The sequence below is a fragment of the Halobiforma lacisalsi AJ5 genome (assembly GCF_000226975.2).
Taxonomy (GTDB): Archaea; Halobacteriota; Halobacteria; order Halobacteriales; family Natrialbaceae; genus Natronobacterium; species Natronobacterium lacisalsi.
The window spans coordinates 2,879,729-2,935,717 of record NZ_CP019285.1 but is presented as its reverse complement, the minus strand read 5'-3'; the positions used below and the strand labels follow the sequence as shown (position 1 = coordinate 2,935,717).

Here is a 55,989-nt window from a genome sequence, read left to right as displayed (position 1 = left end):
ACGGACAGGTAACCCATCTCGGGCCGGATCCGATCGCGTTCGACCGCAAATCGATCGACGAGCGAGGTGCGGACGATGACGAGTAAGTCGTCGACCGCGGAGTCCGTCGACCTGATCAACGCGATCACCGCAGCCACGCCCTCGACGCGCGTGTGGCTTCGCTGGCAGAACGACGCCGACCTCACCACGACCACTCGCGGGACCGTCACCGACGTCGATCGAACGGCCGGCGTTTGCCAGCTCGAGCCGGATCGGCGACCGGATCTCCTGCAGCTCACGCTCACGAATTCGGAGATCGAAGTCGCGTCGGTCTCCGAAACGGCAGTGACCCGACTCGGCGTGCTTCGTGCCGTCGAGTTCAGGTCGCGTCCGAGCGACCGGCTCCGAATCACCGACGCCGGCGTCGTCGTCCCGGACGACCTCGTCGGTTATACCGGCATCCTGACGATCGAGGATCGATACGGTCGACGGTACCGACGGATTCCTGCCCCAGGCCTCGAAGACCACGACGATCGACTGCTGGCCCGCATCGCCGGCCGGTCGCTTGCGCCGTCCTACGACGCCCTCGAAGTGACGGTCACAGCCGGCGACCTGCATCGCACGTACGAACTCGTCGACGATCGGACCACCGCTTCGACCGAGAGGACGACCGATCTCGACCGCGACCCCGATCCGGCTCTCGACTTCGAGATTCCCTGCCGACACACACCGCCGCGGGCGCTCGACGCCGACGACCTCGAGCCCGTTCTCGCGGAACTCGGGCGACTCGTGCTGGAACTCTCCCGGCGGAGCAGCACCGATCCAGCCCTTGAGTGTCGGACTCGATCCCAGCTTCGCCATCACGTGAACGCGCTCCGGTCGACGACCGTCACGCTCCAGCAGCGGCTGTTCGAGACGACGGTTCCGGTCGATCCGGAACTCGAGATGCCCTCGGGAACAGGGTACGAGCCCCTCCTCGATCGGATCGACGACGTCGTTCGTCACCTCTACGAACGGCGTGCTCGAGTTCCGGAACTCTCGGCGGACGCGGACGCCCGTCTCGGGGAACGGTTGCTGTGGTGTCGCAGTCAAACCAACGCGATCCGGAGGCTGCTGTGTGTCCCGTCCGACCGTTCGAAGGCCCCGTCGACTGCCGGAGGTGTCGATCGATGACGGACGAGACGGAGCCGACCCCACAGGCCCTGCTGAGTCAGCTTCGAACGCTGCCACCCGGAGCACGCATCGAACTCACCTGGGATCCCACAACCGACACAGACAAAACCACGACGACAGGCATCATCACCGACTACGAACCCAGGACGGCCTACAGACAAATCGAAACCGACGAGCGAACGCTCGCACTCGTGCCGGCGGCCGATCACAGCGAACTCACCGTCTCGGAGGTCACGACCGCGGGGACCTGCAGTCTCGGCCGGCTCACCGATCTCACTACGCTCGAGTTCCCTGTCGAGGAAGTCGAGCTCACCGACGACGGATTCGACATCCCGTCGTATCTGGTGGGCTACACTGGCTTCCTTTTGGTCGAGGACGGCCAGGGGAGACGTGAGCTCCGGATTCCGGAACCGGGACTCGAGGAGACCGATCCGCGCCTGCTCGCCCACATCACGAGGATTCCGGAGACCGTCGCCGACGAGCCGATCATGGTTCGTCCGCGGGCCGGTCCACACCGCAAGTACGAGATCCTCGACACCCGCACGGGCGAGGAAACCGCCGACGCCATCGAGCCGACGGGGACGCCACCCGACGGAGACTACACGGACCTCGAGCCGACGATCCACACGGTCCAGGCGATCACAGACACGGTCGACGACGACGCGGCGCTGTCCGCGGACGCCCGAACGACGGTCAGACGTCGCTTGCACACGCTCCAGGAGGCGCTCTTGCGAGCGCGACGGACGCTGTTGGATCCGCCACGAACCGACGAGTGGTCCCCCACCGCTGCGGAGGGCGATACCGAGTGGGAGACGTACGCCGAGATCCTCGCTCACCTCGAGGAGCGACTCGAGGCCCTGCACACGACGTCGAAACGGGAAACCGGCAGCCTCGAGCGCCGGCAGGTGCATCTCACGTTCGACCGTGCGCGCACCGAACTCGAGGAGCTTCGCGCGCTGCTGACCGACGCTGCCGGAGCCGCCGACGACCCAGCAACGGGGGGTGTCGCCGATGAGTAGCGACGGCCCGCCGCGCGAGGAAACGGAGGGACGAGGGAACGGCGACGGGCGCTGGCTCGAATACCAGCTCGAACAGGCGATGCGTCGGTGGGGCTACAGCGCCGCAACGCGGGTCTCCGTGTATGGCCTCGAGATCGACGTCGCCGCTCAGCGCAAGGAGAAACGGGATCGGCCCACCGACTGGCTGCTCGCCGAGTGCAAAGACTGGGACAGCCGCCTCGTCACGGAAGACGAACTCTTCCGACTCTGTATGCTCGCCTTTACCTGCGGTGCGATGCCGGTCCTGTGTCACACGACCGAACTGACCGAGCGCGCCGAGGAAATCGCCCGCAAGTGGGAAGTCCGTGTGCTCACTCTCGAGGACCTGCATCGTGGCGATCTGCCAGCCCCGAACGCGCTGGGACCTTCGGACGATCTCTTCGAGTATCGGTATCGGATGACCGGCCGCGAACAGCGGGGCCGTCTTCCCTTCGTGTTTCACGACAAGCCGAACTCCCAGTTCACCTACGTACCGGGATACGAGCCCTCCGGACGGACTCACGAGTATCGGCCGATCGAGGACGACGAAGGTGAAGAGAACACCGGCGGAGGTGAGTAACGGAGGCCACATTCCCCAATCCGGTAACTCGGCACCGATTTCGGCCGTCTCTCACTCGGAGCGACTCCCGTTCTCTGTGAGCTAGGGACCGGTCACCCCAGCGAGTGTTCAGGCTGTCGGTTGCCGGGCCACCGTTGCTTTCGGACCGTATCGCTCGTGAACAACCCTCTCGAGAGCTATCGCTACGCATTCCAATGTCGTCGAACACGACTCCAACAGCAGATGCACCGACCGAAACCACGACCGAGCTTGCCGCGGAGTTCCAGCAGCTTCGCGACCGGATCGACCGACTCGAGACGGATCTCGAGCGTAAAGACGAACGCATCGAGCAACTCGAAGCGGATCGGGATCACCTCCAGGAGCGAACTAGCGAACTCGAGGACCGCGTCGACGACCTCGAGTCCGAAACCACACGCCTCGAGAGCTTGGCCAAGGCAGCCCTGAAGAAAGCCAACGCGAACAAAGCACGCATCGCGGAACTCCAGAGCCGCGAACTCGAGAAAGGCGCGCATCTCCGCGTCGAGACGATCGACGAACACGCCGTCGACGTCGTGGATGGTCGCCTCGAGCGCATCACGAAAGCCGACGGACAGGCCTACTACCGCCTACCCGAAAGTGTGGATCCGCTCGAACGTGGCGGCAACGTCTCGCTTGCCTACGGCGACCTCCTTCCGATCCAGCAGCTCGCGCGCATGGACGAGGAAATGCGCCGCTCGGCGGCGAACGCCCTCCCGACACGGTTAGCCGCAAAACTCTGGCAGGCACGAACTGACTCGAGCGTTGGAGACAACCCGTGGGAGAGTGGGTGCAAGGATATCGACGAGTACGTCAAAGCCAGTGATCTCAAACACTGGATTCGCCGACAGGAGACCGGCATCAGCGAGAGCTACGCGAAGAAGTTGGTCTCGAGAGTGATCGACGCGATGTTAGATCTCTCGAAGAACCGGTTAGCCGTCCGACGACGACAGGAGCGCAAGAACGGCCTCGAGTACACCGAGCGGCGGTTGGTGATCCCCGTTGATGCTGAACTTCCCGGTGAAGGAGGACCAAATAGAGAGCATCCAGAGACAGATGACGTCCACGGATAGCGCTGTCCACGCCGGAAACTCACTCCTCGAGAGAGGTACCTCTCTGTAGGACGACTCCAGTTCCAAGCGATATGCGGGTGGTAACGTGGTATCGGTAGCTGTAGGTGTCTCTCGAGTGGTCCTCGGCGGTCACATTCAGGGACAGAAAGTCTTGCTCCACCGGTAGACAACAGCTGTCACTGGAGGGTGGTACTATGATGGTCAGCAACGACAGTACCCCCACCTTTCGCCAGTAACCAGTCAGTGGACTACCGAATAGGAGGGTGTCATAGAACGATTACCACACCAAAGAGCAGGGTGAATGCTGAGATGGTATGGCCTCAGCGACCCTGCAAGATGATCCTTCGGTAGAGTCGTTCTTCAATGTCGCGGAGACCGAGACGCTAGCGTTGTTCGAGCACCTCTCCTTCGAGTTTCTCGAAGAGTTCGACGTGTTCGCCCCGGCGCAGACGGGGCGAACACGAGAGCATGAACCACCAGAGTTGATGCGTGGCTTCCTCCACTGCTACTACAAGGACATCTACGGGATTCGTCCGGTTGAGCGAGAGCTTCGGAACACGGTTGTTTGGCTCAGCTGTGGGTTCGATCGACCGCCGTCCAGAGACGCGGTCGATCGCTTTCTCACCGACCTCGAACACGTCGTTGACGAGGTCTTTGGCCGACTCGTCGAGCAGGCCGCCCTAGTACTCAAGATAACTTTTGCAAGTCGAGGAACTGCTTGATCCAGTTGCCAGCGAAGCTCACACGAGCAGTCAATCTCTCGAAGACAGTACTGACGAGAGCGCGGAACTCTTCCGCGCTCTCGACGATTAGCGGAGATATTTCCCACTTCAAACTCTTCCAGACCGATTCGATTGGGTTGAGGTCTGGCGATCCAACCGGCAAGAATACGAGATCGATACCGAGTTGGGACGCTCGCTTACGCGTGTATTCGCACGTGTGCGAGAAGAGATTGTCCAAGACGAGCAGAATCCGCTTGCCGGGATTCTGCTCGCGTATCCTTTCGAGACAGTCGCAGATTCGTTCTTTCGTCTGATCTTCCGGGAATGAGACGATGCTCTCGCCGTTGAGTGCATAGAAGCCGACCGCTGGTTCATCGATTCGAACCAGCGGTCGCTCCGCCGCGGCCTGCTCGACTTGACTTACTGCATCGATTCAACTGACGTGAGGGCGATGCCTGCCGATCAAGACGCGTCGAAGTGCTACGATCCAACCGACGACGAGTACTACCACGGCTACGGCTGTACGATCGTCTCGACCGGACAAAAGATCCCGATTGCGGCGGAGTTCACAGAGAGTAAGCAAGCGCCAGAGGAGACGGCGATGCGCGTCACGCGTGACGCGCTCGCCGTCTCCACACCGATCTGGATGCTTGGAGACAGCGCCTACGACACGCTCGACTGGCACGACCACCTGCTGGCCGCAGGGGTCGTGCCAGTCGCTCCGTACAACGCGCGAAACACCGACGAGCCGAAAGATATCGAGTACAGAGTCGAAGACCGCATCGACGAACACAGCGAAGACGTTCAACTGAAGCAATCCACGTTGGATGAGACGTACAACCGCCGTACGGGGGTTGAACGAACCAACGAATCAGTCAAGGACTGCGGCCTCGGGCGAACGCACGCCCGAGGCCGCGTCCACGCACGAGCGCAGGTGTTCCTCGCACTCTGTCTGCGCCTCGTGGTCGCCATCACCAACTATGAACGCGGAGACAATCCGGGAAGCACCATCATCACGGTGTGAGAAGAGTTCTATGACACCCTCGAATAGGTCAATCCTGATCAGCAGTAGCTTTCACGGGTGACTCCGGAGATATTCCCGAACTGGCTGTCGGCAGCAAGAACAGGCTCATTACGCTCCAAAGCGCGCCGTATTGTTCACCGACATCACTCACAGATGCATTCGTGAGATTGTCCAACGAGATTGATGATCTGTGAATGGATCTCGTCGGCGAGCGCGACCATCGTATCTGCACGATCATCAGTAGCCATCCCATCCTGGTAGTACGTGTGTGCACGGTTTTCGTTCCAGAGATCTTCGAGTTCTGTCGCAACTTCGTCAGTGATGAATCCGACTTCGGCGCTTCGATTGATCGCGGTGGTGTGTGATTGTGGCGGCTGGGATGGATCGTGATGTCCCTCTGTAATCAACCAGAAGAGCAGCGTTCGTTCGATCGACGTGAAGCCGGCTTCAATCGTGAGCGTGTAATAGCCGTCTTCGAGCAATCGCTCTGCCCCGGAGAGAAGTCGACACGCCTTCCGAAGTTGGACGAGATCAGCACTCGAAACGTCTAGCCCTTCCTCGGGAGTTTGCCCCCCACGACGGAACGCCTCCTGTGCGTTCGACAACTCCGGCTCAATGTCGTCGTGGTTAATCGGCATGGCTACACATCCCCTCCAGACGAGGCGTATATGTTCTGGCGTAACTCCTGTAGTTGGTCAGAACGGTCGAGTACTAGCCCTTCGTCGAATATCTCTTTCAGCTCTCCGCCGTGGGAAACAGCGGTATCCGGCGTTTCGACAAGAACCTCAAACTCGTATCGGTGACCGTCGAACGATTCCTCCTCTATATCACGCGCGACAGACGTACAAATACGCCGTCCATAGGTCAGATCTCCGTCAACGATGACGAGGAGGTCAATGTCACTGCGACGGTCTGCTGTTCCGCGTGCTACGCTCCCAAAGAGAATGACTCCAACGAGTTCGTCAAGTTCCTCGCTCTCTTGGATGCGTATCTCGAGTTCATTGAGATAGGCTTGGACTGGCTTGCAGAATTCGGACTGTGGGATCATGAATACCGGTTCCGGTCGCTGAAGATGATCTATGTCGATCGTGATTTGGGCGGGGTGCTGCTCGCTCACCTCGATGACGCCCGACTTCTCGAGGAGTTTGACCGAACGCGAAATCGACGATACGTCCGCGCCCGTAATCGACGCGAGTTCTTGCTGTGTAAACCCTTCGAAGGGATTGTTGGCGAGATGATGAAGGATATCCTGCATCGCTTGGTATCGGAAGATTCGTTCTTCCGGAAATGGGAAGTCAAAAAGCACCCTCGCACCTTGCATATTATGCAATAATTTGCCCATCATGAAAATAGTTCGGGTTGGGTGGCGGTGCTCGACAGGATGAAACCTCTCCGGTTGCTTCAGCAGGCCGGGTTTCTCGTGCTAGGAGTTTTCCTGCCTTCAGGCAAGAGGCGGCAGTTAACCGTCGAACTGACCAAGGAAATTATGAGTAGAATGGTCTTCGAAGATCTAGAGCCGATCAGTTGAGTCTGCCTCTCTGTCGAACTGACCCACCCAACCGTAGCATGTCCAGTCTTCAACCTTAGTTGACCGATAGAATCTCCTCTGAGTGGAAACTAAGAATTGCCATGGGAAGTGAGAGTTCCCATCAGGGAACCACGACTGTAATTTCCTTTCCAATTGACAGCTAGCGGCCTTTAGCCGAAAAGCGAGAGCAGACGTTCCCAACGTACTAGCTGGTTCCCCAGAGTCAAGTTACGAAATCCGAGAACTCAGTCGAATCGTGAACTGCCACGGGCGCAGTGGCCCGTGGCTTCCCGTGGATTAGTCTGACACACCCGCGACACCATCGGCATGGTGGCCTCTGACGGTCTCGTGGGTCACGGTTGGGGCGTCGACGGCCCCGATGTCTGCCGTCGCACCTTCATGACTTGCGGAAGGGTGTTGAGAGCAGGCACATTTCTATCCAGTTTCTTCAACCCTTTCTTGGCGATGTTGATAGCTGCGTTCCGGTCAGCGTGGTCTTGTCGCCCACATTCAACACACTTGAAACGCTTCTTGTCACGGTTTGCACGAGTCGTATGCTCACACGCAGTCCTCGAACACGCTTGACTCGTGTACTCTGGGTTGATCTCGTTGGGCGGGATGCCTTGGAATGCGGCTTTGTACGTGATGAACTCACGAAGTTTACGGAACGGGAGGCTGTGGAGGCGACGGTTCATCCGCGTGCCGTAGTCAATTGAGTCCCGCATGTCTTTGAGATCTTCAAAGACAATAGCGGGCTTCTCGAACTGCGACACCCACTCCACAACCTGCTGAGAGAGTTTGTGGAGTTGATCGTGGACAAACCGCTCCTCTTTTTGCTCGAACGTCCGGTCGAACGATGACTTCCCGGCGTTCTGCATCCGCTTTCGCATCGTGATACCGATGGCGCTCCGCCTTGATTTCAGGGAAGTCGATAATCAGAGACGGTACTCGAGTGCCGTATCGACCTTGTCCATGCGCTCGTCCGGAACGGACCCAATCACATCCACGATTCGATGTTCGATCGAGACAGTCCGAAGTTGACTACAGAGTGCGACTGAATCCTCGCGAAGCGCACACTCGTCGCAGAGCCGATGATTTGACATCCTCCTCCGCCTGAAGGCGGAGGAATCCCGAGCGTTGGGATATTACGGTTTGCAGACTTCCTGTTCTCTCGGTGTGAACCGTCCGCTCTCGCGGTCGAACAGGAAGACTCCGGGCTGTGCCAACCAGCCGTTACTCATATCCCCCGTTGGGGGACTCTGAGTTATCTTTCTGCGGATGTTCACCGCGCCATTCACGTCTGCGTTCATCGTCGTCTCACATGAGTCACAGACGTACAGACCGCGCTCCACACGGTTGCTGTCCCGAATCTGCCCACAACACGAACACGTCTTCGAGGTGTTCTCCTCGTCTACACGGTCAACGAGGATTCCATGTTCCTCGGCCTTGTATTCAAGCAGACGAACGAATCGGTCGAATTCCCATCCGTGGAGTTTCTTGTTCCCCGACTGGCCCCAGTTCCGCGAGTCGCCGTTCTCGTCTTCGCGGATGTCGCTGAGGTCGCCAACCGCTATCTTCTCCACACCTTCGTCTGTGCACCGTTGAACGATGTGTTTCGAGAGGGTGTGGAGGAAGTGGTCTTTACGCCGGGAGAGTTTCCGTCGGGCTTTCCGCGCGCGTTTCGATGGCCCGTTCTCGCCTTCGGTCTGGTACTCCTCGCGGGTGAAGTAGTGCTTGTCCTGTTTCAGTCCGTTCCCCGGATACAGTTCACTCGCCCCGTCTTCGTAGTCGATGGCGAGGTAGTTGTTGATACCGAGGTCAATACCCGCTGTCTTTTCGCCGGGTGCGTCCTCGACGGGAATCTCTTTCTTGCAGACGAGGTGGAGTTCCCACTCGTCGCCGTTCCAGACAGCACGCACCTGCTGGATGTTCTCGACTTCTACGTCGGGACGGGTTTCGTACTCTGCGAGGATGAAGTCAGACCGTCCGTCTTTCAGATTCCAACCTTTCGAGAGGCGAACACGGTTGTGCTTGTCGTCGTGCTTGATGCCTTTCTGCTTCCACGTCACGGTGGAGCGCGGGTGTTGGTCGCCACGTTTCCGGTAACCCGGTGGGTTATTGCCGTCGTCGGAGTTATACCAGCCGGTGAACGCCTCAGCAAGCTCTTCGAGAACTCGCTGACTTGACTGAGAATGCAGGTCACTATAGCGTTCATGGTCTTTCAACTCCGATTTCAGTTCGGCTTCGTCGGGAACCTCACCGCCTTCATCCCACCGTTGTTGGATGTAGTAGCGTCCGACGTTCCACAGTTTGGATGCGGAGAACCCGCATTGGTCAAGGTCGTCACGAACCTGACTGTGGTTCGTGATGCGTGCGACGTAAGTGCGGGTTGTCTCCAGCATCGTACTGTGTTCATAACCAGTTATGGAATATAGAGTATTAATGGCTGTGTTTGGCGTGGAATATCCAGCCCTGTCGGTCTCGGTGGAAGGCGTCACTGTATGACGGCGCGTATCCACGGCCTGAAGGCCGTGGTATTGCGCCTGTTCAGCGTATAAGACAGTATCCCGCGTAGCTGTACACATGCGAGACGACGCTCGCGTTTCGGACGACGATATCGACGGTCGCGTCGATCTCGAGGGGTTCCGATCGGTGTTTGCGGACGCTGCCGTTCAGTATGCGGTGCTATTCGGATCGTACGCGACCGGCGCGGAGACCGACGCCTCGGATCTCGACGTCTGTGTGCGGTTCCCCGACGAACTCTCGAGACGCGAGCGGTTTCGCCGGCGCAATCGCATCGACAGCGCGCTGCAGTCGTATGCCGACCCGTTCGTGGACGTGAGTGATCTCGAGGCGCTTCCCGAGACTGTCGCACTGAACGCGCTTCGGGACGGACAGCTGCTGTACGGTGATTTCGAGACGAAAGCGGCAGACGAGCGACGACTCGAACGGCAGGTCGACGCCTCGAGCGATGAACGGGACCGACGACGACGCGAATTTATCGACCGGCTCGCCAAGGGTGACGTCTGATGGTCGATGAAGACGTTGTCGTCCATCGTCTGGAGTTGGTTAACCAGTATACAAACGAGTGCAAAGAGATGCGTGACGTCACTAGAGAAACGTATCTCGAGGATGTCGTTCTGCAACGCGCCGTCGAACGATGACGTAAACGGAACGACGACAGTTGTCGGAGCATTCTCGTTTCCGACGTCGTTCTGGATGACGAGACACGGCCGTGTACCGTGCTGTTCTGATCCGCGTGGGTGGATCTAACTCAACGATGGCGATATCACCGCGTCGGATGTGCATTGCTCTCTCCTACGCCTCCCAGTCAGGAATATCGCCGAGATGGTCATCTGCTTCCTGCGAGACCGCGTCCAACTCGTCGGCGAGATCTTGATGCTGTTCGGCGCGCCGACGGTAGCCTTCGGCGAGGTCCTCGCGTGAGATCGGTTTCTCGATAACGATTTTGTTACCCTCAGCGCGGATTGTTACCTCGTCGCCGCCTCGAATATCGAACTCGTCTCGGAATCGTTTAGGAAGTGTCACCTGCCCATGCTCCCCGACTTTCCGTTTTTCTGCCCCAGTCACACATATTCATATCATATCCAGACGCTTAACGATGGTACTGATAGTTGCGGGTCATTTTACATGGATGTAATCCAAAACTCTAATTGCGATATGGGGGACTCTCAGGATAGCGATCCGTTCTTGGTAACCCCGGAAACTGACGAGTACGATGCGCTCGGCTTCCTCGTTCGGAACCGAGGAGTGAGATATAGTCCGTTTGAAATCGCGTCCCGTACAGACATCAGCGAGGCAAACGCGTCCAAAACCCTGACTCATCTCTCCGAGGAGGAACTCGTCGAACACGATAAGGGAACGTACTACGTTGATCCCGATCGCGCAGAACACCTGAAAAATCGGCTTGAATCAGTCGATGCTGCAGTCCGACTCTTTGAAGCAGCTCCCGATGACGATGCGTATGCTGAACCGGGATGGGAAGACCACGTCCCGAGTATCGACAAGAACGGCAAGACCGAATCTGAGACTACCGGTCCGGACCTTGTTGAGGATCCCGAGGAGTAAGACACGACGTACAGCTGGGAGTAGAATTGGAATCACCCACGAATGGGGTTCCTCGAGAGATGACCGCCGTCTTCAGCCTTCATCCTCGATAAACGACAGATCCGGCGACACCAGCCCTTCCGAGAACCGGAACCTTCGGTCGACCAGCGTCTTGTTGTGGTCGTCGGTGGCATCGACCTCGAAGTAGGCCCGCAGCGCTCGTCCGAACCACGTTTCGTTGGGCTCTTTGAGATCAGTTTGTTCCGTATACCACGCCTTGAACCGCCGTCGCAGCTCGGGGATCGGAATCTCAGCCCCCTCACGTTCGACTGTGACCAACTCGACGAACGCTTTGCTCGCTTCCTCGTAGCGAATCGAGGCGCTTTGCTGGGGTTGCTCCCACAGCGGCGGCTTTTCGAAGATGGTGAAGCCGTTGTTCGACTGGAATTCGACGGTCGTGTTCTCGAGGTACTCGAATCGCGTCGGGACGAGTGGCTTCCGGATGAACGAATAGCCGCTCGCGGCTGCACCTTTCGTGGATCGGCGCCGGAGTACTTCACCGGAGGCCGACTCGAGGACCCACTCGTCCCCTTCCTTTCGGACGCGTGGCGTATTGAACTCGAACGCATCAACCGACTGTTCCGCGTCGCCCTCGGCGAGTATCGAGCCGTCCGGGCCGACCAACTGCAACCTGTCGTCGGGCGTCAATCGCCACGTAGCTTCGGACAACTCGCGGGGAAGGAGATACCAGACATCGTCAGCAGCTCGATGCACAGCCTTGCGCTGGGTGTACAGGACCGTCCACTCTCCGTCAGTATCCTTAAACGGCATGCTGACGGGGCCCTCTTTGGCCTCGGGATTCGTCGTCCACAGCTTGCTCTTTGCCTCAGCGCGGGTTTCAGTGACGATATGCACCTGATGGCCGTGATAGGCAGCCCGTGCGAGGTTCGTGATGAGCGCTGCCGGCTTCGTCTTGTTCGCGACTTCGATTTCGTGGAAGTGGACAACGCCGTCCGTTTTGCTCACGATATCCGGCCGGGATTCACCGTCAAGATACTGCGTCGTCGTCGGATCGTGATCCGGAATATCCACGTCGATGACGTCCTGATCAACGGCAACGATCTCGTGACCGTGACGGAGCAAAAATTCGATTCGTTTGTTGACCAATTCCTTGTGACGATCCGACTCTTCATCGGAGTCGTCGGTCACTGCGGTCGTATCGCCGGGTAGTTCGAGCCCGTAAGACTGTCGCGTCCCCGGACTTTCACTGCCGAGTTCTTCGGTCGTGATCTCCGGTTCGTCTGTGGTAGTCAGTTGGCCAAACGAACTCACCTCGAAGTACGCGGGCACCGCTGTGAAGAAATGCGGCAAGTCGGCTTTGGAAATCGGAATGCGTCCATAAGCGCCGAAGAGTTGCTCGTAGCGATCATCGTTGTGGACGCGGCCGGCAAGCAGTGCCCGATAATCCGGGGAGCCCACTGCAACCTCCTCGATCGACCCGTCCCGGAGACTCATCTCATCGAGTTGCTCGAGTTTGGACGGATGGGTACTCTGCTGGTCGGCGTATCGTCGATGTGGTTTGATCGGCAGCGCCCAGTTATCGGTTGCTGGACCCGGAACGTACTCCGAGATCCGATACTGGTTGTCCGCAGCGAGGTGCTTTTCGAGGTCGGCTTCGGTGACGATTCCGTGCCCGGTTCCAAACGGCGCGAGTCGTGCCGAGACAAGAAAGTCGTGCGGGTTCGATGAGCCGGCCGGCTCTAACAGACACTGGTGGACAAACGGAACGCGGTCCTCGTTGAGCGTCGTGACGAGTTCGACCGTCGCAGCCTTCTGTGACGTTTCGACGGGGTCGAACGACAGGTTCGTCGGCTGCAGCAGGCGACTCGTCGGAACCGGCATCTCCCCGAGCGGCGCGAGATCGATGGTACAGATCTGGGTTCCGATTTCACCCTCGAAGTGGTCGTCGACGATCTGTTTGATCCGCTGTGCTCGCGTGTCCCGTTTTCCATCACTGTCGCTCGAGACCGGCTGTTCGGAACTGATAGCCGACGTCGATTCACCATCTGTCTCATCAGGATCCTCACTACCAGCCTCCTCGGGATCCCCGCCGTCATCCTCGTCGGCATCTCCACCGTCAGTATACGCGTCAAGGGTCGTCTCGCTTTCACGCGCAGCCGATGGGGCGTCCGCATCAGACTCCTGCGGTTCGTCGTCCAGTTCCTCGAGACTCTGAGTGTGGGTCATCTCCGTACTGTGGCCGATGAGGAAATACTCCTGTTGGACCTCTCCGGGCCACGTCAGGAGCTCGAGCATGTCGATACCGTACTCCTCGAGGATGTCCTCGGCGACGTCATCGAGTTGCAGCAATCGGTCTAGTCGACGATCCTCGTCGGCATGGCCGGGGAACATCAAGCGAACTGCATTGGGCCGACAGTACCGGAAGTCGTCGTTACTGTCGATGTACCGTATTGATCCGTTAGGTGATTGCATTTATTTGTGATCTTCTGTTTTCGGAGCGTTGATCGGCGTTCGATACGACTGCCACGCCCGCTGACCAGAGTGAGATCCGAGTCGTGGGCTGGCCTGGAGACCGCGTTTCGAGGAGAGGCCGGTAGCTTCCCTCAGCCCGGTCGTTCGGACCAGAGGGGCCAGCACTTCGATCGATCCCGTTCGTGGGGTATCGCGGATGGACATGGTCGTGGTCGATCACTCAGTCGCTGATCGGTCGTGGTGAGCCGATGCATCCGAAGACCGGCCGTGAGCAATCGCGAGCGGGAGATCCGCAACTGGAAGCCACCAGGAGCGATTTTCCAGTACGACCGGTTCTCTCGTATCCGTCCGAGCGTGCACCCAGTTCGGTAGCGCTCGGGAGAGTCGGTCCCGAGTGGGTACCGGCCACGTGATCCGCCCGTCGTACCAGGTCAGAAAGCGCTCGAAGAACCGCGGGGCCGTCCTGCTGCTCTGAGCGGAAACGCCGACCGTGTACGTCTCGAGGAACGTCTCGAGGGCGCGCTTGTAGTGACGTCGTCGAGACTCCAGCGTCCTCCCGTCGTCCCAGCGTTGCGAGCGGATCGGTTCGACGAGCGAACTCCCCGCCCGATACGCGACCGTCACGTCCGTACAGAACAGCGGCTGGATCGGCAGTACTGGACGACGCACAGCCCGATAGTCGGTCGCACACGCTGCCAGCGACGGCCGCCGCTCACGGACGCTTCGATCGTCGTTCAATACGATCATCGAGTCCCCGCGCTTGGTCAGCCGTGGCGTCTCGAACGTATACGACGAGAGCGGCGCTGTGACCGGCCCTGACGCCAGGCACCGATCACCGACGTACAGAGATCGCTGTCCGTCGGAGACGGTCCAGTACAGCGGTTGCGACTCGCGCTCGGTAACGACGATGTCGCCGTCACCAGTGTAGACGAACGCGGGAATACTGTACACCTGCTGAACGTCGCGAGTACGGCGGCTCGCATACGGGACTTCGAGGACGTCACGGGCCCACTGGGCTGTCTCCCGTGAAGGTGTAACGACCAGCAGATGTGACCCCTCTCGCAGCGCACGGTTTGCCGCCATGATGAGTTCGCCCGCTGTTCCAACGACCTGGTCCGAACTCTCGCCGTTGGGATCGACCAGCACGACAGGCCCGTCGTCGGCATCGTCGTTCGGGTGGCCCCGGAAGTGGGGATCGCCTCGCGACCGCTCATCGAGTGTCTCAGCGTGATAGCCGGTCTCTTCGAGCCAGCCGCCGGTAAACGCCCTGAGCGAACCGCCGGTCTGGACGCCGAGTTCCGTCATAGCGGGATGTGGACCGCGAAGAAGCTCCTCGTGGTCCGTTCCGGCCGCTTGCGTTCGTACGGTCTCGCGGATGAATCGCGGGGCAAAGCGAGTCGGTTTCGCCGGCCAGCGACACGTCTCGTAGTGGGGCGTCACGTCAAGTATCGCTTCGAGTTCGGCAGTCGACAGCGCCAACGTAGGGTCGACCGGAAACGGTTCGTAGGGGTCCGCTGCCGGCCGGCCCTGCAACAGTGCTGCATACTCGTGGGTACTGTCCCGGAACCCCAACGACATCAGCGCCGCTAAAGCGTTCGTGGTCCCGGGGCTGGTCATCAGCCCGGGAAATCGGCTGCTGTGTGGAACGTTCCGCTCCCAGTAATCGTCTGCCAGGCGTCGACTCGAGGTGATCCCGTCCGGCGTGGTGCGATCGATCGGACAACTGGGTGAGGCGTCGAGCGACGCTGCGAGTCCGTGACGGCCAAGCGGTCGTTCCGCCCGACCGATGTCGGCGACGCGCGCGGTCACCCGAAACCGGTCCGTCGACTCCCGTTGAACGAGCAGTTGACCGACCGTCGGGATATTATGCTTGTGATTCCGGGCGACGATCTCCCGGAACAGCGACTCGAGTGCCGACCCCGACGGTGGCTCGTCCGTGTAGACGAGTCGACTCGTCGGTGCGGCAGCGATACCGATGAGATCGAGTACGAGGGTCCCTCGCTCGATTCCGTACCAGTCCGGAAGCCGTCGTTGCAGCAGCGCTGCCAGCTCGTCTCCGCCGGCAGTCCGTCCGGAGCCGGCTTCACCGGCACCATCGGCCAGCCAGCCCGTGTTGTGTTCCGCTGTCTGGCTACCGTGAACAACGAGGGTCGCCGTTCGTTCTCCCGTCAGGACGAGCAGTTCGACCGAGGCCAGTTCCGGGACGGCCGTACTCGCGTTCGTAATCGCCTCGCACAACGGTCCCGCAAGGGCCCCGGAAAGGCGAAGCGACGACTCACCAAGGCCGCTTTGACAACAGTGGATCGCACCGTGGCGCGCGACCGCCGGAGTCCGGTCGTCCGGTATACTGTCGATCGCCGGCATTCGATTGACCTGTTGCATCATAAAAGTGGAGATGAGTGGAGCCGGTTGCTACTGCTCGTTACCGGTGCTGGTCGTGGTCGGTGGTGCGATCGTGTAGTTCAGTACGTAGCGAGTTCTGTCTTCTCCTCGCGGACCCGTTTCGAGCCCTTCTGCGGCCAGGAGTCGACCAAAGCCAGGTCGGCTCGGTACAGCGGTTGCGGTGACGTTCCGACACCAACAACAGAACTGTTCGTAGAGTTCCTCCAGTGGCACTGCTTCCGTCCGATCCGTTGTCTCTGCGAGGAACTCGTCGATAAACAACTGGAGCGTCGCTGTGTAGATCCGACTCGGCCGCGACTCTTTGTCGATGTATGGGGGAACGTATCGCGTGTACGTCCCTTGCTCTTCGACGTAGATCCGGACGACTGTCTTGCGGAACAGCTCGGTTCTGGAAACTGCTTCGATGAGTCTCCCCGCCGTTGCTCGAGTGCCAACGTAGACCTCGACGGCGTCCGCCTCGTCGTCGATCTCCGACGTGAGTTCCGACAACAGAGCGTCGACGGCTCTTGACGGCGATTCCGTTTGCTGGACGCCCGCGTCGGTCCGGTACAGTATCGTCCCCGGCTCGATCGTCTTGGGCGTCTGCTCGAGCCGGGGAGTGTCAGTATCTCGGTCGGCTTCGAAGTATCTGGCCGCTTTTTCGCAAAGCTTTCGATGACTACGGCCAGTATCCGTGGGTTCTGGTACTCTCATTCGTGGTTCGCGATGCGCAGGTGCCTGTCTACGCAGCCAGTAGCTGTGATCGATGCGCCGGTCTGTGTGGGTGTGTCCTGCTGGTGCACCTGCGTGTTGGCAGAGAAGGGTGAGAAATCGGCGCGGTCACTAGATGATCGTTCATGCAGCACCAATTTTTATTGCCTCCCGTTACGACCCCGGAGCTATATGACAGAAAGACAACCAAAATCCGGCGATAGTAACGAAGAAATAAATATTGACCGCCCAGCTAGCCTCGATGCAGACACTGTACTTCCGGACTGGGTATATGAAGTACTCGAGGAAAATGACGTAGCGTTCGAAGACATCTTTGGAACGCTGGCGGAGGATACGGGCAAATTCTGTAAGGGACTGAACGGACGGGATCTCTACCGGGTAACCGTTTTCTGCTTGCTGCAGTTACTGATAGCTAGAACAAACCGGCGATGCCATCAGCTAGGGAAGATTATCGATCAGCACAAGCAGTGGCAAATCGGGTATGAGCGCGGGCCAGCGTACAATACCTACTGGAATGCCGTCGACAACCTAGTTGATGCTGGTATTGTCGAGAGGGTCAACGACGGGAAGAAAATAAAGTTCGGGCTTCCAGAGGGAAAAGACATCGCGCCAGCGTTTCAGCCGGATAATCCCGATAATATCCTCGACCGTATCACCCTAGACGACCCGACCCCGAGGGACGAACTCGAGGCGCGGATAGTGCCTGGCCTCCGTCAAACTGTTCGACCCCAGATTCGGTCCGTATCTGGATATCTTGCATGGCTCGGGAATACGTGGGATCTGGGTCTCAAAGCCCTGATCGTTGGTGTGGCACTAACGGCAGTATACGTTGAGACACCACTGTTTGGGGCGGTCGGTCCAACACTGGCTGCGGGGATCTTCTGGGGATTCATCTCGTTCGGTATGACAGCCATGGGAGTCGATATTCTCGATCAGGTCCGCGCTGGATATCAGGAAGCCAACCACTGTTGAGATCGGCGACACCGATTTTCCTCTCTCTGGGTCGACCAGTGAGCGATACCCCCCAGTGCTCTCAGCTGAGATCATCCAGTTAGCCCCTCCCAATAAATAACTGGTATCTGACTAGTCCCGTGATATAGTAACTACACTAGCGCCCGACTACCCTGACCACTACTGGCAACTAGGCTGTGTCTCTCCCATAGTATACTACACTAAACCGCAGGACGGAGGCAGGCCATACTACCTGAGACCGATTGAATATAATAACAACAACGCCACTACTGCAACAGCGGTGCGTTACGAACAGCAAACTATCTCCTCCGTGAGGGGACCTCAGAGAACTGGCCAGGCCAAACAGGAATTTCTCAGCGATAGCGCGGGGTCCCAGACGGGATCAAATCGAATGGGGCCCTCTATCGGACCGGTTTTGTCCTCCTCCCGAATAGATATTATATCTCATTTTTGGGTGGTTGTGCCAGTCACTGAGTGACGGGACCTGTTGCTCGATATCGGATCAACGTCGGTGACTCGAGAGGGAATCTTCTTCTCGAGCGGTCTCGGCGTAGCCGTCGGGTCAGAGACTATACCGGGACACGAGTTCTTCCGGTAGCAATGGCCTGTCGGGGCCTGCGCGAGTCGGTCGTTACGGACTCCCCTGGGGTGGGTAACTCTCGTCCAGATCAACTCGAGAGTTCTGAAACCGGGGTATTCCGAACAGGATCGGGGTACTCCGGTTTTCTGTCGGGAGCAGTAGCGGAGACTGGACGGTTCGTTCCGGTCTACTCGAGAGAATTCCTATCCGTTCAGGATTGGTTTCGGATCACTTCTTTCAAGGGTTGGTTCGCCATCTCTGTCTGAACGCTCTCCCTCCGTGGTGGCCAGCGGCACTCCTGTTGTCTTCGTCACAGCCAGTCCAATATTGTCTTGTTATTATATCCAATCGGTGCTGAGTAGTATGGGCCACCCCCGTCACGGGATTTAGGATGGAATAGCACCCATCCTACTCATACTAGGTGAGAAATTAACCCATACTAATTACAGCAGTGTGTTTCGGAAAGCTGGCAGGCAGAATGCTGTGAGCTATTGTACAGAGCGTGTGCATTCCCTCTCGAAGCGACGTGAATCCACTCTCCCCACAGACTGCCGGGATCCCACCGTGAGATTCGATCCTACACGAAGTCCCAAACACAACTAGGTCAAAGAGGGTGTCATAGAACTCTTCTCACACCGTGATGATGGTGCTTCCCGGATTGTCTCCGCGTTCATAGTTGGTGATGGCGACCACGAGGCGCAGACAGAGTGCGAGGAACACCTGCGCTCGTGCGTGGACGCGGCCTCGGGCGTGCGTTCGCCCGAGGCCGCAGTCCTTGACTGATTCGTTGGTTCGTTCAACCCCCGTACGGCGGTTGTACGTCTCATCCAACGTGGATTGCTTCAGTTGAACGTCTTCGCTGTGTTCGTCGATGCGGTCTTCGACTCTGTACTCGATATCTTTCGGCTCGTCGGTGTTTCGCGCGTTGTACGGAGCGACTGGCACGACCCCTGCGGCCAGCAGGTGGTCGTGCCAGTCGAGCGTGTCGTAGGCGCTGTCTCCAAGCATCCAGATCGGTGTGGAGACGGCGAGCGCGTCACGCGTGACGCGCATCGCCGTCTCCTCTGGCGCTTGCTTACTCTCTGTGAACTCCGCCGCAATCGGGATCTTTTGTCCGGTCGAGACGATCGTACAGCCGTAGCCGTGGTAGTACTCGTCGTCGGTTGGATCGTAGCACTTCGACGCGTCTTGATCGGCAGGCATCGCCCTCACGTCAGTTGAATCGATGCAGTAAGTCAAGTCGAGCAGGCCGCGGCGGGCGGCCTGCTCGACGAGTCGGCCAAAGACCTCGTCAACGACGTGTTCGAGGTCGGTGAGAAAGCGATCGACCGCGTCTCTGGACGGCGGTCGATCGAACCCACAGCTGAGCCAAACAACCGTGTTCCGAAGCTCTCGCTCAACCGGACGAATCCCGTAGATGTCCTTGTAGTAGCAGTGGAGGAAGCCACGCATCAACTCTGGTGGTTCATGCTCTCGTGTTCGCCCCGTCTGCGCCGGGGCGAACACGTCGAACTCTTCGAGAAACTCGAAGGAGAGGTGCTCGAACAACGCTAGCGTCTCGGTCTCCGCGACATTGAAGAACGACTCTACCGAAGGATCATCTTGCAGGGTCGCTGAGGCCATACCATCTCAGCATTCACCCTGCTCTTTGGTGTGGTAATCGTTCTATGACACCCTCAGGTCAAATACAACCAGTACGGCGCAGTTCAGTACAACCGATGTTACATGACCGTCACAAGGGCACGTCACCCCGATTCAGCTGAGATCGAGGATCAAAGTGTGCAACGGAAGAATCGAACTCCAATCGATCCGTACGATGAAGGCGGTGATCACAGCTGGGCTGATACCGGTCGGACTAAAAACGTTGTCCAGTGCGTAAACTGCTACGACACTGTCGATCGGGATCGGCTCCCTGACTCGGTAGAGGTTGAAGAATCGTGGTGGTGAAAGCTGTGATCAGTACGGTATCAGATATTGTCGATGGCACGGTCTAGTTCAGCACCTACTCGGCTGGTGTTCGGCCATTCAGCGCTTGATTCGGTCGATCGTGGTTGTAATGTTGTCTGAAGCGTCTGAGCCAGCGGCGTGCGCTGGCTGGACTGCCCTGCCAGATTCTGTAGACACTGGATATCTCTCCGAAACGATTCACTCGGAAGATACAGGTTTTAACGGTGTCCGGTCGAGACCGACCGTGTCGTAATCCTGTTCGGTCGTAAGAACGCATTCGTCGCCGACGGTGACGAGTCCGGCGTGAAGTGCGTCGAACGGGGTGAGATCGTACTCGTCGAGGAACGCCGCAGCGGCCAGAACCGCGTCCTCGTGTTCGTTCGGCACGATAGGAACCAGTTCGAGCAGGTTGGTAATCGCCCGCGGCGCATCGATTTCGTACTCGGCAGTCTCATGGTCGTAGAACAACACCAGAACCTCGGCATATGCGAGTATCGAGGTATGAATGTCATCGCGCTCTTCGAGGGCGCGGATTACGGCATCCTGAAGCCAGTCGTCCTCCTTCACTAGTGCTGTGAGAAAGTCAGTTTCGACGTACACAGTTCACTCCTCATCGTCCTGCGACCGGCCGTCCGTTTCCTCCCGAACCTCTCGGGCGATCGCCTCGCGCGCGTCTGCTTTCAGATCGGCGTCTTCCGTCCCCTCAAAGGCATCGCCAACGGCAGCTCGGAGCCCCTCTAGTGGGTCCTCGTCGACGGGAAAGAGCGCGACGTGGCTCGGGAGTTCGACGATACGATACTGGTCACCGAACCGCTCTCGGACGTCTTTCGGGAGGTAGATCCGGCCCCGTTCATCTGTCGACTTTGACATGGCGCGATTACCTGTTGTACGGGAAGATGTAAAATTCTTCCCGACTATATAGTAATCTTCCCACATCTTGCGGAGATGGGTTCTCTACCTGTACCGATCGTTCTTCTCGCTTGTGCGGCCCTGAGTACCATGGAATGCTACGAATACCGTGAGATGCCGGCCCCGAACAGATAAGGGGCGATGACGAACGCGGTCTATTCTCAGACGGCGATGACATGGTATTCGATGGAGCCTCATTGGCCGGGCCACAGCCCTAGACAGGGGGAAAACGAGAGTTTCGCCAGAGTGTCTCTGGTTCCCCTTGAGTGCGGGTTGGAACCTCGAACGCCACACTCGGCGGAAATCCGATGGGTGGATTCCACGTTCTTCAGGGCGTGAAGGAGGTCAATCTAAGAACCCGCCTTTGACACTATGTGACTGTGCAGGATCGATCCTACCCCGACGCTGTCTTGCGTTCAACAAGGCATGTCAAAAATAACAACCACCAACTGAATCACGGTAATTTCACTAGTAACATCTATAACGAAACGCTCGCTACTAACGCACAGGAATGTCAATCGACAGAGAGACGTTCGAACGATCGAGCGAAGAGGAGCTCGAGGGGTTATCGACGACGGATCAGGTACTCGGATTTCTCGCCGCCAACGACGACCAGGCGTTCAAGGCGCAAGAAATCGCACGACAAACTGGCCTCAACGAAGGAAGTGTAAGCACTGCCCTGTCGCGGTTAAAGAACCGTGACCTGGTCGAACATAAGGGAACGTACTGGGCCGTAACTACTGACTATCGACGCCTCGAGAGCTACGATGGATACGCCCGTGCAACTGCGCTGTTTAACGAGCAGCTTGGCGAAGAGGACGGTGAAGCATGGAAAGAGCACGCTCCTGAGGATCCCCACCCGAGCCTGAGGGATGATGAAGAGTGACAGAAAACGAGACACCCATTTATTAACCGGGCGATGTCGTATACGGTGCTGACCCGTACAAGGGCGACGAGGCGGCCCGGCCGTGGCTCATCGTCTCGAACCACGAAGGCCGTCCGTTCCACGGTGACCAGTATATTGCCCTTTCGTTGACGACGAAAACGTGGATGGACGGTCTCATCGAGATCGATCCGGACGATTGGACCCACGGTGGAACTCCTGAGGGTGACATCCTCCGCGCCCTGAAGGACGCGGCTTCCCGTACCGCAGGGTGGGATATTTGCTGGTCTACGATACGACCTGTTCTCTCGATTGGAACATCCCGCTTTCGCGGTCGAACAGGTGTACCGATGGCTGTGCCACACAGCCGTTACTCCTATCCTCGCCGTGAGGACTCGGAGTTATCTTCTGTCGCATATCGCTCATGGGTAGAGGATTGTTGGTCAGCCCGCAGCAGTAGCTGAAAGTCGTAGCGGGCAAGGGTGGCGCGTTCGCGCCACCCGACGAAAGCATGATTCCACTCAAGACGTTCGTCTCGGAGCGTCGCGCCGCGAACCTGCTCCGACAGATTCGCTGGCGTGACGGCGTCTATTGCCCACGTTGCCGTGCCGAATCCGCGATTCGGTACGGCAGCTATCGGGTGTTTCAGCGATATCGCTGTAAGAATTGCGACCGCACGTTCAACGATCAGACCGGCACCGTCTTTGAACACTCAGCGGTCGAACTCAGGAAGTGGTTTCTCGCCGTCTACACCTACATCCGCTTCAACACCAGTCTTCGACAGTTAGACGTAGAGATTGATGTCTCCTACAAAACAGTGTACCGGCGCGTCCAGCGCTTCCTGCGAGCGCTGGACGCGCCTCAGCCACAACTCGAAGGACCAGTCGAGATTGACGAACTGTACGTGAAAGCCGGGCTCAAAGGCCGCGAGCGCGACGGACGGTCGCGCTCGCGTGGCCTGTCCACGCGCGGAAGAGGATCGTACGAACAGGACAAGCTACCCGTGTTTATTCTGGCTGATCGCGGCACCGGCAACCGCTACGTGATCCCAGCGAAAGCCGCTGATGAATCGACGATTCGACTCCTCCTTGCTGACCGTAAAGAGGAGTCGCTCACGGTCTATACCGACGGCTTTCGAGCGTACGAACCGCTTGATGAGGACGACGCATTCGACCGCGAATACGTCGTCCACGGCGACGGCGAATACGCCGATGGAGACGTTCACGTCAATACCTGCGAGAGCCACGGATCGCTGGCGCGATCCTGGCTCTCGCCCCATCGAGGCGTCTCCAAGGACAAGCTCACGCCGTATCTCCGAGCCTTCCAGCTCCGTCGCCGCGTGTATCGAAAACCGGGAAAAGAAGCGCTGAAAACCATCCTCAAAACTGCGCTATGAGTCACCAACAATCTCCGCCACAAGAGCGTCGCATATTCTCCGCCCCGTTACAATCTGCGTTGGCTACCAACTCACACGATGAGCAGACGTACAGGCCACGTTCGACACGGTTCGACGTCGTATCGTCACCACACCGTGAACACGTCTTCGAGGTGTTCCACTCGTTCTCTTTCAGCACCTCGACGCCACGGATTTCGCCCTTGTATTCGAGGTACTGGTAGAGACGGTCAAACGCCCACGAGTGCAACTTCTTGTTCCCCGTTTTGCCCCAGTCTGATTTTCGTACGTCTTCAGGCCAACTCACCGCGAGCGTGCCAACATCACGTTCGACACACTCGGTGATGATTGTGTCCGTGAGAACGTGGTAGAAGTGGGTTTCACGCTCTGCGAGTTTTCGACGTGCCCACATCGACTTCTCTGATGGGCCGTTCTCACCCGCAGTCTCGTACGCTGCTCGGGTGAAGTAGTGCTTGTCCTGTTTGAGCAAGTTACCGGGGTAGAGAACGTATTCGTCGGGAAACGCGACCGTGGCGATGTTCGTGATTCCAAGATCGATTCCAGCAACGCCGTCGCCTGCGGCGTCGTTGGTTTCGAGTACGACTTTACAGACGAAGTGTAATTCCCACTCGTCACCGTTCCAGACAGCTCGAACGTTCTGTACCTTGTTGACTTCCGAAAGATCAACGTCGGGACGAGTCTGGTACTCACAGAGGATGAAGTCCGACCAGTGTTCTTTGAGGTTGGAGCCTTTCGAGAGTCGGACGCGGTTGTTCTCTGGGTCGTGTTTGAACCCGTCTGCTTTGAACGTGACTGTGCTCTTGGGCCGAGTGTCGCCGTGTTTGCGGTAGCCGGGCGGATTCGCCTCGTCGTCTGTCTGTCGCAGATCGAACCACGACTGGAAAGCGTCAGAAAGTTCTTCGATGACTTTCTGACTGGATTGTGCATTCAGGTCTTTCCAGCAGGGTTGGTTCTTCATGTACGCTTTCAGCGTCCCTTCGTCTGGGATTTCGCCTGTTGCGTTCCAGATACGGTCGGCTGTCCAGCGTGCGCTGTTCCAGATTTTTGAGGCGGAGCCTCCGAGCGAGTCGAGGTCATCGCGGACCTGTTGCTGGTTCTGGATAGAGCCAACGTAGGTACGAGTGACCTCAATCGCCATGTATAGCCTATGTGGATAATCCAACTTAATGGTGTGGATGATCGTGGAATATCCAGCCTGCTACCGACAGTGGATTGTGTCATCCAACGACGCGATTCACGCCCACCGTAAACGGTGGGATTCTCTCGCTGTTCAAAGATAGCACTACCAACGAGCATGACTCACTGGGTTCGCCTCGAGGACGAGGTCTACGATCGTATCAGAGCTCACAAGCGTGACGACGAGTCGTTCAGCGACGCGGTAGACCGGCTCACCGATAGCCGGTCGCTCCGCGATCTCCGGGACGTCTTCGACGACGATCAGGTGACCCAGATGCGTGACGTCATCGCTGCCACAGAGCGGGCTGGCCGCCAGAGAGACCGATAGCACAGACCGGCGTCTGCAATAGCGCTCGAGTGAGAGGCCGGGTTCGTCCGGTTCTCGAGGTCGACCGAAACGCTGTTTCACCGTCCTGACGTTCTCCCGACTACCGTGCCCACGTTCGCTCGCTCCGGCTCCGGCTCCGGCAAGTGGCACCTCGTCGGCCCCGATGGCTGCCGATACGGCCGGGAGTTCGACGCCGAGGACGCCACGCCCGACGACACCGTGACTGCAAGCGATATCGTCGCGTACGACACACCCGGCGAGCCCGCCGACGCTCCGACCGGCCCGATCTCGCCGCCAACCAGCGGTTCGATGCGAGGCCGTTCCGACCAGCAGCGGCTCGTTCTCCCATCAGCTATTGCCGACGGCGACGCCGATCTGTGCGGATCGTGTCGCGCCGAACTCGAGCGCCAGCAGCAACGACGGGCCCGAGTTATCGCCGATCTCAAACGCGTGACGACACGTCGCGATATCGACTGGGATCGAACGGACCGGGAGACGCGCCGGGCCTGTGACTGGTGTCGGGCGCACGAGCGGACGACCTACGACGGCCTCGGTGCGACAGTCTGTCCGGTCTGTCGCCGTCTGTTCGAGACGCCGCTTGGCGAGCCGAGCGACGGCCGCAGACCGGACACCGATCGGCTTCCCGAGACGCCGACGGACCCGATCGCGCCGATCGTCCTCGAGACGGATCTCCCGGACTACGAGCCGACGGAACTCGTCGGGAGCAACCGGCCGGTGATCACGTACCGCGAAAAACGCACGTACGCCGAGGTAATCTTCGAACTCGAGCGCACCGGTCACGGCTTCTCGGCCGAGGGAATCGCCGAACTCGAGTCCGTCCGCACGGAGTACGCCGACCGCGTCGCCACCGAGGACACTCACCAGGCCGAGGTCACGCTCGAGATAGGGACGACGCCACGGACCGTCACCCTCGAAAACGTTCTTCCGGCGGATCGCATCGACGTGATCGACGCGTGCTGGGACGTCGTCAGCGACCCGTCGTACTGGTTCCCGCTGGGGTGGCCACAGCAGGGCTACGTGCACCGGCGAGGGGCCGTGCCGTCGATACCGGGTGACGACCCGGTCGTCGAGGAGTTCCCGCGCCTCCGCACCCGAAAGGCGTCGTCGGCAGTCGACACGGCCACGCTCCGGTCGGTGACCGACCCCGGGCGGTACGAGCGCGGCGAACGCTACTACGAACGCGGGGCTGTCACCGACGCCGTCCGGGTCGACGATCGGCTTCGGGCGACGGTGCAGGGAAGCCAGCCGTACGAAGTCCAGGTGACGCTCTCGAACGGGAGCTACGTCGAGGGAGAGTGCAGCTGTCCCGACGATACGGTTCCGTGCAAGCATATCGTCGCAGCCGTGCTTGCCAGCGGCGACGTCGAAGATATCGGCGCGGACCGATCGCTCGAGACAGTACTCGAGTCCACCACGCCAGACGAGTTGCGGACGCTCCTTCGGAATCTTGCCGAAGAAGACGTCTCGGTCCGGAAACGAGTGTACGAGACGCTCGAGGAGTGAGCAGCGAGCAGGTCGTACTGGCGGGTGCGAAAACGGAGCGATTCCGGAGACTGCGACCCAGCCGATGAAGCGTCTGCTGATTTCGTTCTTCGACCACCGCAACCACACTCGAGTGGCGTCACCGTCCGTTCTCCGTGGACGACGATCGCCCCGCATTTCGGCACCGTCCGAACCGGGTGAGAGCCGACCCGTGGCCGATGTACTCGCCAGCGGACCCCCATGCGAACTCCACTCACACAACAATTATCATCCAAATAGTAATAGCGGCTACATATGGGTGAAAATCACACAGCTACAGGGTCGGAGTTCGAGTGGGATATTCCGGACACCTATGCGATCCCCTCTGTGGTCGAGGAGTACGCCGGGGAGATCGGCGACCGGGTCGCGGTCAAATTCCGCTCGGAGGACGGTACGCGGACCGAACGGACCTACGCCGACCTTCGCGACGACATGTACCGGTTCGCGAACGGCCTCGAGGACCTCGGCGTCGGTGAGGGCGACCGGGTGATGCACCTGTTCCCGCGCCACCCCGACGCGTTCGCGATCCAGCTGGGCGCGCTCGCGGTCGGCGCGCTTCTCGTCCCGTGTTCGGCGATGCTCCGGGCGAAAGACATCCAGTTCCGGGCGAACGACTGCGAGGCCTCGACGGTCGTCGTCCACGAGTCGCTCACCGACATGGTCGAACCGGTGCTCGAGGAGACGCCGCTGGAGCGCGTGATCGTCCTCGAGGGCGACGAAGATGACCCCGACGGCGACGGGTGGACGACGTTCGAGTCGGTCGTCGACGGCCAGCCGACGGAGTACGACGGCCCGGACTTAGAGGCCGAGGATCCGATGTCGATCAACTACACCAGCGGGACGACCGGCAAGCCCAAACCCGTCCTCCACAAGCACCGCTGGATGTACTGCTTCAACGCGGTCAACGCGCCGTACTGGTGGGGCGTCGACGAGGACACCGACCTCGAGGACGAACTCCTGTGGGCCACCACGGGAACGGGGTGGGCGAAGTGGTTCTGGAGCCCCGTCGGCGTCGGGCTGACGACCGGCGCGACCCAGCTGATCTACGACGGGGAGTTCGACCCCGAAACGTTCCTCGAGATCCTCGAGACCGAGGGGGTCACCAAGCTCTGTGCCGTCCCAACCCAGTACCGGATGTTCGCCAACGCCGACCTCGAGGACTACGACGTCCAGTTGAACGACGCGCTCTCGGCGGGTGAACCGCTGAACCGCGAACCCATCGAGCGCATCGAGGAGGCCTGGGGCGTGACCCCGCGGGACGGCTACGGCCAGACCGAGACGGTCGCACTGGTGACGAACTATCCGGGGATCGACGTCAAGCCCGGCAGTATGGGCAAGCCGACGCCGGGCGTCGGCGCGACGATCCTCGACGTCGACGAGGAGGAGGAGGTCGAACCGGGCGAGATCGGCGAGATCGCGGTCCCGATCGACTCGCCGGCGATCTTCGACGGCTACTACGAGAAACCCCACCTCGACGAACGGAAGCTCTCGGGCGAGTACTACCGGACCGGCGACCTGGCCTCGAAGGACGAGGACGGCTACTTCTTCTTCGAGGGCCGGGCCGACGACATCATCATCTCGTCGGGCTACCGGATCGGTCCCTTCGAGGTCGAGGACGCACTCGTCAGTCACGATGCCGTCGCCGAGGCCGCCGCGGTCGACAGCCCCCACGACGAACGCGGAAGCGTCGTCAAGGCCTACGTGATCCTCGCCGAGGGATACGAGCCCGGTGAGGACCTCGAGGACGAACTGCAGGAATTCATGAAAGAGGAGACGGCGCCGTACAAGTACCCCCGCCGGATCGAGTTCGTCGACGAACTCCCCAAGACCTCGAGCGGGAAGATCCGCCGTATCGAACTCCGCGAACAGGAACAGGAGAAACACGACGCGTAACGATCGGCGGAATCCGGCGGTGTCGAGAGCGATCTTCCGTATCCCCGGTCGGGCCACTCGTTGCCTCACGGTAGCGGCGGGGAGGTTCGTGGCCGATCACCCGCTGCGAGACGGCTCGGACCCGAGGTCCCGGTCTCGAGCGGGTCACCTCTAACGAGTCTCGTGATTCCGATACGGCGTACGTCCATGTCGTGAGAAAGACCCCGAAACACGGGGACACCGACCACACATGTTCGATAGTCGGCGCGCCCGTAGCCGACGCCGTTTTGTATCACCGGGAGAAACAACCGATCGCTTCCGAGAGAAAGCCCCGGCGGGGAGGCTCGATAGGGGTGGTGGGGATGTTTCCCCGCCGGGTCGCGCCTTGCGGCGCAGTCGTACTTCGAACAACTCCTACTTAGTTATACTCAATTTTGAGAGGTAATCGTGTCGGATATTAATATCCAATGGCAGGGGCGGGGGATCCCTTTTCGGGCAGGCGTCGCAGTTCCTCCGCGTTCTTCTGCGAGGCTGGTGCTGGCGGACCGGACTACCGGGTGAGCGCCCGTCCGTCCATCCGTCCGGCCGGAACTCCGACCCTGCAGTCGCTACACTTAACCCCCAGTCGCCGAAATCGCCGGAGACACCGAATGCGCTGGCAGTATCGGACTACGGTGCTTGCACTCTGTACGCTCGCGTTTTTCGTCACCTATTTCGCCCGGATGGGGATCAGCCCGGTCATCCCCTTCATCGCGGCCGACTTCGACGTGACGAACACCCAGATCGGCCTGGCCCTCTCGGGGATGTGGCTCGCCTACGGCGTCTCCCAGTTCCCGAGCGGCGTCCTCGGCGACCGGTACGGCGAGAAGCCGGTCATCCTCGTCGCCGTCGGCGGAACCTCGCTCGCGAGCCTCCTGCTCGCGTTCGCGCCGGCATTTGCCGCCTTCGTTGCCATCGCCGTCGTCCTCGGGGCGGTCGCCGGTCTCCACTACGCGGTCGCCACGACGCTCCTCTCGCGCACGTACGAGGAACTCGGTCGTGCCGTGGGCATCCACTCGCTGGGTGGCCCGTTGGCCGGCCTGGTCGCACCCGTCGCCGCCTCCTGGGTCGGCGTCCGGTACGGCTGGCGTCCCGCGGTCGCCGTCGCGCTCCTCGTCGGCCTCCCGATTTTCATCCTGGTCGCCTGGCGGATCCGGCCGACCGAACCCCGACGCCCCGACCAGCCCATGCGCGAACGGTTCGAACGATCCGCGCTGGTCGAACTCGTCTCCCGGCCGCCGATCGCGTTTACGCTCGCCATCGCGATGATCGGGACGTTCATCGTCCAGGGACTGCTCACGTTCCTCCCGACCTTCCTCGTCGAGTACCACCGGTACTCGGCGACGCTCGCCGGCACCGCCTTCTCGGGGTTTTTCGTCGTCCGGACCGGGAGCCAGTTCGCCATCGGCGAGTTCTCGGACCGGTACGGCCGGGACCTCGCCATCGGCGGCTCCATGTTCGCCGGCGCTGTCGGCCTCCTCGCGCTGGTCGTCGCCGACGGACTGACGGCGGTCGCCGTCGCCATCCTCTTTGCCGGCACCGGCTCGAGTTTCTTCTCGGCGATCGATCCCCGGTTCCTCGACCAGTTCGGCGACCGGGAGCAAGGGGCCGGGTTCGGCCTCGTCCGGACGGTCTACACCGTCGTCGGCTCGGCCGGCTCGGTCGGCGTCGGACTGCTCGCGGACCTGTTCGGCTGGGGGACGGCGTTTCTCCTGCTGGCCGGCCTGTTCGCGATCACCGTTCTCAGTCTCGTGGCGAACTGGCTGCTCGAACTCGGCTACTGATCGTCGGGACCGGATCCGGTCGACGCGGCGGCCGAGAACCGATCCGATCTGATCCGGACTCGTCGTCAGCGATCGTGTTCCGTTTCCTCGTAGATCCCGTAGGCCTCGAGCAACTCCTGGTACCGGTTTCGGATCGTGAACTTGCTGACGCCGGTCGTCTCGTCGATCGTCTCCTGGGTGACGCGGTCGTTCGTCAGGCGACCGGCCGCGTAGATGGCCGCCGCCGCGATCCCGGCCGGGCTCTTGCCGATGTGGAGTTCGGCGGCTTTCGCCGCCTCGAGGATCTCTCGGGCGAGGCGTTCGGTCTCGTCGGTCACCCCGAGGTCGGACGCGAACGGCCGGAGGTACTGTTCGGGATCCGGCGGGGCGATCTCGAGGTCGAGTTCGCCCGAGAGGTACCGGTACGCGCGTTTCACGGGTTGGTCGTCGACGCGGCTCACCGAGTCGAAGGCGACGAACGTTCGCGGGGTTCCGTGCTGGCGCGCGGCGGCGTAGAGGCTGGCGGTCGCCATCGCCTCGATCGAGCGACCAGGGAGCAGGTCCTCCTCGACGGCCCGCCGGTAGATCACCGCGGCGGTCTCGCGACACGGGTCGGGAAGGCCAAGCGCGGACGCCATCCGCTCGAGTTCGCCGAAGGCGTGTTTCAGGTTCCGCTCGCGAGCGTCTTTCGAGGTGAACCGCTCGTTCCAGGTCCGGAGCCGACGCAGTCGCGTCCGCTTGCTCGCGGAGAGGTCGTTCCCGTAGGCGTCCCTGTCCTCCCAGCCGATCGTCGTGCTCAGTCCCTTGTCGTGTCTCCGCTCGGTGATCGGTGCGCCGACCCGGGTCCGGGCGTCGCCCTCGTCGTCGAAGGAGCGCCACTCCGGTCCGTGATCGATCTCGTCTGCGTCGACCACGAGCCCGCACTCGACACAGACGTGTTCGCCGTGGCTGACGTCGTGGCGGAGCCGTCCCGAGCACTCGGGGCAGACTGTGCGTTCCGACTGCGCCCTGCTTTGCTCGGTGCTCTTCGACCGGTCCGTTTCGACCGAGTTGACGCTCACGTTGGACATGTTCACTGAAACCCAGGGTGTCGTGACCCCGATGTGTGGTACGTTCTCACCCTGCTGTTGGTTTCTGGACCCCATGTATGACGGGCGGTTTCCCGGCTCGTGAGAATCGGCTCGCGATTCAACATACCTGTTCCAAGAGGCCGTCCCTCGAGCGCCACCGAGTCTCGGAGAGCGGATCGCCGTCTACGCTATCGCGGTGACCTCACCCTCGACGACGAGCGTCTCGAAGTCCAGCACCACGGTCGAGCCGATCCGGACCGGCTCCCCGCGGAACCGTTCCGTCGTCCCTGCCTCCTGGGTCCGTAGCTCCACCGTCAGCGTCACGTCCACGTTCCGCGGGTGGTCGCGCTCGTAGATGTTTCCGTCGTCGCTCTCGAGCACGACGGCGGCGGGTTCTTCCTCCACGTCGACGATCCTGGCGTGGGTCGTCCCGCGGACGGTTTCGGTCATCCCTTCCTCGAGTGCGTCGGCGACGCTCGGACTGACGTTGTGCATCTCGAGCTCGACGGTGGTCGTCGTTTCGTCGATCTCGAGCGACTGGCCCTCGAGCGAGAGGTCGGTGACCGTCCCGTTCGTTCGGTAGGTTCCCATATCGAGACGCTGTTCGGTCCCGAGCAACAGCGTCTCGTCGCCAGCCCGGAACTCCTCCGGGCCGTCGTCGCCGGTCTGTACGGTTTCGAACTCGATGCGGACCGTGACGTGGGGCTCGACGGCGTTGTCGGAGGCGATCGGCTCGACGGCGTCGTCGGTACTGTCGGCATCCGTGTTCGTGCCGTTCTCGGTCGTCGTGGCGTTCTCGTCCTCGGCGGTCGCCAGCGGAGTGACGTAGACGTCGGTCACCGTCACCGGTTGGCCGGTCTCGCCGAGCGTTCCGACGTCACCGGACTCGAGATTGTCGATTACGTACCCGGGCTGCTGGCCGAGTTCGAGCGTCGCGTAGCCGGTTTCCGCCGAATCGACGTCTCTAGTCCGGTCCTGTCCGCCGGTAACGAGTGCGACCCCCGCGACGACGACGGCCAGCAACAGGAGGACAACGAGCGCGTCGATGACGTTGACGACGCCCAAGAGGTTGCCCTCCTCGTCGATCAGTTCCACGACCTCTCACCTCGCCTCCGGCCCCGTGTTTGCGGTCTCGACGACTGCCGGTAACGCACCGCTCGAGTCCGTCGCTCGCGAAACCCCCTCGGTCTCCGTTCGGCGATTTCGTTTCCCGCTTTCGTGCTCGCGCGTCGCCGTAGGTCGGGCGTCTCCGCCGGAATATCAGGGCGGCGCCCGTAGCGGTGGAACGGGGTGGCCGACGATCGCGCAGTCCCCCCGCTCGCAGTGTCGCGATCCTGCATGGCTCTGATTACAGCTCGAAAGCACATAATACAATGCGATACTGAATCGTGTGATAACGATCTACGAGAACCGTCGCATTAAGTAAGCGATTCCTACCCACGGTTTTGCCGTCGACTGCAACCCGTCCCTTTGCCGGACCGCCGCATGATCGTTCGTCCGTTGCTCAGGAGTCGAACGGTGATTACCGCTTCAGGACTGCCCGTAGCAATACCGGTGTCTATCGGAGAGACCGGTGGCTGCTTCGATCCACGGCGACCGTTCCGATCTCACACCGTTTCGGGACAAATTCGGACTTACAGGGGCGCCAATAGCGTGTTTTCGGCCAAACGATTCCAGTCGTTTTTGATCGAATCTGTCGACCTCCCGCTGCCCCGCGGAGGGGAATTACCATGACTGGAACGAATCAACTGACCCGCTGTCGGCGGCTGGCGGTCCTCGCGATCGCGGTGAGTCTCCTCGCGATGGCCGTCGGGGCCGGTGGTGTCGCGGCACAGACGGAGAACGTGACAGTATCGGAACCCGGCCAGGAGGAGACCGGCGAGGCGGTCGAAGAACAGTCGATCGTCGAAGATAGCTCGCAGGAAATCGACGAAACGGACGTCTCGTTCGAGGAGGAGACTGCAGTAGTGGTGACGGGGACTGGTGACGACGTGGCTGACGTCGACGACGACCTCGGGGTCGGTGTCGACGTCGACAACGTCGTCGACGACGCGCTCGGCGTCACCGACCTCTTCTGACGCTCCCCGTGTGTTCGCACTTCGAGTCGCCGTTTCACTTTTTACGGCGTCGACTCGAGAGTCGCCTCACTTTGGCGTCCGGAGCTTCCGGGCGACCGTCACTGGACGGTGACGCTTTTCGCGAGGTTTCGTGGCTTGTCGATCGACCGTCCGAGTTCCCTGGCGATCCAGTAGGCCACGAGCTGTAGCTGGACGTTCGCCAGGATCGGCGCGAGCCGCGGGTCGGTCTCCGGGATCGGTACCACGTGATCGACGTCGGCGGCGAGCGGTTCCGGCGAGTCCGTCACCGCGACGACGGGGGCACCCCGGGACGAGACTTCGTTGATGTTCCCGAGCATCGTCTCCGCGCGCGAGTCACCCGTCACGACGGCGAACACCGGCGTGCGTTCGGTCACCAGCGCGAGCGGACCGTGTTTCAACTCGCCCGCCGGGAACCCCTCGGCGTGGGCGTAGGAGATCTCTTTGAGTTTGAGCGCCCCCTCGAGGGCGACCGGTGCGGCGTACCCCCGGCCGATGAAGAAGTAGGCGTCCATCTCCGCGTCCGCGTACTCGGCGGCGATCTCGTGTGTACGCGACTGATCGAGCACGGACTGGACGTGGTCGGGGAGCGATCGCAACGCCTCGAGGGTGTCCCTGTCGCACGCTCCCGTGATCGCGCTCGCGAGCAGCGTCAGCGCCACCTGCTGGGAGGCGAAGGTCTTCGTCGCGGCGACGCTGATCTCCGGTCCGGCCCGGATGTACAGCACGTGGTCGGCCTCCCGTGAGGCGGAACTCCCGACGACGTTGCTCACCGTGACCGTCGTCGCCCCCGCACTGTTTGCCTCCCGGAGCGCGGCCAGCGTATCGGCCGTTTCGCCGCTCTGGGTGACGCCGATGACGGCCGTCCCCTCGTCGATTGGAATCTTGCCGACGTCGTATTCGCTCGCCAGGAAGGCCGTCGACGGGATCCCCCGCTCCCGGAAGAGGCGAGCCCCGTACAGCGACGCGTGGTACGACGTCCCGCAGGCGACGAAGTGAACCCGATCCGGCCGGTCCAGCCCGCCGAGTTCGTCGATCTCGACGGCCCCGTCGAGTTCTCGTAACCGGCCGCGGAGACACCGCCGGATCGCGCGGGGCTGGTCGTGGATCTCCTTGAGCATGTAGTGGTCGTACCCGCTCTTGCCCGCGTCCTCGGGTTCCCAGTCGATGGTCTCGACCGACACGTCGACCAGCGAACCCCGTTCGTCGGTGATCTCGGCCCCGGAGGGACGGATCGACGCGAACTGGCCGTCCTCAAGGTAGACGACGCGGTCGGTGTACTCGAGGAAGGCCGGGACGTCGCTCGCGAGGAAGTAGCCGTCGTCGTCGAGCCCCAGGACCAGCGGGGACCGGTAGCGCGTCGCGTGGACCGTCTCCCGGTCGGCGTGGACGGCCGCCACCGCGTAGCTCCCCTCGATCCGGTCGACGGCCCGCCGGAACGCGGCCTCGAACTCGTCGCCCTGGCCGAGCGCCTCCTCGATCAGGTGCGGGATCACTTCGGTGTCGGTGTCGCTCTCGAATTCGTGTCCCCGTTCGGCGAGCGACTCGCGGAGATCGCGGTAGTTCTCGATGATGCCGTTGTGGACGACGGCGACGCGACCCCCGCAGTCGGTGTGGGGGTGGGCGTTCGCGTCCGAGGGTGGCCCGTGCGTGCTCCAGCGGGTGTGTCCGATGCCGGCGAGGCCGTCGTCGGGAACCGGTTCCGCTCCGCCTTCCATCGCGGCTTTCAGTTCCGGAAGCTCGCCTTCCCGCTTGCGAACTGCCAGCGAGCCGTTCGCGATGGCGACGCCCGCCGAATCGTAGCCACGGTACTCGAGGTTCGACAGGCCCGTCAACAGCACCTCGCGGACGCTCCGGTCCGCTCGCGCACCGGTGTAGCCGACGATCCCGCACATCAGGGCCACACCTCCGTTCTCTCGGGCACCGTTCCGCGGACGGTCGCCCCGGTCCGGAGTTCGGTGTCGGGACCGACGATCGTTCCGGGAACGTACGCGACGCCCCCGTGGTCGGTGACGCGATCGGCGAGTAACGCACCCAGGGACTCGTCCTCGAAGACGCGGTCGCCGACACGGACGTCGCCCGGGCCGCCCGGAACCGTCGATCCGGCACCGATCGTCACTCCCGTCCCGGTCACGCAGTCGACGACGGTCGCGTTGTCCGCGACGGTCGTATCGGCGTCGACGACGCTCCGCTCGAGGACGGCGTTGGATCCGACGGTCGCGTTTTCCCCGAGGCAAACGTAGGGGCCGACGACGGCTCCCGGGCCGATCACGCAGTCCCGGTCGATGACCGCAGGCTCCCTGACCACGGCCCGGTCGTGGATCGTCGCCGCCGAACGATCCCCAGCCGGGGGATCGGCCTCGAGCATTCCTGCGTCACACAGCGCGAACGAGACGTCGAGCAGGTCCCAGGGATAGGTCGCGTCGACCCACGTCCCCTCGGTGACGACCCCGCGAACGAGGGCGTCCGACGAGACGAGCCGCGAAAGGCCGTCGATCAGGGAGTGTTCTCCCGTCTCCGAGGTCGCCTCCCGTACAGCGTCGAACACCGCCGGCTCGCAGGCGTAGATTCCTGCGTTCAGGTGATACGATCGATCGTCGCCGGGCGACTCCTCGAGTTCGGTCACGCGGCCGTCGGGCGGCCCGCCCGCCGCAACAGCGCGAGCGTCGCGGCGGGACCGTCGTTCGGCGTCGCTTTCCCCCCGTCGCCGTGGGCCTCGAGGACGTCGCGAACGATGGATTCGTCGGCGATCTGATCCCCGTTGATCGCCAGGAGCGAGCCGTCGACGGCGGACTCCGCCGTCAGCAACGCGTGGCCGGTCCCGAGCTGTGACTCCTGGGTGACGTACGTGATCGGTGCGTTCCGGTAGGTCGGCCCGAAGTGTGACTGGACCCGGGTCCGGCCGTAGCCGACGACGACGACCAGCCTCTCGATCCCCGCCTCGAGGAGTTGATCGAAGACGTGCTCGAGGATGGGTTTCGTCGCCGCCGGGAGCATCGGCTTGGGTCGATTCCGCGTCAGCGGGCGGAGTCGGGTTCCTTCCCCGGCAGCGAGGACGACGGCGGTCTCGATAGCCATACCCGCTCGTATCGATAAGGGGTATCGTTTGCGTCCGTGATCGTCTCACCGGATAAATAGACAATAGGATTGAACGGTTTCGTCAATACGGTTGGAACTCGCTGAAACAGTCCTCGTTCGAGCGATAAATTTCACACTCCGGCCGAATCGATCGCGTCGCTTCGCACTTACCGACCGATATCTCGGTAGCGGATCGTACGGTAGCGACGCCAGCGATCGATCGGATACCACGACTCTCCGGTGACGGTACTGTGTCCTCACAGCGAGACCGAGACGCCTCTGGCGGCACGAGGCTCCGAAGAAACGGGAGAAATCGAATACGACGTCGAAGCGGTAGCCGAAGGCAGTCTCGAGGGTGTTCAGTTACGAAGCGGCCCAGACGTTGGTCGCGGCGACCGACGCGAACTGGACGTTCTCGTTCTCCTGGATGGTCAACTGTGCGGAGTCGGCGCTGCCGCCGTTGTCGGCGACGGCGACTGCGGCCTGCTGCTCGTTGACGTTCTCCTGGGTCACGAACTGAACTTGCTCGATCTGCGCGGTGGCGTGTTGCTCGACGTCGTTGGTCTGGTTGGCGTCGGAGTCGTAGGCGATTCCGGAGACGCCGCCGACGTCGTTGCCACCGAGCGTCACGCTGGTCGTCTCGGAGGCGATGACGCCGTCGTTGACGTGACCGGGGCCGGCGTAGACGTTCAGCGCCTCGGCGAATCCGACCTGTGCGTTGATGTTCTGCTGGTAGGACAACTGCAGCGCGGTGGCGTTGCTGCTGTTGGTCGCGTACGCGAACGCGGTGTTTTGCAGGTTGACGTTCATCTGCTCGACGCCTTGCTCCTGGGTCACCTCGGTGGTCGCGGTCTGGATCTCGTCGGAGCCCTTCTTGTGATCCTTGTCCGCGTCCTTGTCACCGTGCAGTCCCTCGAGCGTGCTTTCGGTCTGGACGACGCCGTTGTCGCCGGTGAAGCCGGCGGTCGCGACGTTCATGCCGGGCATGCCGGCAATGATGTTCGCGGCGTCGGCCTCGCCGATCTGCTCGTTGAAGTTGGTCTGTTCGGTGAACTGGATCGCGGTCGCCGTACTGTTGTTGCCGACGGCGATCGCGACCGCGCCGTCCTGTTCGTTGACGTTCATCTGGTCCGTCGCCTGGCCCTGTTCGACAGAGGCCTGGGCGGACTGGTCGCTGAACTCACCGTCGCCCATGTAGACGTTGGTAGCGTTCGCGACGCCCTGCTGCAGGTTCTGGTTGGCCTGCTCGGAGTACTGCAGGGCGACGGCCTCGCTCTCGTTTTCGGCGATCGCGAAGGCGACGTTCTGCTCGTTGTAGTTGAGCTGGCCGACTTCCTGGACCTGGGTGACCTCCGCATCGGCGGCCTGATCGGCGTCGACGTCTGCCTTGTCGCCTTTCTTGTCGGCGACACCCCAGCCGTCGAAGTGCTTGCCGTCGCCGTTCCCGAGGACGACCGTCACGCTCCCGACGTCCTCGAACTGCGTCGACTGGACGCTCGAGGAAGAGCCGTCGCCGAACTGGACGTTGTCGTTCTGCTGGGTCGCCTCCTGGACGGCGGTTGCCTCACCGCCGTCGATCGAGATGGAGGTCGCGTTCCCCTGCTGGTTGATGTTGACCTGGCTGACGTCCTGGTACTGGGTGACCTCCGCGTCGGCCGCGGCGGTGCCCGACGCGTGCGCTTCGATGTACTCCTCGAGCGTCATATCGCCGAGGTCAGCACCGAACACCAGGTACAGCTCTTCGCCATCCTCGAGGGCGTGGATGGAGTCCGAACCGGTGTCGGCGTCCTCGCCCGCGGCAACCGCCGGTGCACCGCCGGCTACCATCGCTAAGGCGACTATACAGGCCATAAGAACCGTCGTACACTGTGAACGTATCGTCGTCGTGTTGGTCATGATTCGTTTGACTTGAGCCGTGAGAGTCGTTTGTTTCTGCATCTCCACGGCGTGAACCTTCGTATCCGGATGACAGACTTTGTTATCTGTCAGTTGATTCCGATATGAAGGAGCCTACTCGTTCCACGTCGAGCGTACGCAGGCCGAAACCGGTGGCTTCCAGTTACAAGGTGTGAATACGGACCGGAGAGACCACTAGATAGAAACTGTCTCGTGGCAGAATTGCAGGACTTCGGAACGGTCGACCGCTCCGAGTGCGACAGCAGCCGCCGGTGTTCCGTTCCGGTGAAGTGTCTCGCCGATCGTATCGTCAGGATTCCCGAGACGACGAACCTACTGACGATCGTTCAGCCGGTATTTCGGGGGCGGCATCCGGTATGAAACCGATGTAACTGTCGCAAACGGGGCCGATAGATCCCTCGTACCGAGAACGGATGTTCATTCGTCGTGGCTGGAATCTCGCCGTAGGCAACTAAATCCGCCTCTCGAGTCTTCTAATGACCAAATTCTCCCCGAAACCGTTCTTCGGGTTGAAGTGGGTTTCCGTGATGTGTGGCGATTGGGCAACGCGTCACAGCGGGAGACCAGGGGAGATGGCGGTGCCTACCCCGACGAGGTGTGGCTCCGAGTGGGCCACGGATCTCGTTACGGCCCGCCCGTGTGATGCGTGCCTAATAGACACTACAACCACTATGAAGCGCGCACTCACAATTACACTGACAGTAGCGTTGATCGGCAGTATGATGGCGATGGGATTCGCCGGAACGGCTGCGGCATCGAACCACGACACTGACGACGATGACGGGATCAATATCGACATCAGCGTCGGTGATCAGAACCTGTCGTCCGGTGACGCCACCACCACGGCCACTGTAAACCAGGACAACACTAACGTGCAAGAGGCTAACACCCTCGCCGTCGCCCAGTCCGGCGACGCGTTCGCCGCGAGCGACGGTGGTGGCTCCGGTGCCGCCGCTGCGGGTCAGTCCGACCACCAGAAGGGTGGCACTGCTGGCGGAGCCCTGACTGATGGCGGCGGTGGCGATGCGGTGGCTGCGAGCGGTGCGTTCGCCGCTGCCGAGACGACGCAGGTCCAGAACGTCGAGCAGAACAACATCGCCAGTGTCGACCAGACTGCCACGACCGGTGACGTCACCGGCGTCGACGTGAACGTCGACTGGGAGAACGACCTGGACGATGATGACGACGATGACGACGATGACGATGAGGATACCGACGGAGAAACGTAACGTTCACTGATACTCACACGCCGACTATCCGTCTCGAACGGAATTTTGATTCTGCTTTTTTCGGCCGTCGACTCGCAGCCCGTGGCTACCGTATGTTCCGACTGTCAATCGAGAACGACACACAGCGTCGTCGCGAGAGCCCGACGCCCGTCCCGCCCCGTCCAGACGCGTCGTCCATTGCACGCCCAGTATCGTGTCAACGCGCTCTACCGATCACCTCGAATTCGTTCAGAGACCTGTCGCAGTCGGTCTTTGGGCGTCGATAGAGTCCTGCTAATGGCCCAATTCTCCCCGAAACCGTTCTTCGGGTTGAAGTGGGCTTCCCTGATAGGGAACGACTGGGTAACGCGTCACAGCGGGAGCAGCGGGGAGACGGCGGTGTCTATCTGCCGGGGAGCAAACAACTGTCGGATCGTCGTTCCCGCTGTCGATCGCCGGTGTGATGCGTGCCTCATAACGATCAACTATGAAACGCGCACTTACGATCACACTGACGATAGCACTGATGGCCAGTGTACTGGCAATGGGATTCGCGGGAACGGCCGCCGCCTATCACGAGGACAGCGGGGCAGCCGAGACCCTCGCTGGCGTAGACGGCGGCGATTCGATCGCGGTATCGATCGCGTTCGCCGACGCGACGACGAACCAGGTCCAGAACGCGCAGCAGAACAACGTCGCTGACGTCAACCAGTCGGCCACCTCCGGTGACGTCACCGGCGTCTCCGTTACCGTCGACGTCGACGACCTGGAGTAGCTGGCCTAGCGGCAACCGGTCCGACGTGATTCGCTGATACGTCGGCGGCTGCGACGACCTTCCGTCCGTTTTCGGCGCTGATCGACACTCGAGGCCACCCCCTCTAGTCGGGCCGCAGTTCAGGTCGTCACGACTCCGATTCGACCGCCGCTTCGGCCCGCCGAATCACGTCGCGAACGGCGACGCCGGACGCTCGAGCCACGTCCCGTGCGTCGTCGTACTCGGCGCTCACGTCGTACACCTCGCCCTCGCTGTCGCTTGCGACTTTCACCGTCACCTCGTAGGTCTCGCCGTCGAGATCCAGTTCCACGGTCTCGAACGCCCGCTCGGCGATCCACCGGTGGCTCGCGCCGGAGTCGCGAATCCCGAGCGTGCCGGTCTCCTCGGCGAGTCGGCGGGCAACCCGCTGGCGATCCTCGGGCTTGCAGATCACCTTCACGAGATGCCCCGGCCGGGACTTCTTCATCGTCGCCGGGAGGATCGAAACGTCTCGCGCACCCGCGTCCGCAAGCGTCTCCTGCAGCCCACCGAGCACCTCGGGCGTCGCGTCGTCGAGGTTCGTCTCGAGCACCGCGATGTCGTCTTTCACCAGTCCCCCGTCGCCGGAGCCGTCGCCGACCAGCACGCGGAGGACGTTCGGGTGGGGATCGAGGTCGTAGCCGCCGGCACCGTACCCCGATCCGTCCACCTCGAGGGGCGGCAGCGAGTCGACGCCCTTAGCGTAGTGACCCAGGATCGCCGCGCCCGTGGGAGTCAGGAGTTCGGCGTCGACGGGGCCGCCCTGCAGCGACCAGTCGGCGCGCTCGGCGATCTCGACGACCGCGGGCGTCGGGATGGGGTATTCGCCGTGGCTCATCGGTGCGGTTCCACCGCCGGTAGAAAGCGGTGTGGTGACGATCCGGTCGACGTCTAGATCGTGGACGAGGGCCGCCGCGCCGACCACGTCGGCGATCGCGTCGTCGGCACCGACCTCGTGGAAGTGGATCTCTTCGAGGGGTTCGCCGTGGACGCTGGCCTCGGCCTCACCGAGGAGTTCGAAGATGGCCAGCGCGTCGCGCTCGACGGGGTCGGGGAGGGCCATTCGCTCGACGATGTCGCGGACCTCGAGGTAGCTGCGGTGGGGGCCGTGGCCCTCGGCGTGGACGCCATCGTGGTCGTGATCGTGGTCGTGATCGTGGCCCTCGTCTTCGCCACCATGCTCGTGCTGGTCGTGCCCTTCCGTCTCGTCGCCGCCCTCTTCCAGCCCCGTTTCTTCCACGTCCGTCAGGAACACGTCCACCGCGGTCGCGGAGATGCCGCATTTCGTGGTCTCCTCGAGTCGATACTCGAGGTCGAGTTCTTCCGTCACGGCCTCGAGCGCGTCGGGGTCCGCGCCGGCGTCGAGCAGGGCGGCGAGGATCATATCGCCGCTTGCGCCCATGCGGCCGTCGAACGCGAGCGTGCGCGCACTGGTCCCAGTCATGGCTACGTGGGGGACCGGCACGGGCAAAAACCCATCTTCTCGGGGCCGGGACCGGACCGGAGTGGGAACCAAATCCGCCGATGCCGTCACATCTATGTATCCGCTCCCCGTTCTTTGACTTGGTAGCATCTAGCAAACCCAAGCTAGCAAAAAGCCTATCCGATAACGAATCGGAGTCATTGACATCGCCGTCCATCCCGAATCATGAACGAAGTTCAACTGGAGGTTGCGAAGGCGTACCCGAACGACTCGGGTCGTGGTATCGCCCGACTCGACCCGGACACGCTGTTGCACCTGAAGCTCAGTCCGGGCGACATCATCGAGATCGAAGGTGCGGATACGACCGCCGCGAAAGTGTGGCGTGCAGACCGGCAGGACTGGAACACGGACACCGTCCGGATCGACGGCTTCACGCGACAGAACGCCGACGTCGGGATCGGTGAGCGGGTGACGATCCGGAAGGCCGAGGCGACGAAAGCCGACGAACTCGTCCTCGCGCCCCCGGAGGAAGCTTCGGTCCAGTTCGGCTCCGACGCCGCCGGCATGGTGAAACGCCAGATCCTCAAGCGGCCGGTCGTCGGTCGCGACATCGTCCCGGTCATGTCCTCGACGAACCATCCCTTCATGCGATCGCCGGGCCAGGCGATCCCACTCATAGCCGTCGAGACCGAACCGGAGGGCGTCGTCCTCATCACCGAGGACACGGACGTCGAACTCCGGGAGGAACCCATCTCCGGGTTCGAGAAGACCGGGGGCGGGATCACCTACGAGGACATCGGCGGCCTCCAAAGCGAGATCCAGCGGGTCAGGGAGATGGTCGAACTCCCGATGAAACACCCGCAGATCTTCAAGAAGCTCGGCATCGAGCCGCCACAGGGCGTCCTGTTACACGGGCCGCCGGGCACCGGGAAGACCCTGCTCGCGAAGGCCGTCGCCAACGAGACCTCCGCGAGTTTCTTCTCCATCGCCGGACCGGAGATCATCTCGAAGTACTACGGGGAATCCGAGCAACAGCTCCGGGAGATCTTCGAGGACGCGAGCGAGGAGTCGCCGTCGATCATCTTCATCGACGAACTCGACTCCATCGCGCCCAAGCGGGAGGACGTCACCGGCGAGGTCGAGCGCCGCGTCGTCGCACAACTGCTGACGATGATGGACGGCCTCGAGGCCCGCGGCCAGGTGATCGTCATCGCGGCCACCAACCGCGTCGACAGCGTCGACCCTGCCCTCCGCCGCCCCGGTCGCTTCGACCGCGAGATCGAGATCGGCGTCCCCGACGAGACGGGCCGCGAGGAGATCCTCCAGATCCACACCCGCGGCATGCCCCTCTCGGACGACGTCAACCTCGGCCACCTCGCGGACGAGACCCACGGCTTCGTCGGCGCGGACATCGAGTCACTGACGAAGGAAGCCGCGATGAAGGCGCTCCGTCGGTACCTGCCGGAGATCGACCTCGACGAGGAGGACATCCCGCCGAGCCTGATCGACCGGATGATCGTCAAGCGGGAGGACTTCCGCGGTGCCCTGAACGAGGTCGAACCCTCCGCGATGCGGGAGGTGCTGGTCGAGTTGCCGAAGATCTCCTGGGACGACGTCGGCGGCCTGCAGGACGCCAAAGACCAGGTCCAGGAGTCCGTCGAGTGGCCGCTTTCGAACCCCGAGCGGTTCGACCGGCTCGGCGTCGACCCGCCGGCCGGCGTCCTCCTGTACGGGCCGCCGGGCACCGGGAAGACGCTGATGGCGAAAGCCGTCGCCAACGAGACCAACGCGAACTTCATCTCGGTGCGCGGACCGCAACTGCTCTCGAAGTGGGTCGGTGAGTCCGAGAAGGCGATCCGCCAGACGTTCCGCAAGGCCCGACAGGTCTCACCCACCGTCATCTTCTTCGACGAGCTCGACGCGCTCGCGCCGGGTCGTGGCGGCGGCGAGACCGGCTCGAACGTCTCCGAACGGGTCGTCAACCAGCTGCTGACCGAACTCGACGGCCTCGAGGAGATGGAGGACGTGATGGTGATCGGCGCGACCAACCGACCGGACATGATCGATCCCGCGCTCCTGCGGTCGGGCCGGTTCGACCGGCTGGTCATGATCGGCCAGCCCGACGTCGATGGCCGAGAGCGCATCCTCGAGATCCACACCCAGGATACGCCGCTGGCGGCCGACGTCACGCTGCGCGAGATCGCCGAGATCACCGACGGCTACGTCGGGAGCGACCTCGAGTCGATCGCCCGCGAGGCGGCGATCGAGGCGCTGCGCGAGGACGAGGAGGCGGACGTCGTCGAGATGCGGCACTTCCGCCAGGCGATGGAGAACGTCCGGCCGACGATCACGGACGACATCCTCGACTACTACGAGCGGATCGAAGAGGAGTTCCAGGGCGGCTCCGCCGGGCCGGACCCGACGGGTCGTCGCAGCAGCCGGATCGGTTTCCAGTAGTCGAACCGGTTCCGGTTCCGGTTCCGGTTCCAGTCCCGGTTCCAGTTCCAGTTCCAGTCCCGGTTCCAGTTCCAGTTCCAGTCCCGGTTCCAGTTCTCGTTTCGATGTCGACTCCACCCATTCGTCCCCCTATCCCACCGGAGAGTCGCTACTACCGCCGACTAGTCGTCCGCGACGATCGACTCCGGGTCGCCGCGTTCGCCGGGTTCCGCTTCCGGCGCGACGGCAGCCTGCCAGGTCAGGACGAGCATCGAGACGATGAGCAACCCACCCGAGAGGAACGCGGTCGGATGCAGTACCTCGAGTCCGCCGCCGACGGCCAGCCACGGAACGAGCGGGAGCCCCCACTGCCCGGGGATGAACGTCCACGTGACGAGCGTTCGGTAGCGATCGGCCATCCCCAACGTCGGGATCGCTACCCCGAGGACGATCGCGATTATCGACAGCACCCCCAGATGGGCGTGGCCGCCGATCAACCAGCCGGGGACGCCCTCGCCCGTCGCGTTCAGTACGTTCTGGTACATTCCGACGCTCATCATCACCGTAAGTCCAAGGAACCCGGACACTTTGAGTTCCTTTACCATACAGATGCCCAACATATTCCGGGTAGGTAAATCCTGTCCCTGGCTCAGTCCTCGAGCGACGGCGACGCTGGCGCCGTAATTCGAAATTGAATGCGGGAAGGCAACACCTCTCGCCGAGAATCGAACGGAAACGGGTTTTTCGAGCGCTGAAAACAGCAGTTTCCGCGAAGGCGGCGATGAACGACGGATCGCGGCGGTTACTCGAGTGAATCGTCGCTAACCGAACGAAACCGTCGGGACGATATATGGCTCTCGGGGCGGAACTAGCGCCGATAGCAGGTGTTTCGATGAGCGATTCGTCAGCCGCAGGCGATGGATCGACCCCGGCGTCCGGGTCGGCCTCGACGGTCCAGTCCCGATCCTCTCCCTCCGCATCCGGGTCGGCGGACTCGCCGAACGCGAGGGAGAACTCGGCCTCGAGTGCCGCAAGTGCAGCGAACACGGCCGCATCGACGTCGACGACCGCCACGGACGACTCCGAGCCGCAGGCGGGGACGACTCAGGACCACGACCGTCGCCTCGAGCGAGCCGTCCCGACGCTCGCGACGCCGATCCGGCGGGCGGGGTTCTGGATGGCAGTCGTGTTACCGTTTCTATCCCTGCCGCTGCTCGCGTCCGGCCTGTCGACGGGGTTCCAGACACTCGCTTTCGTCGGGCTCGTGGCGCTCAACCTGGTTGCGCTGTACGTGGGCCATTCGTACGGTCGATAGCCGGTCGGCGGCTGTCACTCCCTCGAGTACAGCCGGTTGACGTGGGCGAACTCCTCCCGGAGCGCCCGGCGTTTGACGAGGGCGAAGCCGACGACGATGAAGCCGAACCCGAGGACGGTGGTCGCGTCGACGACCTCTCCCAGATAGAGCCAGCCGACGACCGTCGCGAAGATCGGCGCGACGTACGACACCATGTTGATCTCGACGGCGCCCAGCCGTTCCAGCAGGTCGAAATAAAGCAGGAAGCCGAAGGCGCTCGCGACGAGCGCGAGATAGCCCAGCGCGCCGAGCGCCTGTGGGTCAGTCCAGGCGGACGGCTCGATGGGCTCGGCCAGCGCGAGGCTGACGAGGTGCATCACCAGTGCCCCGCCGATCATCGACCAGGCCTCCATCGTCTCGATCGGCAGCGAGGCGTCGATCCGCCGCGTCAGCACGCTCCCGAGCGCGAACGAGGCCGCAGCACAGAAGACGAGCAGTTTCGCGACGAAGTCGGTCGCAAGCAGGTTCGACGGATCGGGCTGGGAGATGATCGCCACGCCGACAAGTCCCAGGGCGACGCCGACGATCCCGATCGCGGACAGGGCGTCCGACGGGACCAGCGCCCGGGCGAACCCGGTGGTCAACACGGGCGAGAGGCTCACGAGGATGGCTGCGGCGGCCGCGGTCGTGTGTTGCTGGCCGACGAACAGGAACGCGTGATACGCGGCGATCAACAGCACGGCGCCGACCGCCACCACCGCCCACTCGGCACGCCCCCGCGGGAGCCACGCCCCGTCCTCGAGGGCGTAGGCCGCGTAGCCGAGCATGATGACGCCGGCGACGTCGTACCGTAACGCGGCGAACAGCACCGGCGGGAAGTGCTCCAGGCCGGCGCTGATCGCGACGAAGGCCGATCCCCAGCAGGCTGCAAGCGTCAGGAAGAGTCCGACGTTTCGATAACGGCTCACATCGGCACTCCCGCTCGGAGTGTCCTATTGATTTCGATTCGAAGCAAAGAGAGGGGCGGCGACACCGATACGGACGCCGAAATCGACAGCGCGAACGGACGACTCCCTCGAACCCGATCGCCGATCAGAGCGTGGGCCGTGCGCGAAGCTCCGGATCCTCTTCGGTCTGTCTGAACTGCTCGAGCAGCGGCTGGATGTCCTCGAAGCCGTCGGCGAGGACGATGTCGCCGCTGCGCAGGTCGTAGTCGATGATGTCGTAGTCGGCCAGTCGTGGGAGGTGGTTGTGGACGAGCGAGACGTAGGTCCGCTGTCGGGTCTCGTCGTCGATCCGGTCGACGGGCTCGCCCGCGTCCCAGGCCGCGACCTGGGTCACGAGGTCCTCGATGTGTGCAGCGCGGTCGTCTACCAGCTGATAGAGCACGTAGCGGCGCTTTGACTTCGCGAGGAGGGAACAGGCGGCTTCCATTCGGCTGTCGCTGGATCGGTTCATACCCGTTCCAGGAGACCATCGGTATTACACCTGGTGCCAATACAGATTGGGTCTCCCCCGGAATCCTCTTTTTCTCCGATATGCCGGCGGAGAAAGGTAGTCGCCGCCGATAAGCGAGATTACGGGTCCGGCTCGGGGGCGGACCGTGTCGACTCCGCGTAGAGGTGACAGGCAACGGGATGATCCTCACCCTCGCTCGAGTCCACATCCGCTCCGGCCCAGGACGCGGGCGTCTCGAGGGGCGGATTTTCGCGTTCGCAGACGCTCTCGTACTCCGCACGGAGCGTCTCTGCGGCGGCATCCCAGTTCGAGGCGGCGAGTTCGGCCAGTGCCTCCTCGACGACGGCGTCGTGTTCCGCCGGCAGGTCGCGGTCGAGTAACCTGTCCTTGAGTGCCGTCACGAACGCGGAGACGTCCCGCTCGGGGACCGATCCGTCCTCGAACTCGAACTGGCCGTCCTCGCCGACCGTCTCGAGGGAGACGTCCCGTCGCTCGATGCGCTCGCGGAGGTCCATGAGCTCGCGGAAATCCGCCTGCTCGATCTCGAGGTCGGCCGGCGGGATCACCTTCGGACACCGGGTGCGGAACCGACAGCCGCTGGGCGGATCCCGCGGCGAGGGTACGTCGCCCGACAGCGTCTCGATGTCGCGGTCCTGTTCTTCGGTCGACGCACGCGGGACGCTCTCGAGCAGCGCCCGCGTGTAGGGGTGTCTCGGATCCTCGAAGAGGTCCTCGACCGGACCGACCTCGACGATCTCGCCGAGGTACATCACCGCGACGCGGTCGCAGATGTGGCGGATCACCGAGAGGTCGTGGCTGATCAGCAGGTAGGTCAGGTCGAACTCGGACTGCAACTCGTCCAACAGGTTCAACACCTGCGCCTGGACGGAGACGTCGAGCGCGCTCGTCGGTTCGTCGAGGACGAGGAACTCCGGATCGAGCGCGAGCGCCCGCGCGATGCCGATGCGCTGGCGCTGGCCGCCGGAGAACTCGTGGGGGAACCGATCGAGCTGGTCGACCGAGAGCCCGACCCGCTCGAGGAGGTCGCGAACGCGCTTTTCGCGCTCGGCTTCGGTTCCGACGTCGTGGACGTCGAGCGGTTGCTGGACGATGTCGCCGATCGTCATCCGCGGGTCGAGACTCGAGAAGGGGTCCTGGAAGACGACCTGGGCCGACCGCCGGAAGTCGGTTAGCTCGCTCCCGTCGAGATCGTAGACGTTCTCGCCGTCGAACTCGACGCGACCGTCCGTCGGCTCCTGCAGGCGCAACAGGGTCTCACCCGTGGTGGATTTCCCGCAGCCGGACTCGCCGACGAGGCCGAGCGTTTCGCCCTCACGGATGTCGAAGCTAACGCCGTCGACCGCGCGGACGGCGACGGGCTCGTCCCCGAGCAGACGGTCGATCAGGGAGTCGTTCTCCCAGAAGTACTTCTTCAGCCCCTCGACGCGGACGAGGGGTTGCTCGCCGTCGGCTTCGCTCACGGCGTCCGCCGTCTCTGCTGCCGTCGCGTCCGAAAGGTCCGAACTCACAGGCGATCACCCCCGGAGTCGTCGACCGGTTGTTCGGCCCGCTCGGGCTGGACGTCCTCCTCCGTGCGGTCGGGGTCGGCGTGTTTGTCCGCGGCGGGGCGTTCCGTCCCGCCGAAGTAGCCCTCGGGCAACGCCCGGGACTCCTCGTAGTCCCGTTCGGCGAGAACACACCGGACCTCGTGGTCCGCGCTCCCGTCGGCGTCGTACTCCGGCGGGTGATCCAGACAGTCCTCCATGGCATTCGGACAGCGGTCGGCGAAGTAACACCGATCTTCCATCTCCGAATCGAGGAGACTCGGCACGTTGCCGGGGATCGGCTGCAGACGGCCGCGTGCCCCCTCGAGGTCGGGGATCGAGCCGAGCAGCCCCTCCGTGTAGGGGTGGACGTGGTCGTCGAACACGTCCTCGAGGGTGCCGCGCTCGACGATCTCGCCGGCGTACATGACGCCGACGCGATCGCACATGCGGGCGATGACCCCGAGGTTGTGCGTAATCAGGACGATCGTCATCCCGGTTTCTTCCTGGAGGTCGGCGAGCAGGTCGAGCACCTGCGCCTGGATCGTTACGTCGAGGGCCGTCGTCGGCTCGTCGGCGACCAGTACGTCGGGTTCGCCGGCGAGCGCCTGGGCGATCATCGCCCGCTGGAGCATCCCCCCGGAGTACTCGTGGGGGTACTCGTCGGCCCGCTCGACGGGGTCGGGGATGCCGACCATCTCGAGCAGTTCGATGGCGCGCTCGTGGCTCTCCTCGCTGACGTACTCCCTCGAGGGGAGCACCGTCGACAGGGCGAAGGAGGTGAGCGTGTAGTCCTGGGTCTTGGCCCGCGTCGATCGCGGCCGCGCACTTGCGCGGCGCTGGACCTCGACGGCCTCCGCGAGCTGTTCGCCGACGGTCAGCGTCGGGTTGAAACTGCTCTCGGGGTCCTGGAAGATCATGCTGAACGACGTCCCGCGCAACGACTCGCGGACGTCCGCCGGAACCTCGAGCAGGTCGACGTACTCCCCGTCGACGGCCTGGGGGTAGTCGTCTCGTACCGCGTCGGCCAGGTCCGGGTCGTTGTACTCGATTTTCCCCTCGGTGATCTCGCCGGGAGGTTCGATCAGATCCATGAGCGACCTGGCGGTAACGCTTTTACCGCTGCCGCTTTCCCCGACGATCCCGAAGACCTCGCCGCGTTCGATCCGTAGATCGAGGTCCGAGACCGCGTTTACCTGTCCCTCCTGCGTAAAGAAGCGAGTCGAGAGACCGCTCACGCGGAGGATCTCCTCCGCGTTCGTGTTTCGTGGCGTCGTGTCCATTTCTGTTTCTGTCATCGCGCCTCACCCTCGATGTTCGGGTCCAGTGCGTCGCGGAACCAGTCGCCGAGCAGGTTGATGCTGATCACGGCCAGGACGATCCCGATGCCGGGGATCATCGCGACCCACGGTCGCGTCCTGAGGACGTCCTGTCCGCGCTCGATCTCGTACCCCCACGACAGCGTCGTCCCGGAGAAGCCGAGATACGCCAGGGAGGCCTCGATCAGGATGATGGTCGCGACCTGGATCGACGCGAGGACGATGATCGGCGTGAGGCTGTTCGGCAGGACGTGTTTGAGCAGGATCGTCCTGTTGCTGGTGCCGAAGCTCCGAGCCGCCTTCACGTACTCCTCGTTGCGGATCGACAGGGCCTCCCCGCGGGCGACGCGGGCGAACCACACCCAGGTCACGAGCGCGACGACGATCGTCACGGTACCCGGGATGGGGATCGACTCCGGCATCCCGTCGGCGAGTCCCGCCATGACGAACGGGTCGGGGACCATCACCGGCGATTCGCCGAACACGCCGATCAACGCCAGCGCGAGCACGAGCGCGGGGAACGCGAGCATGGTGTCGGCGATCCGCATCAGCCCGTCGTCCACCCGGCCGCCGTAGTAGCCCGAGATGAGGCCGAACGGCACCCCGATCACCAGCGCCATCGTGGTACCGAGTATCCCGACCAACAACGACACTCGAGCGCCGTAGAGGAACCTCGAGTAGACGTCCTGGCCGACGTTGTTGGTACCGAGGACGTGTTCGGATGTCGGCTCGACGGTGATTTCGGCGATCTCACCCTCCGATGCGACCTGGGTCGTGTACTCGTAGCCGATCGGCGGATACTCCGACCCCTGTTCGCTGTAGTACCCCGTCCTCGTCGGATCGTGGGTGGCCAGAAGCGGTGCGAAGATCGCCATGAGGACGATCGATACCAGCAGTAGCAGCCCGATCTTCGGGAGCAAACTCTGCGAGAGCGTCTGTTTCAGGTTCGACTTGACTCTGTCCGAGATCATTCTCTCACCTGCGGATTGAGGTACGAGTAGAGCGCGTCGACGACGATGTTGATCACCACGAACGCGACTGCGATGAACAGGATGATGCCCTGCATGAGCGGCCAGTCACGGGTGTCCAGCGCGTCGATGAGCCGCAAGCCCAGTCCGGGCCAGTTGAACACCGTCTCCGTGATGACCGCACCGCCCATCAGGGTCCCCATCTGGAGCCCCAGGACGGTGATGATCGGGATCATCGTGTTCCGGAGCACGTGCTTGTACCGGACGAGCACGTTGGGCAGCCCTTTCGCGCGGCTGGCGGTCACGTACGGTTTCCCGAGTTCGTCGATCATGCCGCTCCGAGTGAGGCGGGTGATGAGCGCCGTGAAGTACGTCCCGAGCGTGAGCGCCGGGAGCGTGATGTACCGCAGCCACGTGAACAGGTCGCCGGGTGACCCGGTTTGGGCGAACGTCATCGCGGCTTCGCCGAGTCCGACCGGCCGACGCCCGGTCGGGAAGACCCCGGTCCAGACGCCGAGCACCAGGATCAGCATCAGACCCAGCCAGAAGTTCGGCGTCGAAATGCCCAGCAGCGAGAACAGCGTCGCACCGTAGTCGGACGGCTGGTTTCGCCGCGTCGCCGAGATCACGCCCAGCGGGATCGCGATGGCGACCGCGACGATGGTCGCGGCCACCGCGAGTTCGACCGTCGCGGGGATCCGCTCGATGACCATCGCCTCGACCTCCCGGTTCGACTGCCAGGAGTAGCCGAAGTCGCCGGTGACGATCCCCTGCAGGTAGTCGAAGTACTGAACGTAGATCGGCTGGTCGAGGCCTTCCTCACGCCTGACCTGTTCGATCAGCTCCTGGGTCGCGCCCTCCGCGAGCATCAGACTCGCCGGATCGCCGGGCGACACCGCACGGAGGCCGAACATGATCGTAATCGCGCCCCAGATGACGAATATACCCTGGAGTATCCGCCGGACGAGAAACTTACCCAGGCTCATTGGAACATACCATGAAGATCGAAAGGATAATAATTAGGGTTTCGCTTCGGTTACCGCGCTACGCGTCCATTCCCCAGAGGTAGACGGTCTCGTCCTCGCGGGGTTCCCACTGGATCTCCTCGCGGATGCCGTAAATGCTCTCCTGGGTGTGCAGGAACACGAACGGCGCCTTCTCGTGGGCCAGCTGGTTGACTTCCTCGAGTTTCTCGCGTCGCTCGTCGGGATCCTCGATCTGCTGGCTCTCGAGGATCGCGTCGCTGAGCTCCTCGTCGTCGAAGGTCCGGTTCGGATTGTCCGGGATCGTGAAGAAGCCCTGGACGCCGTAGTCGGTGTCGCCGGTGATCGTCCCCCACCCGATCATGTAGAACGGGATCTCGAACTCGTCGGGATCGACGCCGGCGGAGTTCGCGTCGGAGACGACACCGAAGTCGACGATGCTCGCCTCGCAGCTGACGTTCTCGAGCTGGTCGATCTGGTCGGCGACCATCTCGGCGATGTCGGCGTCGTTGAGGTACCGGCCCTGGGGCGCGACCAGTTCGATCTCGGCGCCGCCGTAGCCGCTCTCCTCGACCAGGCTCTCGGCCATGCCGATGTCCTGCTCGTAGGGCTCGATGTCGTCGTTGAAGCCGTTGATACCGGGCGCGACGGGCTGCCCGCGCGGTTCGCCGAACCCGCTGAGGGCCGTCTCGACAATCTCCGTGTTGTCGACGGCGTAGTTCATCGCCTGCCGGAACTCCTGGCTGTCGAACGGCTCGACGGTGTTTTTCATCGGGCAGAAGATGTTCCGGAAGCTCGTCACTCGTCGGACCTCGATGTCCGGCGCTTCCTGCACCGTCGCCACGTCCTCCGGCAGGATGTTGATCGTCAGGTCGGTCTCGCCCGCCTCGAGCGAGGCGACGCGACCGCTGGATTCGCTGTCCGAGTTGAACGTGACCTGTTCGAACGGCGGCTCGTCGCCCCAGTAGTCGTCGAACGACTCGAGGACGATCTCTTCGCCGGAAGTGAAGTCGACGACCTCGTAGGGGCCGGTCCCGTTGAAGTCCTCGGGACTGGACCCGGAGATCGCGTCGTTCTCGGCGTCGTAGTTGTCGATCGCCCACTGCCGGTTGAGCGCGCGGGCGTAGTTGCCGAACTCGAACTCGGCGAGACCCGGCGCGGCGCCGTACTCGATGGCGACGGTCGTTTCGTCGACCGCCTCCGCGCCCTCGATCGAGCCGAGGCCGAACGTCCCGATCGGGCTGGGGACGCCCATCTCGGGGTCGATCGTCCGCTCGATCGTCCAGGCGACGTCCTCCGCGGTCAGGTCGTCGCCGTTGTGGAAGACGACGTCGTCGCGCAGGTAGATTTCGGTCGTCCCGTCGCCCTGTGCTTCCCAGTCCTCGGCGACGCGCGGGAAGATCCCCTCGCCCGGCTCGAAGTCGAACAGGGGCTCGTAGATGTGGTCGTAGACGTCGAAGTAGTCCCCGGTGATGTGGTCGAGCGGGTCGATGGTGTCGGGGAACTGCGACAGCGTCACGGTCATCTCGCTCGGGTCGAATCCGTTCCCGTTTCCGCCTTCTTCCCCGTCTTCCTCTCCGTCCTCGCCCATGCACCCGGCGAGCGCGGCCAGGCCTGTCGTGGTTCCAGCAGCCCCGGTGAGTTTCAGCAGCGTTCGGCGATCGATTGCTATGTTGTTAGCACCCTTCATACGAGCTTAATGAGAGGGATATGTAATATAAATGTTGGTGGTATGGGACACATTTTCACTACTCATTCGACATTGAATCACTCACATAACGGGGTCGGCCCGTCGCGAGCACTGAATTCACCCACAAGTTTAAGTTGTACTCGTCTCCTACACGGGATATGGCCGCTCACGGCCGGTCCGCACTGCGGGACCTGTTCGACGAGTCGCCCACGCCGCATATCGCCCATCCTCCCCGGACTCATCACCGCGATTTCTACCTCGCCACCGACGGGTCCTTCCGGGAATCGGGCGGCGGCCTGGGGGCCGTCATCGAAACGCGCGACGGCGCCCGCGTCGCACGGATCGCGACCGCGGACGCGCCGCCGGACAACAACGTTGCCGAGTACCGAGCGCTTCACCTCGGACTCGACGTCCTCGCCGCGAGAGCGCCGCGTGACGCTCGCGTGGGGGTGCTCATCGATCACGACGCCCTGGCGAGCAACGTGAACAACGCCATCCTCGCGACCGACCATCCCGACGGAAGACCGCCACAGCCGCTGTCGGTCCCGGCGGAGACCCGCTACCACTGGCGAGGCATTCGGGCGCGACTCTGTGGATTCGACGAGGTACGCGCCGCTCGCATCGACAGCGACCAGAACCCCGCCCACCCCCTCGCGAACGAACCGGACCGGTACCAGCACGTCAACCAGGAGCCCGACCGCTGCGTGCTCCCCGACCCGCCCGAACCCGCGAGGTCTGGGTCCTCGGCCACCGAGTTCCCGCCGCCGTCCCGCGCGGATCGCAACGGCGGAGGCGGCCGCGCCTCGGACTGACCCACGTCCCCGAACCGCCACCGTTATTTCGCCGCTCACGAGAGTCGTCCCCGATGAGCCTTCGCGTCGCCGTCGCAGCCCCGTTCATCCAGCACGGCACGAACAGCCTCGAGGAGGGCGAGTTCGTCGTCTCGCTTTCGCTGGACCGTGACTGGTTCTCGCCCGACCAGGCAAAGCGGCTGATCGACGTCGCCACGCGAGAGGGGCTGCTCGAGCGTGAGGGGCCCGAAGGGGACGACCTCGTCCCGACGTTCGACCACACGGAGGTGACGGTTCCCGAGGATTTCGTCCCGGACGACGATATTCTCACGGAGCGATCGGCGTTCGAGCAGGTCCTCGACGCGCTCGTGGCCGAGGGGATGGAGAAACACGAGGCCGTCGGCGCGATCAACGGACTCCAGGACGAACTCGGGCTGACGATCGAGGCCGCGGCGGTCGTCTACGCCCGTCGCGAGGGGATCGACGTCTCGGAACTCGCGCCGATCGCGAAGGCGGCGCTGGGGGAGGACGACTCGGACGCGGAAGCCTGACGCACTCGGGAAAAGCCGAAGACGAGTACTCTTAATCCCCGCCCGACCGACCGACGCACATGGTCGAAGATCGGATCACCGACGGGACGCGGATCGCCCAGTTGCTCTCCTCCGAACTCGACGGCCGCGAAGACGGAGCTTTTGCGGCCGTTGCGGTAACCAACGCGGATACCGACGTCGAGCCGACCGCCGACGGAGCGCGCGCGTACGATGTCGAAATAGTCGGTGACGCTCGAGACGACGGAGGTACCGAGAGTGACGAAGACGAGACGGCGGGCCGACGCATCGCTCGAACGTTCGTCCACGAGGATCGCGCCCATCTCGAGTTCGAACTGCAACAGGACCGCGCGGCCGAGGAAGCCGAGGCCGCGGACCTTCGGGTGCGACCCAAGGCGACGCAGCCGCCCCGGACGCTCGTGTTCGTCGAGAGCGGCGCGGCGGTCAAGCGGGCGACGGACGTGGTGAGTGCGGTCGTTCGCGGCCTCGAGGGGGAGCAGGGGCAGGAGCAGGAGCAGGAGAACCTCGAGTCCGACGCCGACACCTAATTACGGTTCGTGTCCAGATTCGCGACGACCTCCGGTATCGCCGTCGCGACCGCTTTCTGGTCGACGTGAGCCGCGGCTCGCGGGTCCGGGTCGGGGCCGTCCTCGAGGAGCACTTGCACGACCGCCATCCCTGCGTTCGTCGCCCCGTAGACGTCCGCTTCGACGTCGTCACCGACGTAGACCGTCTCGCCGGGCGCGACGTCGAGTTCGGCCGCGATCGCCTCGAACGCGCGCGGATCGGGTTTACCAGCCTCGAGTTCCCCGGTGACCAGCGCAGCGTCGAAGGCGTCCTCCCAGCCAAGGGTCTCGAGTTTGTCCCGCTGGGCGCGGACGGGGCCGTTTGTGAGCAGGCCGACGCGGTACTCCCCTCTGAGGTCCGCGATCATGGCTTCGACGCCCGGGAGGGGCTCGAGGGCGTCGGCGATCGTCTCGCGATAGGCGGCGGCGAGCCGTTCGGGGACGACTCCGACCTCGGTCTCGTCCTTGTCCTCGTCCCCGTCTTCGTTCCCGTCTCCACCTCCGTCCTCGTCGACTCTCCCCTCGAGTAAGTCCGCGAAGATCGGTTCACGGCTCTCGCGGGTGAGGTGCTGGCCG

The 55,989-nt window shown here is 62.4% G+C and carries 47 protein-coding genes and 10 pseudogenes (2 of these 57 only partly in view); 25 read left to right on the top strand and 32 right to left on the bottom strand.

Translation table 11 applies throughout. The annotated features are described in order from the left end of the window. The 6 genes and pseudogenes from CHINAEXTREME_RS14295 to CHINAEXTREME_RS14270 all read left to right on the top strand — a co-directional run. Positions 1 to 86, top strand: the end of a protein-coding gene (locus CHINAEXTREME_RS14295; RefSeq protein ID WP_007143890.1) for a hypothetical protein. Its footprint begins 385 nt before the window's first position; only the last 86 of its 471 coding nucleotides appear in the window; its start codon lies off the left edge, out of view; it ends in the stop codon at positions 84 to 86. Further along, a complete protein-coding gene (locus CHINAEXTREME_RS14290) occupies positions 76 to 1,152 on the top strand; it encodes a hypothetical protein (protein WP_007143891.1) in 1,077 nt (358 codons plus the stop codon). Before CHINAEXTREME_RS14295 ends, CHINAEXTREME_RS14290 begins: the two co-directional genes overlap by 11 nt. Further along, entirely contained in the window at positions 1,149 to 2,171 is a 1,023-nt protein-coding gene (locus CHINAEXTREME_RS14285; protein ID WP_007143892.1) for a hypothetical protein, read from the top strand. The genes CHINAEXTREME_RS14290 and CHINAEXTREME_RS14285 overlap by 4 nt, the downstream gene beginning before the upstream one ends. After that, entirely contained in the window at positions 2,164 to 2,769 is a 606-nt protein-coding gene (locus CHINAEXTREME_RS14280) for a hypothetical protein (RefSeq protein WP_007143893.1), read from the top strand. The genes CHINAEXTREME_RS14285 and CHINAEXTREME_RS14280 overlap by 8 nt, the downstream gene beginning before the upstream one ends. A 194-nt stretch (positions 2,770 to 2,963) precedes the next feature. Then, positions 2,964 to 3,857 carry a hypothetical protein gene (locus CHINAEXTREME_RS14275; RefSeq protein ID WP_007143894.1) on the top strand — a complete coding sequence of 298 codons (894 nt, stop codon included), beginning with the start codon at positions 2,964 to 2,966 and terminating at the stop codon, positions 3,855 to 3,857. 314 nt (positions 3,858 to 4,171) lie between these two features. Further along, positions 4,172 to 4,540 (top strand): annotated as a pseudogene (locus CHINAEXTREME_RS14270) (IS5/IS1182 family transposase); the annotation flags it as partial. Between the two features lie 4 nt (positions 4,541 to 4,544). Here CHINAEXTREME_RS14270 and CHINAEXTREME_RS14265 read toward each other — a convergent pair. Then, positions 4,545 to 4,994: pseudogene (locus tag CHINAEXTREME_RS14265) on the bottom strand (IS630 family transposase); the annotation flags it as partial. On the opposite strand from CHINAEXTREME_RS14265, the pseudogene CHINAEXTREME_RS14260 reads away from it, so the two are divergent. After that, positions 4,977 to 5,603, top strand: a pseudogene (locus tag CHINAEXTREME_RS14260) (transposase); the annotation flags it as partial. The pseudogenes CHINAEXTREME_RS14265 and CHINAEXTREME_RS14260 overlap by 18 nt on opposite strands. Positions 5,604 to 5,746: 143 nt before the next feature. On the opposite strand, the gene CHINAEXTREME_RS14255 reads toward CHINAEXTREME_RS14260, so the two are convergent. From CHINAEXTREME_RS14255 to CHINAEXTREME_RS14235, 5 genes and pseudogenes are all read right to left on the bottom strand, one after another. Then, on the bottom strand, positions 5,747 to 6,241 hold the full coding sequence (locus tag CHINAEXTREME_RS14255; RefSeq protein WP_007142028.1) for a hypothetical protein: 495 nt from the start codon (positions 6,239 to 6,241) through the stop codon (positions 5,747 to 5,749). A gap of 2 nt (positions 6,242 to 6,243) precedes the next feature. After that, the gene (locus CHINAEXTREME_RS14250; protein ID WP_238593289.1) at positions 6,244 to 6,924 is read right to left on the bottom strand and encodes a nucleotidyltransferase domain-containing protein; all 681 of its coding nucleotides are present in this window, start codon (positions 6,922 to 6,924) and stop codon (positions 6,244 to 6,246) included. Between the two features lie 504 nt (positions 6,925 to 7,428). Continuing rightward, positions 7,429 to 8,073: pseudogene (locus CHINAEXTREME_RS14245) on the bottom strand (RNA-guided endonuclease InsQ/TnpB family protein); the annotation flags it as partial. Then, positions 8,067 to 8,213, bottom strand: a pseudogene (locus tag CHINAEXTREME_RS14240) (type II toxin-antitoxin system PemK/MazF family toxin); the annotation flags it as partial. The pseudogenes CHINAEXTREME_RS14240 and CHINAEXTREME_RS14245, both read right to left, overlap by 7 nt. A 63-nt stretch (positions 8,214 to 8,276) precedes the next feature. Then, positions 8,277 to 9,533 (bottom strand): RNA-guided endonuclease InsQ/TnpB family protein, encoded by a 1,257-nt coding sequence (locus tag CHINAEXTREME_RS14235; protein WP_010546874.1) that lies wholly within the window; start codon positions 9,531 to 9,533, stop codon positions 8,277 to 8,279. Between the two features lie 181 nt (positions 9,534 to 9,714). Here CHINAEXTREME_RS14235 and mntA point away from each other — a divergent pair, with 181 nt between their 5' ends. Next, the gene (mntA, locus tag CHINAEXTREME_RS14230) at positions 9,715 to 10,161 is read left to right on the top strand and encodes a type VII toxin-antitoxin system MntA family adenylyltransferase antitoxin (RefSeq protein WP_007142024.1); all 447 of its coding nucleotides are present in this window, start codon (positions 9,715 to 9,717) and stop codon (positions 10,159 to 10,161) included. A 62-nt stretch (positions 10,162 to 10,223) separates the two neighbouring features. Here mntA and CHINAEXTREME_RS22525 read toward each other — a convergent pair. Further along, positions 10,224 to 10,440 (bottom strand): annotated as a pseudogene (locus tag CHINAEXTREME_RS22525) (type II toxin-antitoxin system PemK/MazF family toxin); the annotation flags it as partial. Between the two features lie 9 nt (positions 10,441 to 10,449). After that, positions 10,450 to 10,722, bottom strand: coding sequence for an AbrB/MazE/SpoVT family DNA-binding domain-containing protein (locus tag CHINAEXTREME_RS14220; protein WP_007142022.1), 273 nt, complete (start codon positions 10,720 to 10,722; stop codon positions 10,450 to 10,452). Between the two features lie 90 nt (positions 10,723 to 10,812). Here CHINAEXTREME_RS14220 and CHINAEXTREME_RS14215 point away from each other — a divergent pair, with 90 nt between their 5' ends. Next, the gene (locus CHINAEXTREME_RS14215; protein ID WP_007142021.1) at positions 10,813 to 11,220 is read left to right on the top strand and encodes a MarR family transcriptional regulator; all 408 of its coding nucleotides are present in this window, start codon (positions 10,813 to 10,815) and stop codon (positions 11,218 to 11,220) included. Between the two features lie 72 nt (positions 11,221 to 11,292). Here the strand turns inward: CHINAEXTREME_RS14215 and CHINAEXTREME_RS14210 are convergent, their stop codons facing one another. The 3 genes from CHINAEXTREME_RS14210 to CHINAEXTREME_RS14200 all read right to left on the bottom strand — a co-directional run bounded on the left by CHINAEXTREME_RS14210 (position 11,293) and on the right by CHINAEXTREME_RS14200 (position 16,788). Beyond that, positions 11,293 to 13,611, bottom strand: a complete 2,319-nt coding sequence (locus CHINAEXTREME_RS14210; protein WP_007142020.1) for a hypothetical protein — start codon at positions 13,609 to 13,611, stop codon at positions 11,293 to 11,295. 297 nt (positions 13,612 to 13,908) lie between these two features. Continuing rightward, the gene (locus CHINAEXTREME_RS14205) at positions 13,909 to 16,056 is read right to left on the bottom strand and encodes a hypothetical protein (RefSeq protein WP_007142019.1); all 2,148 of its coding nucleotides are present in this window, start codon (positions 16,054 to 16,056) and stop codon (positions 13,909 to 13,911) included. A 48-nt stretch (positions 16,057 to 16,104) separates the two neighbouring features. Continuing rightward, positions 16,105 to 16,788 (bottom strand): hypothetical protein, encoded by a 684-nt coding sequence (locus CHINAEXTREME_RS14200; RefSeq protein ID WP_238593288.1) that lies wholly within the window; start codon positions 16,786 to 16,788, stop codon positions 16,105 to 16,107. Positions 16,789 to 16,977: 189 nt separating this feature from the next. On the opposite strand from CHINAEXTREME_RS14200, the gene CHINAEXTREME_RS14195 reads away from it, so the two are divergent. Next, positions 16,978 to 17,778 (top strand): hypothetical protein, encoded by an 801-nt coding sequence (locus CHINAEXTREME_RS14195; protein ID WP_007142017.1) that lies wholly within the window; start codon positions 16,978 to 16,980, stop codon positions 17,776 to 17,778. A gap of 1,210 nt (positions 17,779 to 18,988) precedes the next feature. On the opposite strand, the gene CHINAEXTREME_RS14190 is transcribed toward CHINAEXTREME_RS14195, so the two are convergent. The 4 genes and pseudogenes from CHINAEXTREME_RS14190 to CHINAEXTREME_RS14170 form a co-directional block, all read right to left on the bottom strand. Further along, a complete protein-coding gene (locus tag CHINAEXTREME_RS14190; protein ID WP_076738695.1) occupies positions 18,989 to 19,981 on the bottom strand; it encodes a transposase in 993 nt (330 codons plus the stop codon). Between the two features lie 379 nt (positions 19,982 to 20,360). Next, a pseudogene (locus tag CHINAEXTREME_RS14180) lies at positions 20,361 to 20,525 on the bottom strand (integrase core domain-containing protein); the annotation flags it as partial. Next, the gene (locus CHINAEXTREME_RS14175; protein ID WP_029601678.1) at positions 20,504 to 20,905 is read right to left on the bottom strand and encodes a PIN domain-containing protein; all 402 of its coding nucleotides are present in this window, start codon (positions 20,903 to 20,905) and stop codon (positions 20,504 to 20,506) included. The gene CHINAEXTREME_RS14175 and the pseudogene CHINAEXTREME_RS14180, both read right to left, overlap by 22 nt. A gap of 3 nt (positions 20,906 to 20,908) precedes the next feature. Further along, a complete protein-coding gene (locus tag CHINAEXTREME_RS14170) occupies positions 20,909 to 21,175 on the bottom strand; it encodes a hypothetical protein (RefSeq protein WP_007142015.1) in 267 nt (88 codons plus the stop codon). A gap of 550 nt (positions 21,176 to 21,725) precedes the next feature. On the opposite strand from CHINAEXTREME_RS14170, the gene CHINAEXTREME_RS14165 reads away from it, so the two are divergent. Together CHINAEXTREME_RS14165 and CHINAEXTREME_RS22560 are read left to right on the top strand one after the other, a co-directional pair. Further along, positions 21,726 to 22,100: a MarR family transcriptional regulator gene (locus tag CHINAEXTREME_RS14165; protein WP_007142014.1), complete on the top strand. Its 375-nt coding sequence runs from the start codon at positions 21,726 to 21,728 to the stop codon at positions 22,098 to 22,100. Further along, positions 22,097 to 22,321, top strand: a pseudogene (locus CHINAEXTREME_RS22560) (type II toxin-antitoxin system PemK/MazF family toxin); the annotation flags it as partial. The gene CHINAEXTREME_RS14165 and the pseudogene CHINAEXTREME_RS22560, both read left to right, overlap by 4 nt. Before the next feature lie 64 nt (positions 22,322 to 22,385). Here the strand turns inward: CHINAEXTREME_RS22560 and CHINAEXTREME_RS22645 are convergent. Continuing rightward, positions 22,386 to 22,517: pseudogene (locus tag CHINAEXTREME_RS22645) on the bottom strand (RNA-guided endonuclease TnpB family protein); the annotation flags it as partial. A 91-nt stretch (positions 22,518 to 22,608) separates the two neighbouring features. Between CHINAEXTREME_RS22645 and CHINAEXTREME_RS14150 the strand changes: the two are divergent. Next, positions 22,609 to 23,493 (top strand): IS1595 family transposase, encoded by an 885-nt coding sequence (locus CHINAEXTREME_RS14150; RefSeq protein ID WP_007142013.1) that lies wholly within the window; start codon positions 22,609 to 22,611, stop codon positions 23,491 to 23,493. A gap of 1 nt (position 23,494) precedes the next feature. On the opposite strand, the gene CHINAEXTREME_RS14145 is transcribed toward CHINAEXTREME_RS14150, so the two are convergent. Continuing rightward, the gene (locus CHINAEXTREME_RS14145; protein WP_007142012.1) at positions 23,495 to 24,649 is read right to left on the bottom strand and encodes an RNA-guided endonuclease InsQ/TnpB family protein; all 1,155 of its coding nucleotides are present in this window, start codon (positions 24,647 to 24,649) and stop codon (positions 23,495 to 23,497) included. 156 nt (positions 24,650 to 24,805) lie between these two features. Between CHINAEXTREME_RS14145 and CHINAEXTREME_RS14140 the strand changes: the two genes are divergently transcribed. The 4 genes from CHINAEXTREME_RS14140 to CHINAEXTREME_RS14125 all read left to right on the top strand — a co-directional run bounded on the left by CHINAEXTREME_RS14140 (position 24,806) and on the right by CHINAEXTREME_RS14125 (position 30,252). Then, positions 24,806 to 25,015 carry an antitoxin VapB family protein gene (locus CHINAEXTREME_RS14140; protein ID WP_007142011.1) on the top strand — a complete coding sequence of 70 codons (210 nt, stop codon included), beginning with the start codon at positions 24,806 to 24,808 and terminating at the stop codon, positions 25,013 to 25,015. Positions 25,016 to 25,120: 105 nt separating this feature from the next. Beyond that, a complete protein-coding gene (locus CHINAEXTREME_RS14135) occupies positions 25,121 to 26,539 on the top strand; it encodes an SWIM zinc finger family protein (RefSeq protein WP_007142010.1) in 1,419 nt (472 codons plus the stop codon). Positions 26,540 to 26,812: 273 nt separating this feature from the next. Further along, entirely contained in the window at positions 26,813 to 28,450 is a 1,638-nt protein-coding gene (locus CHINAEXTREME_RS14130) for an acyl-CoA synthetase (RefSeq protein WP_029601677.1), read from the top strand. Between the two features lie 629 nt (positions 28,451 to 29,079). Continuing rightward, positions 29,080 to 30,252 (top strand): MFS transporter, encoded by a 1,173-nt coding sequence (locus tag CHINAEXTREME_RS14125; protein WP_007142008.1) that lies wholly within the window; start codon positions 29,080 to 29,082, stop codon positions 30,250 to 30,252. 65 nt (positions 30,253 to 30,317) lie between these two features. Here CHINAEXTREME_RS14125 and CHINAEXTREME_RS14120 read toward each other — a convergent pair whose 3' ends face one another. Both CHINAEXTREME_RS14120 and CHINAEXTREME_RS14115 read right to left on the bottom strand, forming a co-directional pair. Further along, positions 30,318 to 31,301: a transcription initiation factor IIB gene (locus CHINAEXTREME_RS14120; protein ID WP_007142007.1), complete on the bottom strand. Its 984-nt coding sequence runs from the start codon at positions 31,299 to 31,301 to the stop codon at positions 30,318 to 30,320. 183 nt (positions 31,302 to 31,484) lie between these two features. After that, the gene (locus tag CHINAEXTREME_RS14115) at positions 31,485 to 32,396 is read right to left on the bottom strand and encodes a DUF4330 family protein (protein ID WP_007142006.1); all 912 of its coding nucleotides are present in this window, start codon (positions 32,394 to 32,396) and stop codon (positions 31,485 to 31,487) included. A 635-nt stretch (positions 32,397 to 33,031) separates the two neighbouring features. Here CHINAEXTREME_RS14115 and CHINAEXTREME_RS14110 point away from each other — a divergent pair. Then, the gene (locus tag CHINAEXTREME_RS14110) at positions 33,032 to 33,379 is read left to right on the top strand and encodes a hypothetical protein (protein ID WP_007142005.1); all 348 of its coding nucleotides are present in this window, start codon (positions 33,032 to 33,034) and stop codon (positions 33,377 to 33,379) included. 98 nt (positions 33,380 to 33,477) lie between these two features. Here CHINAEXTREME_RS14110 and glmS read toward each other — a convergent pair whose 3' ends face one another. From glmS to CHINAEXTREME_RS14095, 3 genes and pseudogenes are all read right to left on the bottom strand, one after another. Beyond that, the gene (gene glmS, locus CHINAEXTREME_RS14105) at positions 33,478 to 35,292 is read right to left on the bottom strand and encodes a glutamine--fructose-6-phosphate transaminase (isomerizing) (protein ID WP_007142004.1); all 1,815 of its coding nucleotides are present in this window, start codon (positions 35,290 to 35,292) and stop codon (positions 33,478 to 33,480) included. Next, positions 35,292 to 36,475 (bottom strand): annotated as a pseudogene (locus CHINAEXTREME_RS14100) (sugar phosphate nucleotidyltransferase). Before CHINAEXTREME_RS14100 ends, glmS begins: the two are co-directional and overlap by 1 nt. A gap of 363 nt (positions 36,476 to 36,838) precedes the next feature. Beyond that, positions 36,839 to 38,302, bottom strand: a complete 1,464-nt coding sequence (locus CHINAEXTREME_RS14095) for a hypothetical protein (protein WP_007142002.1) — start codon at positions 38,300 to 38,302, stop codon at positions 36,839 to 36,841. Positions 38,303 to 39,111: 809 nt separating this feature from the next. Between CHINAEXTREME_RS14095 and CHINAEXTREME_RS14090 the strand changes: the two genes are divergently transcribed. Both CHINAEXTREME_RS14090 and CHINAEXTREME_RS14085 read left to right on the top strand, forming a co-directional pair. Then, a complete protein-coding gene (locus tag CHINAEXTREME_RS14090; protein ID WP_238593287.1) occupies positions 39,112 to 39,621 on the top strand; it encodes a hypothetical protein in 510 nt (169 codons plus the stop codon). A 466-nt stretch (positions 39,622 to 40,087) separates the two neighbouring features. Then, entirely contained in the window at positions 40,088 to 40,375 is a 288-nt protein-coding gene (locus CHINAEXTREME_RS14085) for a hypothetical protein (protein ID WP_007142000.1), read from the top strand. Between the two features lie 127 nt (positions 40,376 to 40,502). Here CHINAEXTREME_RS14085 and larC read toward each other — a convergent pair whose 3' ends face one another. Further along, positions 40,503 to 41,837 (bottom strand): nickel pincer cofactor biosynthesis protein LarC, encoded by a 1,335-nt coding sequence (gene larC, locus CHINAEXTREME_RS14080; RefSeq protein ID WP_007141999.1) that lies wholly within the window; start codon positions 41,835 to 41,837, stop codon positions 40,503 to 40,505. Between the two features lie 204 nt (positions 41,838 to 42,041). Between larC and CHINAEXTREME_RS14075 the strand changes: the two genes are divergently transcribed. Beyond that, the gene (locus tag CHINAEXTREME_RS14075; RefSeq protein ID WP_007141998.1) at positions 42,042 to 44,273 is read left to right on the top strand and encodes a CDC48 family AAA ATPase; all 2,232 of its coding nucleotides are present in this window, start codon (positions 42,042 to 42,044) and stop codon (positions 44,271 to 44,273) included. A gap of 161 nt (positions 44,274 to 44,434) precedes the next feature. Here the strand turns inward: CHINAEXTREME_RS14075 and CHINAEXTREME_RS14070 are convergent, their stop codons facing one another. Beyond that, positions 44,435 to 44,857 carry a hypothetical protein gene (locus tag CHINAEXTREME_RS14070; RefSeq protein WP_238593286.1) on the bottom strand — a complete coding sequence of 141 codons (423 nt, stop codon included), beginning with the start codon at positions 44,855 to 44,857 and terminating at the stop codon, positions 44,435 to 44,437. A gap of 287 nt (positions 44,858 to 45,144) precedes the next feature. On the opposite strand from CHINAEXTREME_RS14070, the gene CHINAEXTREME_RS14065 reads away from it, so the two are divergent. Continuing rightward, positions 45,145 to 45,567, top strand: coding sequence for a hypothetical protein (locus CHINAEXTREME_RS14065; RefSeq protein WP_007141996.1), 423 nt, complete (start codon positions 45,145 to 45,147; stop codon positions 45,565 to 45,567). 14 nt (positions 45,568 to 45,581) lie between these two features. Here the strand turns inward: CHINAEXTREME_RS14065 and CHINAEXTREME_RS14060 are convergent, their stop codons facing one another. The 7 genes from CHINAEXTREME_RS14060 to CHINAEXTREME_RS14030 all read right to left on the bottom strand — a co-directional run bounded on the left by CHINAEXTREME_RS14060 (position 45,582) and on the right by CHINAEXTREME_RS14030 (position 53,508). Then, positions 45,582 to 46,514, bottom strand: coding sequence for a DMT family transporter (locus CHINAEXTREME_RS14060; protein ID WP_007141995.1), 933 nt, complete (start codon positions 46,512 to 46,514; stop codon positions 45,582 to 45,584). Between the two features lie 124 nt (positions 46,515 to 46,638). After that, the gene (locus CHINAEXTREME_RS14055; protein WP_029601675.1) at positions 46,639 to 47,004 is read right to left on the bottom strand and encodes a DUF7344 domain-containing protein; all 366 of its coding nucleotides are present in this window, start codon (positions 47,002 to 47,004) and stop codon (positions 46,639 to 46,641) included. A 119-nt stretch (positions 47,005 to 47,123) separates the two neighbouring features. After that, a complete protein-coding gene (locus CHINAEXTREME_RS14050) occupies positions 47,124 to 48,533 on the bottom strand; it encodes an ABC transporter ATP-binding protein (RefSeq protein ID WP_007141993.1) in 1,410 nt (469 codons plus the stop codon). After that, positions 48,530 to 49,831, bottom strand: coding sequence for an ABC transporter ATP-binding protein (locus CHINAEXTREME_RS14045; protein WP_007141992.1), 1,302 nt, complete (start codon positions 49,829 to 49,831; stop codon positions 48,530 to 48,532). Before CHINAEXTREME_RS14045 ends, CHINAEXTREME_RS14050 begins: the two co-directional genes overlap by 4 nt. Positions 49,832 to 49,842: 11 nt before the next feature. Next, positions 49,843 to 50,838, bottom strand: coding sequence for an ABC transporter permease (locus CHINAEXTREME_RS14040; protein WP_010546781.1), 996 nt, complete (start codon positions 50,836 to 50,838; stop codon positions 49,843 to 49,845). Then, the gene (locus CHINAEXTREME_RS14035) at positions 50,835 to 51,821 is read right to left on the bottom strand and encodes an ABC transporter permease (RefSeq protein ID WP_007141991.1); all 987 of its coding nucleotides are present in this window, start codon (positions 51,819 to 51,821) and stop codon (positions 50,835 to 50,837) included. Before CHINAEXTREME_RS14035 ends, CHINAEXTREME_RS14040 begins: the two co-directional genes overlap by 4 nt. Positions 51,822 to 51,879: 58 nt before the next feature. Further along, positions 51,880 to 53,508, bottom strand: coding sequence for an ABC transporter substrate-binding protein (locus CHINAEXTREME_RS14030; protein ID WP_076738741.1), 1,629 nt, complete (start codon positions 53,506 to 53,508; stop codon positions 51,880 to 51,882). Between the two features lie 158 nt (positions 53,509 to 53,666). Between CHINAEXTREME_RS14030 and CHINAEXTREME_RS14025 the strand changes: the two genes are divergently transcribed. Genes CHINAEXTREME_RS14025 through CHINAEXTREME_RS14015 form a run of 3 tightly spaced genes read left to right on the top strand, consistent with a single transcriptional unit; the run spans position 53,667 to position 55,395 of the window. Then, entirely contained in the window at positions 53,667 to 54,320 is a 654-nt protein-coding gene (locus tag CHINAEXTREME_RS14025) for a ribonuclease H family protein (RefSeq protein ID WP_007141989.1), read from the top strand. A gap of 53 nt (positions 54,321 to 54,373) precedes the next feature. After that, on the top strand, positions 54,374 to 54,850 hold the full coding sequence (locus CHINAEXTREME_RS14020; RefSeq protein ID WP_007141988.1) for a DUF2240 family protein: 477 nt from the start codon (positions 54,374 to 54,376) through the stop codon (positions 54,848 to 54,850). A 59-nt stretch (positions 54,851 to 54,909) separates the two neighbouring features. Next, positions 54,910 to 55,395: a hypothetical protein gene (locus CHINAEXTREME_RS14015; protein ID WP_007141987.1), complete on the top strand. Its 486-nt coding sequence runs from the start codon at positions 54,910 to 54,912 to the stop codon at positions 55,393 to 55,395. Here the strand turns inward: CHINAEXTREME_RS14015 and CHINAEXTREME_RS14010 are convergent. After that, positions 55,392 to 55,989 carry the 3' portion of an HAD family hydrolase gene (locus CHINAEXTREME_RS14010; protein WP_007141986.1) on the bottom strand. It continues 134 nt past the right edge of the window, so 598 of the gene's 732 nt are visible here — the last part of the coding sequence; its start codon lies off the right edge, out of view — the gene reads right to left on this strand; the stop codon is at positions 55,392 to 55,394. The genes CHINAEXTREME_RS14015 and CHINAEXTREME_RS14010 overlap by 4 nt on opposite strands.

Bases quoted from the DNA above. Each gene is read 5' to 3' on its own strand.
- CHINAEXTREME_RS14290 (WP_007143891.1), top strand. From the start codon at position 76: ATGACGAGTAAGTCGTCGACCGCGGAGTCCGTCGACCTGATCAACGCG.
- CHINAEXTREME_RS14285 (WP_007143892.1), top strand. From the start codon at position 1,149: ATGACGGACGAGACGGAGCCGACCCCACAGGCCCTGCTGAGTCAGCTT.
- CHINAEXTREME_RS14280 (WP_007143893.1), top strand. From the start codon at position 2,164: ATGAGTAGCGACGGCCCGCCGCGCGAGGAAACGGAGGGACGAGGGAAC.
- CHINAEXTREME_RS14275 (WP_007143894.1), top strand. From the start codon at position 2,964: ATGTCGTCGAACACGACTCCAACAGCAGATGCACCGACCGAAACCACG.
- CHINAEXTREME_RS14255 (WP_007142028.1), bottom strand. From the start codon at position 6,241: ATGCCGATTAACCACGACGACATTGAGCCGGAGTTGTCGAACGCACAG.
- CHINAEXTREME_RS14250 (WP_238593289.1), bottom strand. From the start codon at position 6,924: ATGCAAGGTGCGAGGGTGCTTTTTGACTTCCCATTTCCGGAAGAACGA.
- CHINAEXTREME_RS14235 (WP_010546874.1), bottom strand. From the start codon at position 9,533: ATGCTGGAGACAACCCGCACTTACGTCGCACGCATCACGAACCACAGT.
- mntA (WP_007142024.1), top strand. From the start codon at position 9,715: ATGCGAGACGACGCTCGCGTTTCGGACGACGATATCGACGGTCGCGTC.
- CHINAEXTREME_RS14215 (WP_007142021.1), top strand. From the start codon at position 10,813: ATGGGGGACTCTCAGGATAGCGATCCGTTCTTGGTAACCCCGGAAACT.
- CHINAEXTREME_RS14210 (WP_007142020.1), bottom strand. From the start codon at position 13,611: ATGTTCCCCGGCCATGCCGACGAGGATCGTCGACTAGACCGATTGCTG.
- CHINAEXTREME_RS14205 (WP_007142019.1), bottom strand. From the start codon at position 16,056: ATGCCGGCGATCGACAGTATACCGGACGACCGGACTCCGGCGGTCGCG.
- CHINAEXTREME_RS14200 (WP_238593288.1), bottom strand. From the start codon at position 16,788: ATGAGAGTACCAGAACCCACGGATACTGGCCGTAGTCATCGAAAGCTT.
- CHINAEXTREME_RS14195 (WP_007142017.1), top strand. From the start codon at position 16,978: ATGACAGAAAGACAACCAAAATCCGGCGATAGTAACGAAGAAATAAAT.
- CHINAEXTREME_RS14190 (WP_076738695.1), bottom strand. From the start codon at position 19,981: ATGGCCTCAGCGACCCTGCAAGATGATCCTTCGGTAGAGTCGTTCTTC.
- CHINAEXTREME_RS14170 (WP_007142015.1), bottom strand. From the start codon at position 21,175: ATGTCAAAGTCGACAGATGAACGGGGCCGGATCTACCTCCCGAAAGAC.
- CHINAEXTREME_RS14165 (WP_007142014.1), top strand. From the start codon at position 21,726: ATGTCAATCGACAGAGAGACGTTCGAACGATCGAGCGAAGAGGAGCTC.
- CHINAEXTREME_RS14150 (WP_007142013.1), top strand. From the start codon at position 22,609: ATGATTCCACTCAAGACGTTCGTCTCGGAGCGTCGCGCCGCGAACCTG.
- CHINAEXTREME_RS14145 (WP_007142012.1), bottom strand. From the start codon at position 24,649: ATGGCGATTGAGGTCACTCGTACCTACGTTGGCTCTATCCAGAACCAG.
- CHINAEXTREME_RS14140 (WP_007142011.1), top strand. From the start codon at position 24,806: ATGACTCACTGGGTTCGCCTCGAGGACGAGGTCTACGATCGTATCAGA.
- CHINAEXTREME_RS14130 (WP_029601677.1), top strand. From the start codon at position 26,813: ATGGGTGAAAATCACACAGCTACAGGGTCGGAGTTCGAGTGGGATATT.
- CHINAEXTREME_RS14125 (WP_007142008.1), top strand. From the start codon at position 29,080: ATGCGCTGGCAGTATCGGACTACGGTGCTTGCACTCTGTACGCTCGCG.
- CHINAEXTREME_RS14120 (WP_007142007.1), bottom strand. From the start codon at position 31,301: ATGTCCAACGTGAGCGTCAACTCGGTCGAAACGGACCGGTCGAAGAGC.
- CHINAEXTREME_RS14110 (WP_007142005.1), top strand. From the start codon at position 33,032: ATGACTGGAACGAATCAACTGACCCGCTGTCGGCGGCTGGCGGTCCTC.
- glmS (WP_007142004.1), bottom strand. From the start codon at position 35,292: ATGTGCGGGATCGTCGGCTACACCGGTGCGCGAGCGGACCGGAGCGTC.
- CHINAEXTREME_RS14095 (WP_007142002.1), bottom strand. From the start codon at position 38,302: ATGGTAGCCGGCGGTGCACCGGCGGTTGCCGCGGGCGAGGACGCCGAC.
- CHINAEXTREME_RS14090 (WP_238593287.1), top strand. From the start codon at position 39,112: ATGATGGCGATGGGATTCGCCGGAACGGCTGCGGCATCGAACCACGAC.
- CHINAEXTREME_RS14085 (WP_007142000.1), top strand. From the start codon at position 40,088: ATGAAACGCGCACTTACGATCACACTGACGATAGCACTGATGGCCAGT.
- larC (WP_007141999.1), bottom strand. From the start codon at position 41,837: ATGACTGGGACCAGTGCGCGCACGCTCGCGTTCGACGGCCGCATGGGC.
- CHINAEXTREME_RS14075 (WP_007141998.1), top strand. From the start codon at position 42,042: ATGAACGAAGTTCAACTGGAGGTTGCGAAGGCGTACCCGAACGACTCG.
- CHINAEXTREME_RS14070 (WP_238593286.1), bottom strand. From the start codon at position 44,857: ATGGTAAAGGAACTCAAAGTGTCCGGGTTCCTTGGACTTACGGTGATG.
- CHINAEXTREME_RS14065 (WP_007141996.1), top strand. From the start codon at position 45,145: ATGAGCGATTCGTCAGCCGCAGGCGATGGATCGACCCCGGCGTCCGGG.
- CHINAEXTREME_RS14055 (WP_029601675.1), bottom strand. From the start codon at position 47,004: ATGAACCGATCCAGCGACAGCCGAATGGAAGCCGCCTGTTCCCTCCTC.
- CHINAEXTREME_RS14045 (WP_007141992.1), bottom strand. From the start codon at position 49,831: ATGGACACGACGCCACGAAACACGAACGCGGAGGAGATCCTCCGCGTG.
- CHINAEXTREME_RS14040 (WP_010546781.1), bottom strand. From the start codon at position 50,838: ATGATCTCGGACAGAGTCAAGTCGAACCTGAAACAGACGCTCTCGCAG.
- CHINAEXTREME_RS14035 (WP_007141991.1), bottom strand. From the start codon at position 51,821: ATGAGCCTGGGTAAGTTTCTCGTCCGGCGGATACTCCAGGGTATATTC.
- CHINAEXTREME_RS14030 (WP_076738741.1), bottom strand. From the start codon at position 53,508: ATGAAGGGTGCTAACAACATAGCAATCGATCGCCGAACGCTGCTGAAA.
- CHINAEXTREME_RS14025 (WP_007141989.1), top strand. From the start codon at position 53,667: ATGGCCGCTCACGGCCGGTCCGCACTGCGGGACCTGTTCGACGAGTCG.
- CHINAEXTREME_RS14020 (WP_007141988.1), top strand. From the start codon at position 54,374: ATGAGCCTTCGCGTCGCCGTCGCAGCCCCGTTCATCCAGCACGGCACG.
- CHINAEXTREME_RS14015 (WP_007141987.1), top strand. From the start codon at position 54,910: ATGGTCGAAGATCGGATCACCGACGGGACGCGGATCGCCCAGTTGCTC.